Annotated in this window: 50 protein-coding genes, 1 tRNA gene and 1 pseudogene; 27 read left to right on the top strand and 25 right to left on the bottom strand. The window is 54.3% G+C overall.

The window, feature by feature from the left end; translation table 11 throughout:
* Both ACN0UH_RS18255 and ACN0UH_RS18250 read right to left on the bottom strand, forming a co-directional pair.
* On the bottom strand, positions 1 to 207 hold a 207-nt coding region (locus ACN0UH_RS18255; protein ID WP_417663394.1), incomplete at its 3' end, for a transposase.
* 231 nt (positions 208 to 438) lie between these two features.
* Positions 439 to 1401, bottom strand: coding sequence for a LysR family transcriptional regulator (locus ACN0UH_RS18250; protein ID WP_417663393.1), 963 nt, complete (start codon positions 1399 to 1401; stop codon positions 439 to 441).
* A 149-nt stretch (positions 1402 to 1550) separates the two neighbouring features.
* Between ACN0UH_RS18250 and ACN0UH_RS18245 the strand changes: the two genes are divergently transcribed.
* A complete protein-coding gene (locus ACN0UH_RS18245; RefSeq protein ID WP_417663392.1) occupies positions 1551 to 2474 on the top strand; it encodes a LysR family transcriptional regulator in 924 nt (307 codons plus the stop codon).
* A gap of 239 nt (positions 2475 to 2713) precedes the next feature.
* Here the strand turns inward: ACN0UH_RS18245 and wrbA are convergent, their stop codons facing one another.
* From wrbA to fabG, 7 genes are all read right to left on the bottom strand, one after another.
* A complete protein-coding gene (gene wrbA / locus ACN0UH_RS18240; protein ID WP_417663391.1) occupies positions 2714 to 3313 on the bottom strand; it encodes an NAD(P)H:quinone oxidoreductase in 600 nt (199 codons plus the stop codon).
* A 194-nt stretch (positions 3314 to 3507) separates the two neighbouring features.
* Complete coding sequence (locus ACN0UH_RS18235) at positions 3508 to 4119, bottom strand: helix-turn-helix domain-containing protein (RefSeq protein WP_417663390.1); 612 nt, start codon at positions 4117 to 4119, stop codon at positions 3508 to 3510.
* A 299-nt stretch (positions 4120 to 4418) separates the two neighbouring features.
* Complete coding sequence (gene gabD, locus ACN0UH_RS18230) at positions 4419 to 5861, bottom strand: NADP-dependent succinate-semialdehyde dehydrogenase (RefSeq protein WP_417663389.1); 1443 nt, start codon at positions 5859 to 5861, stop codon at positions 4419 to 4421.
* 74 nt (positions 5862 to 5935) lie between these two features.
* Positions 5936 to 7579: an acetolactate synthase large subunit gene (locus tag ACN0UH_RS18225; protein WP_417663388.1), complete on the bottom strand. Its 1644-nt coding sequence runs from the start codon at positions 7577 to 7579 to the stop codon at positions 5936 to 5938.
* A gap of 208 nt (positions 7580 to 7787) precedes the next feature.
* Positions 7788 to 8117, bottom strand: coding sequence for an antibiotic biosynthesis monooxygenase family protein (locus tag ACN0UH_RS18220; RefSeq protein ID WP_417663387.1), 330 nt, complete (start codon positions 8115 to 8117; stop codon positions 7788 to 7790).
* A 30-nt stretch (positions 8118 to 8147) separates the two neighbouring features.
* On the bottom strand, positions 8148 to 9137 hold the full coding sequence (locus tag ACN0UH_RS18215) for a zinc-dependent alcohol dehydrogenase family protein (protein ID WP_417663386.1): 990 nt from the start codon (positions 9135 to 9137) through the stop codon (positions 8148 to 8150).
* A 67-nt stretch (positions 9138 to 9204) separates the two neighbouring features.
* Complete coding sequence (gene fabG / locus ACN0UH_RS18210; RefSeq protein ID WP_417663385.1) at positions 9205 to 9978, bottom strand: 3-oxoacyl-ACP reductase FabG; 774 nt, start codon at positions 9976 to 9978, stop codon at positions 9205 to 9207.
* A 479-nt stretch (positions 9979 to 10457) separates the two neighbouring features.
* On the opposite strand from fabG, the gene ACN0UH_RS18205 reads away from it, so the two are divergent.
* Both ACN0UH_RS18205 and ACN0UH_RS18200 read left to right on the top strand, forming a co-directional pair.
* Positions 10458 to 10565 carry a hypothetical protein gene (locus tag ACN0UH_RS18205; protein WP_417663384.1) on the top strand — a complete coding sequence of 36 codons (108 nt, stop codon included), beginning with the start codon at positions 10458 to 10460 and terminating at the stop codon, positions 10563 to 10565.
* Positions 10555 to 11607 (top strand): AraC family transcriptional regulator, encoded by a 1053-nt coding sequence (locus ACN0UH_RS18200; RefSeq protein ID WP_417663383.1) that lies wholly within the window; start codon positions 10555 to 10557, stop codon positions 11605 to 11607. The genes ACN0UH_RS18205 and ACN0UH_RS18200 overlap by 11 nt, the downstream gene beginning before the upstream one ends.
* A gap of 195 nt (positions 11608 to 11802) precedes the next feature.
* Here the strand turns inward: ACN0UH_RS18200 and ACN0UH_RS18195 are convergent, their stop codons facing one another.
* On the bottom strand, positions 11803 to 12801 hold the full coding sequence (locus tag ACN0UH_RS18195) for a phosphotransferase enzyme family protein (protein ID WP_417663382.1): 999 nt from the start codon (positions 12799 to 12801) through the stop codon (positions 11803 to 11805).
* A 55-nt stretch (positions 12802 to 12856) separates the two neighbouring features.
* Here ACN0UH_RS18195 and ACN0UH_RS18190 point away from each other — a divergent pair, with 55 nt between their 5' ends.
* The 3 genes and pseudogenes from ACN0UH_RS18190 (at position 12857) to ACN0UH_RS18180 (ending at position 15409) form a co-directional block, all read left to right on the top strand.
* On the top strand, positions 12857 to 14371 hold the full coding sequence (locus tag ACN0UH_RS18190; RefSeq protein ID WP_417663381.1) for an aspartate aminotransferase family protein: 1515 nt from the start codon (positions 12857 to 12859) through the stop codon (positions 14369 to 14371).
* A gap of 50 nt (positions 14372 to 14421) precedes the next feature.
* A pseudogene (locus ACN0UH_RS18185) lies at positions 14422 to 14633 on the top strand (aldehyde dehydrogenase); the annotation flags it as partial.
* 479 nt (positions 14634 to 15112) lie between these two features.
* Positions 15113 to 15409 (top strand): hypothetical protein, encoded by a 297-nt coding sequence (locus ACN0UH_RS18180; protein WP_417663380.1) that lies wholly within the window; start codon positions 15113 to 15115, stop codon positions 15407 to 15409.
* Here the strand turns inward: ACN0UH_RS18180 and ACN0UH_RS18175 are convergent.
* The 4 genes from ACN0UH_RS18175 to ACN0UH_RS18160 all read right to left on the bottom strand — a co-directional run bounded on the left by ACN0UH_RS18175 (position 15383) and on the right by ACN0UH_RS18160 (position 17839).
* Positions 15383 to 15649 (bottom strand): DUF2790 domain-containing protein, encoded by a 267-nt coding sequence (locus ACN0UH_RS18175; protein WP_417663379.1) that lies wholly within the window; start codon positions 15647 to 15649, stop codon positions 15383 to 15385. The two genes, ACN0UH_RS18180 and ACN0UH_RS18175, sit on opposite strands and share 27 nt — an antisense overlap.
* Positions 15650 to 15905: 256 nt before the next feature.
* Positions 15906 to 16889 (bottom strand): zinc-dependent alcohol dehydrogenase family protein, encoded by a 984-nt coding sequence (locus ACN0UH_RS18170; RefSeq protein ID WP_417663378.1) that lies wholly within the window; start codon positions 16887 to 16889, stop codon positions 15906 to 15908.
* Positions 16890 to 17041: 152 nt separating this feature from the next.
* The gene (locus ACN0UH_RS18165; protein WP_087518651.1) at positions 17042 to 17344 is read right to left on the bottom strand and encodes an ArsR/SmtB family transcription factor; all 303 of its coding nucleotides are present in this window, start codon (positions 17342 to 17344) and stop codon (positions 17042 to 17044) included.
* Positions 17345 to 17437: 93 nt separating this feature from the next.
* Positions 17438 to 17839 carry a hypothetical protein gene (locus ACN0UH_RS18160; RefSeq protein ID WP_417663377.1) on the bottom strand — a complete coding sequence of 134 codons (402 nt, stop codon included), beginning with the start codon at positions 17837 to 17839 and terminating at the stop codon, positions 17438 to 17440.
* Between the two features lie 1215 nt (positions 17840 to 19054).
* Between ACN0UH_RS18160 and ACN0UH_RS18155 the strand changes: the two genes are divergently transcribed.
* Complete coding sequence (locus ACN0UH_RS18155) at positions 19055 to 19525, top strand: hypothetical protein (protein ID WP_417663376.1); 471 nt, start codon at positions 19055 to 19057, stop codon at positions 19523 to 19525.
* A 312-nt stretch (positions 19526 to 19837) separates the two neighbouring features.
* Here ACN0UH_RS18155 and ACN0UH_RS18150 read toward each other — a convergent pair.
* Positions 19838 to 19914, bottom strand: a tRNA-Arg gene (locus ACN0UH_RS18150).
* A gap of 368 nt (positions 19915 to 20282) precedes the next feature.
* On the opposite strand from ACN0UH_RS18150, the gene gabD (ACN0UH_RS18145) reads away from it, so the two are divergent.
* Together gabD (ACN0UH_RS18145) and gabT are read left to right on the top strand one after the other, a co-directional pair.
* Positions 20283 to 21731: an NADP-dependent succinate-semialdehyde dehydrogenase gene (gene gabD / locus ACN0UH_RS18145; protein WP_417663375.1), complete on the top strand. Its 1449-nt coding sequence runs from the start codon at positions 20283 to 20285 to the stop codon at positions 21729 to 21731.
* 207 nt (positions 21732 to 21938) lie between these two features.
* Positions 21939 to 23219, top strand: coding sequence for a 4-aminobutyrate--2-oxoglutarate transaminase (gabT, locus tag ACN0UH_RS18140; protein ID WP_417663374.1), 1281 nt, complete (start codon positions 21939 to 21941; stop codon positions 23217 to 23219).
* 156 nt (positions 23220 to 23375) lie between these two features.
* Here the strand turns inward: gabT and ACN0UH_RS18135 are convergent, their stop codons facing one another.
* Complete coding sequence (locus ACN0UH_RS18135; protein WP_417663373.1) at positions 23376 to 23792, bottom strand: hypothetical protein; 417 nt, start codon at positions 23790 to 23792, stop codon at positions 23376 to 23378.
* Positions 23793 to 23945: 153 nt separating this feature from the next.
* Between ACN0UH_RS18135 and arsS the strand changes: the two genes are divergently transcribed.
* From arsS to ACN0UH_RS18105, 6 genes are read left to right on the top strand one after another with little or no spacing between them, the layout of a single operon-like run.
* Complete coding sequence (gene arsS / locus ACN0UH_RS18130) at positions 23946 to 24914, top strand: arsenosugar biosynthesis radical SAM (seleno)protein ArsS (protein ID WP_417663395.1); 969 nt, start codon at positions 23946 to 23948, stop codon at positions 24912 to 24914.
* Between the two features lie 10 nt (positions 24915 to 24924).
* Positions 24925 to 26331, top strand: a complete 1407-nt coding sequence (locus ACN0UH_RS18125; RefSeq protein ID WP_417663372.1) for a sodium:solute symporter — start codon at positions 24925 to 24927, stop codon at positions 26329 to 26331.
* A 2-nt stretch (positions 26332 to 26333) separates the two neighbouring features.
* The gene (locus tag ACN0UH_RS18120) at positions 26334 to 26852 is read left to right on the top strand and encodes a redoxin domain-containing protein (RefSeq protein WP_417663371.1); all 519 of its coding nucleotides are present in this window, start codon (positions 26334 to 26336) and stop codon (positions 26850 to 26852) included.
* 2 nt (positions 26853 to 26854) lie between these two features.
* Positions 26855 to 27823, top strand: a complete 969-nt coding sequence (locus ACN0UH_RS18115; RefSeq protein WP_417663370.1) for a hypothetical protein — start codon at positions 26855 to 26857, stop codon at positions 27821 to 27823.
* Positions 27823 to 29964: an FAD-dependent oxidoreductase gene (locus tag ACN0UH_RS18110; protein WP_417663369.1), complete on the top strand. Its 2142-nt coding sequence runs from the start codon at positions 27823 to 27825 to the stop codon at positions 29962 to 29964. Before ACN0UH_RS18115 ends, ACN0UH_RS18110 begins: the two co-directional genes overlap by 1 nt.
* Positions 29961 to 30689, top strand: a complete 729-nt coding sequence (locus ACN0UH_RS18105; RefSeq protein ID WP_417663368.1) for a DUF3047 domain-containing protein — start codon at positions 29961 to 29963, stop codon at positions 30687 to 30689. The genes ACN0UH_RS18110 and ACN0UH_RS18105 overlap by 4 nt, the downstream gene beginning before the upstream one ends.
* A 51-nt stretch (positions 30690 to 30740) precedes the next feature.
* Here the strand turns inward: ACN0UH_RS18105 and ACN0UH_RS18100 are convergent, their stop codons facing one another.
* On the bottom strand, positions 30741 to 31811 hold the full coding sequence (locus ACN0UH_RS18100) for a fatty acid desaturase (RefSeq protein WP_417663367.1): 1071 nt from the start codon (positions 31809 to 31811) through the stop codon (positions 30741 to 30743).
* A 120-nt stretch (positions 31812 to 31931) separates the two neighbouring features.
* Here ACN0UH_RS18100 and ACN0UH_RS18095 point away from each other — a divergent pair, with 120 nt between their 5' ends.
* The 5 genes from ACN0UH_RS18095 to ACN0UH_RS18075 all read left to right on the top strand — a co-directional run bounded on the left by ACN0UH_RS18095 (position 31932) and on the right by ACN0UH_RS18075 (position 37716).
* A complete protein-coding gene (locus tag ACN0UH_RS18095; RefSeq protein WP_417663366.1) occupies positions 31932 to 32945 on the top strand; it encodes an AraC family transcriptional regulator in 1014 nt (337 codons plus the stop codon).
* A 9-nt stretch (positions 32946 to 32954) separates the two neighbouring features.
* Positions 32955 to 34031 (top strand): FAD-dependent oxidoreductase, encoded by a 1077-nt coding sequence (locus ACN0UH_RS18090; RefSeq protein WP_417663365.1) that lies wholly within the window; start codon positions 32955 to 32957, stop codon positions 34029 to 34031.
* Between the two features lie 393 nt (positions 34032 to 34424).
* Positions 34425 to 35789, top strand: coding sequence for a glutamine synthetase family protein (locus ACN0UH_RS18085; RefSeq protein WP_417663364.1), 1365 nt, complete (start codon positions 34425 to 34427; stop codon positions 35787 to 35789).
* A 31-nt stretch (positions 35790 to 35820) separates the two neighbouring features.
* The gene (locus ACN0UH_RS18080; RefSeq protein WP_417663363.1) at positions 35821 to 37134 is read left to right on the top strand and encodes an NAD(P)/FAD-dependent oxidoreductase; all 1314 of its coding nucleotides are present in this window, start codon (positions 35821 to 35823) and stop codon (positions 37132 to 37134) included.
* A gap of 57 nt (positions 37135 to 37191) precedes the next feature.
* Positions 37192 to 37716, top strand: coding sequence for a DUF962 domain-containing protein (locus tag ACN0UH_RS18075; RefSeq protein ID WP_417663362.1), 525 nt, complete (start codon positions 37192 to 37194; stop codon positions 37714 to 37716).
* 45 nt (positions 37717 to 37761) lie between these two features.
* On the opposite strand, the gene ACN0UH_RS18070 is transcribed toward ACN0UH_RS18075, so the two are convergent.
* The 8 genes from ACN0UH_RS18070 to modA all read right to left on the bottom strand — a co-directional run bounded on the left by ACN0UH_RS18070 (position 37762) and on the right by modA (position 45448).
* The gene (locus ACN0UH_RS18070; RefSeq protein WP_417663361.1) at positions 37762 to 38535 is read right to left on the bottom strand and encodes a hypothetical protein; all 774 of its coding nucleotides are present in this window, start codon (positions 38533 to 38535) and stop codon (positions 37762 to 37764) included.
* A gap of 215 nt (positions 38536 to 38750) precedes the next feature.
* Positions 38751 to 39575 carry a biofilm regulation diguanylate cyclase SiaD gene (gene siaD / locus ACN0UH_RS18065; RefSeq protein ID WP_417663360.1) on the bottom strand — a complete coding sequence of 275 codons (825 nt, stop codon included), beginning with the start codon at positions 39573 to 39575 and terminating at the stop codon, positions 38751 to 38753.
* Between the two features lie 3 nt (positions 39576 to 39578).
* A complete protein-coding gene (siaC, locus tag ACN0UH_RS18060; protein WP_087515143.1) occupies positions 39579 to 39959 on the bottom strand; it encodes a biofilm regulation phosphoprotein SiaC in 381 nt (126 codons plus the stop codon).
* Positions 39960 to 39983: 24 nt separating this feature from the next.
* Positions 39984 to 40526, bottom strand: a complete 543-nt coding sequence (gene siaB / locus ACN0UH_RS18055; RefSeq protein WP_417663359.1) for a biofilm regulation protein kinase SiaB — start codon at positions 40524 to 40526, stop codon at positions 39984 to 39986.
* Positions 40527 to 40605: 79 nt separating this feature from the next.
* The gene (siaA, locus tag ACN0UH_RS18050; RefSeq protein WP_417663358.1) at positions 40606 to 42588 is read right to left on the bottom strand and encodes a biofilm regulation protein phosphatase SiaA; all 1983 of its coding nucleotides are present in this window, start codon (positions 42586 to 42588) and stop codon (positions 40606 to 40608) included.
* Between the two features lie 271 nt (positions 42589 to 42859).
* Positions 42860 to 43993: a molybdenum ABC transporter ATP-binding protein gene (gene modC, locus ACN0UH_RS18045; protein ID WP_417663357.1), complete on the bottom strand. Its 1134-nt coding sequence runs from the start codon at positions 43991 to 43993 to the stop codon at positions 42860 to 42862.
* Positions 43990 to 44673, bottom strand: coding sequence for a molybdate ABC transporter permease subunit (gene modB / locus ACN0UH_RS18040; protein WP_417663356.1), 684 nt, complete (start codon positions 44671 to 44673; stop codon positions 43990 to 43992). Before modB ends, modC begins: the two co-directional genes overlap by 4 nt.
* A 16-nt stretch (positions 44674 to 44689) precedes the next feature.
* Positions 44690 to 45448, bottom strand: a complete 759-nt coding sequence (gene modA, locus ACN0UH_RS18035; RefSeq protein WP_417663355.1) for a molybdate ABC transporter substrate-binding protein — start codon at positions 45446 to 45448, stop codon at positions 44690 to 44692.
* A 325-nt stretch (positions 45449 to 45773) separates the two neighbouring features.
* On the opposite strand from modA, the gene ACN0UH_RS18030 reads away from it, so the two are divergent.
* The 7 genes from ACN0UH_RS18030 (at position 45774) to ACN0UH_RS18000 (ending at position 54714) form a co-directional block, all read left to right on the top strand.
* Positions 45774 to 47378: an inorganic phosphate transporter gene (locus ACN0UH_RS18030; protein WP_417663354.1), complete on the top strand. Its 1605-nt coding sequence runs from the start codon at positions 45774 to 45776 to the stop codon at positions 47376 to 47378.
* 25 nt (positions 47379 to 47403) lie between these two features.
* Positions 47404 to 48327, top strand: a complete 924-nt coding sequence (ppk2, locus tag ACN0UH_RS18025; protein WP_417663353.1) for a polyphosphate kinase 2 — start codon at positions 47404 to 47406, stop codon at positions 48325 to 48327.
* Between the two features lie 96 nt (positions 48328 to 48423).
* The gene (chrA, locus tag ACN0UH_RS18020; protein ID WP_417663352.1) at positions 48424 to 49776 is read left to right on the top strand and encodes a chromate efflux transporter; all 1353 of its coding nucleotides are present in this window, start codon (positions 48424 to 48426) and stop codon (positions 49774 to 49776) included.
* A gap of 36 nt (positions 49777 to 49812) precedes the next feature.
* Entirely contained in the window at positions 49813 to 50349 is a 537-nt protein-coding gene (locus tag ACN0UH_RS18015) for a chalcone isomerase family protein (protein ID WP_417663351.1), read from the top strand.
* 330 nt (positions 50350 to 50679) lie between these two features.
* Positions 50680 to 51867: a delta-9 fatty acid desaturase DesA gene (gene desA / locus ACN0UH_RS18010; protein ID WP_417663350.1), complete on the top strand. Its 1188-nt coding sequence runs from the start codon at positions 50680 to 50682 to the stop codon at positions 51865 to 51867.
* 138 nt (positions 51868 to 52005) lie between these two features.
* A complete protein-coding gene (locus tag ACN0UH_RS18005) occupies positions 52006 to 52977 on the top strand; it encodes a GGDEF domain-containing protein (protein ID WP_417663349.1) in 972 nt (323 codons plus the stop codon).
* A 474-nt stretch (positions 52978 to 53451) separates the two neighbouring features.
* Positions 53452 to 54714: an OprD family porin gene (locus ACN0UH_RS18000; protein ID WP_417663348.1), complete on the top strand. Its 1263-nt coding sequence runs from the start codon at positions 53452 to 53454 to the stop codon at positions 54712 to 54714.
* Positions 54715 to 54810 lie beyond the last annotated feature (96 nt).

Here is a 54810-nt window from a genome sequence, read left to right as displayed (position 1 = left end):
GATTTTTTGCTGCTCTGGAGTCAGCGCCTTACTTTTAGGCGTCACGCCTGTTCGCTCTTGCTGGAGCTGATCGACCCAACGACGCAGAGCTGTCTCACCAATACCCAGTGAGCGACTGGCCTCGATGAAGCTGTAGTTTTGCTTGAGCACGAGATCAGCAGCCTCGCGTTTGAATTCAGGGGAAAAGGTACGGCGTTGCTTGGTCATATGACACCTCGTTCTGACGAGTATTCTCGCCTAAATGGGTGTCCGGTTTCATTAGACCACTACATGGGCTATCTCACTGCGATGGAGCTTGAGCTGCGAAACTTAACACCTGTCCAACCGCCCCGGAACAGACCAGTACTGCTCAATCTACAGGCTAGCATCAAGCACACACCATCAAATTAGATGCCCCCTTAACGACCGCTCTTACCTCTGGCGTACACGCCGGTCCAGTCAAGCAGCGGCCGCAATGGGGAGGGTCAACAGATTATGGCGAGCAGTCTCTTCGGGCTGTTCTGACAAAAAGGAACTGAATCGTGAACGCAACCAACGCTCACCCGGATCACTGTGAGCAGCCCCTCTCCAGACCATCGATAGCTCTTGTTGAGGCAGCGTAATTGGTACGGCTTCCGCTCTCAAACCGCACAAGCCAGACATTGCCTGAGCCACATACTCCGGCACTATTGCGATCATGTTGCTGTCTTCGAGCAACATGGGTAAGGCGCTGAACTGCGGCACTGCAAGAACGACTTTACGTTGCTGTCCAAGCGAATGGAGGGTCCGATCGACATTCTCGATAATATTGCCCATGGACGACACAACGGCATGGGGCCGGCGGCAGAATTCTTCCAAGTTCAGTGCGCCAGCCTGAGAGTCAGCCCGCAGCAACATCGGGTGAATCGACCGCAAATGTTTACTCCGCGCGTTGGCTGGCAGTTGCAATGTATGGCTGATGCCAAGGGAAATCTCCCCGGATGTAAGCAACTGGGGCAGTTGCCATTGATCGACGCGGCGTACTACAAGCCTTATGTTCGGTGCATCAACGCGTATGCGGCGCAGCAAAGAGGGTAGCAAGGCGTATTCGATGTCATCAGAAAGACCGACATGAAACGAGGCTTCACTAGTTGTGGGCTCGAACGTCTGACTCTTGCCTAGCGCAGCAGCAATACTGTCGAGTGCAGGCGTCAGGTTGGAGAATATCTCTTGGGCGCGTGATGTAGGCTCCATTACTCGCCCGGTGCGAATGAACAAGGGGTCGTCGAACAGGTGACGTAGGCGCCCCAAGGCAGCGCTGATTGCCGGCTGTCCTAGGAAGAGTTTCTCGCCGACACGGCTGACATTTCGCTCGTGCATCATGGTTTCGAAAACTACCAGCAGACTGATATCAGCCCGACGCAACTCATTTCTGTTCATCATATTAGGACCTACGCTGAGTTTTACGTTTTTTGAATGTTGCCTGGTCAGAGTGTGAGGCAACGCTGCTAGGACGTAGTATTGCCGTCTTGATTAACAATGGGGTAGTGTCGCTCTGCAGCTAGCTGTGTCGCGAAATGGAGAACGCCGGATTGAACCTTGAAGACCTGCAGACATTTGTTGAGGTCGCTGATGCTGGCGGAATTTCACCCGCCGCGCGCCACCTGGGGGTCTCCAAGTCAATCGTCAGTCGGCGACTTTTCCGACTTGAAGCAGACCTTGGCATTCAGCTTCTCGCACGTACCACCCGCGGTGCTGCGCTCACAGAAGCTGGTATTACATTTCGGGAACATGCGGCCCGAGCCTGCGCCGAGATTGAGGCAGCCAGGGAAACGATTCTGCCCACCGGTGATCTTCGTGGACGATTGCGGGTCGCCGTCCCGCTCTCCTCTGGCCCGATACACTTCGCTCCTGTGCTTGCTGAAATGGCACGCCGCCACCCGCGTCTTCAGATTGATGCGGCCTACAGTGATCGTTTCGTCGACTTGGTCGCGGAAGGCTTCGATTGTGCGATCCGGGTCGGAGCCCTTCGCGACTCGAACCTCTTGGCAAAACGAGTGGGCCAGATGTACGGCAAGCTCGTCGCCAGTCCTGACTACATCAGGGAGCATGGATCACCCGAGACGCCGGACGAACTCGCCGCTCACCAAGCCTTACTGGGCGCAGAAAGCTGGCGGTTCATGGATGGAGAGAATGTCATCACCGTGCAGCCGCAAGGTCGCTTCAAGAGCGACAATGGCGCGGCGCTTGCGGGTGCCGCAGCAGCAGGACTCGGTATTGCGTGGCTCCCCGATTGCGTGACCTATGAGTATTTGGCGTCCGGCGCGCTCGTTCCGGTCATGACTCGCTATCCACTACCGGTAGGTGGCGTTTACATCGTACGGCCGCCTAGCGCGCACCCTGCGCAAAAAGTACGCATCTTCTCAGAGTTAATGATCGAATCATTTGAAAGCAATCCGCCTTTTACGGATGCGATAGCCAAGGTGCTAGCGGCACGCAGCGTTATATCGCGCTGATTACTATCGAACAGCGCATACAGCCACTGCTATGTCCTACTCAGAAGGTCTACCCAGAGCGGCCGAGGTGCCACACGCGCACAACACATTGTGTTTAGAGTTCCCACCTACATCTTGTATCGGGCAATCCTAATGTGATGTAGGTTTTCGAAATAAATGCGACTAGCGCTTACCTTCCTTATTAAGAGTGCTGTTTAGGAGCTTCCCAAAGGAAGCTCCAAACAGAAATGAACTTAATTTCAGGCGTGTAGCTTGGATGCGATACGAGCAACGTGCTCGCCCTGATGGCGTGCGATTTCCAGCTCACGGTCATCTGGCTGCCGAGAACCATCGCCACCGGCAATGGTAGAGGCACCATAAGGCGTACCTCCTCCCCCTTTCGAGATGTCGAACATTGCTGGGCTGGTATAGCCGATTGGCACGATGATCATTCCGTGATGAGCAAGTGTGGTCCAGGTGGAGGCAATGGTCATTTCCTGGCCACCACCCGTTCCGGTTGAGGTAAACACGCTGGCGACCTTTCCAGCCAGAGCGCCCTTGGCCCAGAGGCCGCCTGTACGGTCGAGGAAGTTGCGCATTTGTCCGGACATATTGCCGAAGCGCGTCGGAGTGCCAAATATGATTGCATCGAAATTGGCCAGCTCCGACGGCTCTGCCTCTGGCGCACTCTGATGGGTCTTGCCGCCTGCTGCAGCGAAGGCCTCAGGGCTCATTGTTTCAGGAACCCGCTTTACCACAACCTCAGTTCCTGGAACGCTGCGCGCACCTTCGGCGACCTTGTTCGCCATGGTCTCAATGTGGCCATACATCGAGTGATAGAGCACTAAAACTTTAGCCATTGTTAGTTCCTCATTGTGTGAATTTACGCTGCTTGGAACACCCGCGATTCGGGTGTAGATCTACTTTGTTTGCCCTCAAAGCTTGAACTCTGAGGCTGTGTTGAACTGATCGACATCAACCTGCGCCGACCGAAGCGAACCGCATGGATAGGCTTTCAAAATATCGTTTTATGTCGCTGCACTGAGGCTAATAATTATGGAGTGCTGACTTGTGCAGTTTGCTGGGTTGAAGAACTAAGTGAGGATGCCCGCAACCGGGTATTAGGTGTATTCAGCCTTCGCCAGGTTTGCGGCGACAAGCCTGTTTCGCGTCTGAATACACGGCAAAAGTGCGACTGGTCGCAGAATCCATGACCCAGCGCAACGTCGCTCAAGGAGTGCGTCGAACAGAGCATAAATCGCCGCGCCGCCTCCACACGTGCGGCGGCCACATACATCAACGGTGTTATGCCGGTCGTCTGTTTGAATACATGCGAAAAATGACTGACGCTCAAACCCAGTAACGACGCAAGTTCAGTCGTCCGTATACACTTGTCGATATGCTCATTTATGAATGTGTCTACACGCGATATCTGCCAGCGGGGCAGCCCCCCTCTGTGTTTATGCGGCGAATGTTCGCGTTGATTGTCGACCGCCAGCAAGGCGATCGCCTGATTAAGATAAGTCGAGGCGATGTCGGGATCACGGTGAATGGTCTGCTCCGTTTCGATCAGCAACGTCAACAGTTGCCTCGCCTGTTTAACGCGCTCAGTGCGACTGGTCGCGGTGTTGTCCAGTGAGTGACTTGTGCTGATATTACCGCTCATGGCTCACGCTCCTTGACAGGGATCAAATCAAGATCACTCGTGGTACCCGGCACCATGAGCAGCACAAAATGGCTGGATCGCGCGTTCTCACCGTCACCGGGAGTAGCGATAAATTCGGGCTTGCGCATAGTGCACTCTAGGTTATTCAGCTTTGTTGATATAAACAGCGATCAGCATATCGGGCACAAATCCCTAGAGTCCGGGGTGTTTTGCCAAACTAGGACGTCTTCTTCAGAGTTTCCCTAAGCCGATGAGGTAAAGAACTGGCAGGTGAAAAGTTCTTTACTAGATTGGGAGCTTCATACGCTCAGGCACACGTATTTAATCTCAAGATAGTCTTCGATACCGTATTTGGAGCCTTCACGGCCCAAGCCCGAGGCCTTGATGCCTCCGAACGGTGCGACTTCATTGGAAACAAGACCGGTGTTGACACCGACCATGCCGTATTCCAAGGCTTCCGCAACACGGAACACACGGCTCAGGTCACGCGCATAGAAGTACGAGGCCAGACCGAACTCGGTGTCGTTCGACATCGCGATTACTTCAGCTTCGTCTTTGAAGCGAAACAGCGGCGCCAGTGGGCCGAAAGTCTCTTCCCTCGCCACGGCAGCGTTGTTTGGCACGTTGGTCAGGATGGTCGGCTCAAAGAAGTTGCCTTCCAAAGACTTGCCGCCGGAAAGCACGGTGGCACCTTTTGAAACGGCGTCCGCGATATGTTCTTTAACCTTGCCCACGGCTTTTTCGTCGATCAGCGGGCCAGTGGTGATGCCGTCTTCCAGACCATTGCCGATCTTGAGTTTTGCCACCGCTACTTTCAGCTTCTCGGCAAACGCGTCGTAGACCGAGTCCTGAATGTACAGGCGGTTGGCGCAGACGCAGGTCTGACCGTTGTTGCGGTACTTCGAAATGATCGCGCCTTCAACGGCCTTATCCAGGTCCGCGTCGTCGAACACGATGAACGGTGCATTACCGCCCAGCTCCAGAGACACTTTCTTGATGTCTTTGGCGCATTCAGCCATTAACTGGCAACCGACTTCGGTCGAGCCTGTGAAAGACAATTTACGCACGATCGGGTTGCTGGTCAGCTCGCTACCAATATTACCGGCGCTGCCGGAGACCACGTTGAACACGCCAGCAGGAACGCCTGCACGCTGGGCCAGTTCAGCCAGAGCAAAAGCCGAGAATGGAGTTTGCGAAGCCGGCTTGAGCACCATGGTGCAACCGGCGGCCAGCGCTGGGCCGGCTTTACGGGTGATCATCGCGGCCGGGAAGTTCCACGGGGTGATTGCAGCGGTAACACCGATCGGCTGCTTGATCACGATCAAGCGCTTGTCTGGCTGATGGCCTGGAATCACGTCACCGTAGATGCGCTTGGCTTCTTCGGCGAACCATTCGATGAAGGAAGCGGCATGGACGATTTCGCCCTTGGCCTCGGCCAATGGCTTGCCTTGTTCTAGGGTCATCAAGCGAGCGAGGTCGTCCTGGTTCTCGATGATCAGTTCGAACCAGCGACGCAGCTTGTTCGCACGTTCTTTGGCGGTCAGTGCACGCCATGCGGGCAGCGCTTTTTCAGCTGCCTCGATGGCGCGGCGGGTTTCGGCAGCGCCCATTTTCGGCACGTTGCCCAGAATTTCACCCGTTGCCGGGTTGTTGACTTTGATTGTTTGACCATTGTCCGCATCAACCCACGTGCCATTAATAAAGGCTTGCTGGCGGAACAGCTGAGTGTCTTTGAGTTGCATGATGACCTCCGATTTCAGGACAGAAAGACTGGCGACACTGCAATGCCGCCATAAGAAAAACGAATCTTGAGAGATCAGACCAGAGCACTTCTTCTTTTGAGCTCACTGTTGAGAATGAAGTCATTTTCCGAGTAGTCCACCGGACAGTCGATCACGTGCACGCCCGGCTCGCTGGTGCAACGCTGCAACAGTGGCAGGAAGCCGTCGGCGCTTTCCACCCGATGCCCCTTGGCGCCGTAGCTTTGTGCATACATGACAAAGTCAGGGTTGCCGTAGTCCAGGCCAAAATCGGTGAAGCCCATGTTTGCCTGCTTCCAGCGAATCATGCCGTAGCCGTCGTCGCGCAGGATGATTACCGTCAGGTTCATCTTCAGGCGTACCGCTGTCTCCAATTCCTGGCTATTCATCATGAAACCACCATCACCACACACTGCGACTACCGGTCGATCCGGGCAGACCAGATGCGCAGCCATCGCCGATGGCAGACCTGCGCCCATGCTCGCTAGAGCGTTGTCCAATAAAACAGTGTTGGGTTTGTGGGCCTTGTAGTTGCGCGCGAACCAGATTTTGTAGATGCCATTGTCCAGCGCGACGACGCCTTCGGATGGCAAGGCACGGCGGACGTCAGCGACGAAGCGCTGCGGGTAGATCGGGAAGCGGTTGTCGCAAGCGCCCTCGATAATCTGTGCTTCGTTGGCTTCCCGGATCGCCATCAACCGGCTGAAGTCCCAATGTTCCTGTATTTGCAGCGCTTCGCCGATCTGCCACACGGCGTTGGCGATGTCACCGACCACTTCGATTTGCGGAAAGTACACTGGGTCAACTTCGGCCGAGCGGAAGTTGATGTGGATTACTTCGGTACCACCTAGGGCCATAAAAAACGGCGGCTTTTCGATAACATCGTGGCCGATGTTGACGATCAGATCGGCGGCCTCGACGGCGCGATGAACGAAGTCGCCAGCGGACAGCGCGGCATTACCGAGAAAGCGCGAATGGCGCTCATCTACTACACCCTTGCCCATTTGCGTTGTAACAAACGGGATACCGGTATTGTCGATCAGTTGCTTGAGAACCTTGGCAGTCATCTTGCGATTGGCACCGGCACCAATCACCAGGATAGGACTGCGTGCGGCCTGCAGTTTCTGTACGGCGGCTTCGATCGCTTTGTGCTCTGCCAAAGGGCGACGGTGAAGACTTGGCGGGACAGGTGTGCTCTCGGTCTGTTCGGCAGCGATGTCTTCAGGTAACTCCAGATGCACAGCGCCTGGCTTCTCTTCTTCAGCCAGACGAAAGGCTTCACGCACCCGCGATGGAATGTTGTCGGCGGACGCCAATTGGTGAGTGTACTTGGTCAGAGGCTGCATCATGCCGACCACATCCAGAATCTGGAATCGGCCCTGTTTGGACTTCTTGATCGGTTTCTGGCCCGTGATCATAAGCATCGGCATACCACCCAGGTACGCATACGCACCCGCGGTTACCAGATTAGTCGCTCCCGGTCCCAAGGTAGCGAGGCTAACGCCGGCCTTGCCGGTCAGCCGGCCATAGGTGGCCGCCATGAAACCTGCGGACTGCTCATGGCGAGTCAATATCAGCTTGATACTGGAGCGGCGCAATGACTCCAGCAGGTCCAGGTTTTCTTCACCGGGAATACCGAACACGTACTTAACACCTTCGTTCTCCAGGCATTGCACAACGACATCAGCGGCCTTGGTCATTTCTTCACCTCAATATCTGTGAGCGCCTGCGCGCAATTCAAAACGTTTCATCGGCGATAAGCGATATTTCACACCGATGGCGATACGGTCGCATCAGCCTAACCGCGGTGGTCCAACTCCGGCCGAGCGAATTAGTCAGTACTCACCTGCCTGTTTTTCCGACAACGGCCAATTAACGCCCACAAACCGCCTACGACACGGGTACTACCTAGCCAAAGATGCTGTTTTGAACAGCATCTTCTCCTGTAGTAAAAGCGGCGCCCTCAATGTGGTAGACCGTCGGTTCTTCCGAGAAGTATTCCTCTAAACTTGCCATGAACACCTGATGGTCTTCACTCGCTTCGAAGCCCTTGTGGTGTTCAAGTGATTGCCAGCGCACGATCAGATTCAATAGCTCGGGCGTCTCTATCCCTTGGGCGAGCATGTGACCGCCGTAACCCTTGGCGCGGCTGAGCAAAGGCGTGACCTCTGCAAAGGCATGTCTGAAGCTTTCAATGTGTTCTTTGTGAACGGGCAGCAGAGCGATTTCATAAATCATGGGGCATTTCCTCGAATCGAGTTAAAGGGTTTAAACATTCGAGCTGACGAGATGAGCGTTTGGATCGACTGCAATTGCGATTTTTCCCTTGAGACCGTTGTTGCGGCTCTCCAGTCGGGCATGGGCAAGCCCAATACCAGCAAGCGAGTAGATCGCGCCAAGATGTGGTCGCAGCTGACCGCGCTCGACCAATGCGCTTAACTCATCAAGCTTGCCGCGGTTCTGCCTGGTGAAAACGAAGTGATAACTGGCGTTCTTACCCCAGGCCTGCACTAGATTTTGTGGCTCGGCAATGTCCACAATTGAGACCACGCGGCCAAGTTGGGCGAGCGCGTCGGGGCTACGCGTCAAAGTGTTGCCGCCGATGGTGTCGAGCACCACATCGACTCCGTTGCCACCTGTTTCCCGCAGGATGGCATCGACGTAATCCTCTTTCTCGTAGTCGATGAGCACATCGGCACCCATGCTTCTGGCGAACTCAAAGTTTTCTTCGCGCACGGTGGTGAACACCTTGGCGCCCAAGGCTTTTGCTAGCTGGATCGTCACATGACCGACGCCTCCTGCGCCGCCGTGTATCAGAATACTTTCGCCGACTCTGAGCGCCGCACGCACGACCAATGCTTCCCATGCTGTCCCTCCAACCAGGGTCAGGCTGGCCGCCTCGAGATGGCTCAGCGTCGAAGGCTTCTTGCCGATGATGCTTTCGGCAGCAACGTGGTACTCGGCATAACTTCCAGGGCCATCAAAAATTTGCGGGGTGTACCAGACTTCGTCGCCTGGCACGAAGCTCGTCACGCCCGGCCCAACCGCTTCGACAACGCCAGACACGTCATGCCCGGTAATGGCCGGCAGTGGCACATAATCGGAATAATCGCCACGTCGGACCTGGAAATCCAACGGATTGATGGAGGTTGCGTGAACCCGGACCAGGACTTGTCCCGCGTGTGGCACTGGCTTGGGCACGTCGCTCAGCTCAAACGAATCTGGGCCACCAAATGATTTAAGTATCATTGCTTTCATTTAAAACACCTCACATCGCAAAGGAATATTGGGTACCCAGATGTCCTGTAGTGTTCAGGCTGGTTGTTTATGCAAGGGCTTGAAGTGACTCGGGCAGGACCTGGCCACCGTCGATAATCAGGCTTTGCCCCGTGATGTAGCCGGCTTCGCGGCTGGCAAAGAACAGGGCTGCGCTCGCAACGTCTTCCGGAGTGCCCAGGCGCTTGAGCGGAATGGATGCCGCAACGCCCGTTTGGTACTCAGTATCCACGTCGAGGAAGCCTTCAGTGACGATGTTGCCAGGTAGTACCGCATTGACGGTGATGCCGTCTTTGGCCAACTCGATCGCTGCAGTACGCATGAATCCCAACTGCGCTGCTTTACTCGCGCCGTAATGAACCCAACCAGGAGACCCGGTAATGGGACCGGTAATTGATGAGGTGAGGATCACCCGACCGTACTCTGCACGTCGAAGGAGGGGCAGAGCGGCTTGCACACATAGGAATGTGCCTTTGGCATTGGTTCCCATCACCTGATCCCAATCTGCTTCTAATAGGTTTTCCAATGCAGAACTTGGAAAAATGCCAGCATTGCAGCAAAGCACATCGAGGCCGCCATACATCTCCTCCAGGGCGCGCATCATAGCCGCCACACAAGCTGCGTCAGCCACATCTGTTGCTAGCCCCTGTACTTGCAACCCCTCAGCACGCATACCGGCAGCGACCGCTTCGATCTTGTCTGCGTTGCGGGCGGTAATCAGGACTCTTGCACCCTGAATAGCAAACTGTCTGGCAATTCCAAGACCTATGCCGCTGCTTGCACCGGTGACCAAGACACTCTTGCCACCTAAGGACGAGAACATGTGTGCAGCTCCTATCAGATGAGGGGGGGATTGATAGTTTAGTTAAGTCATCACGGACGACTTGACCGTTGAGTACATTTTTGTATTTAGCGGTCAAGTCAGAGGAAAAAAAGTTCTGCTTCTTCCTCGCCAGTCAACGACTTGTCTTGATGAGTCAAGCATTGACCCACGCTACTTGGCTGACTTGATTTGCCCTCCCAATCAACGGGAAACGGGTATGGCGCACCACTGCGCAAGGCTGTCTGGCAGGCCTCCTTCCGACAGATGGGGGGCTGTCGATGCTTGTGAGCCGATTCATGCCCAGACTTGGTGCATTTCATACTGGAATGAAGCGCTCGACGTGGGGCCATCCGAGGTGTATTTGGACGTGACGCATATCGGGGGCGCTGGAAACATGCGCGGCACTTGCAAAGAGGCCACTGGTCGTTCATCAGGCAGAATGTATCGTGTGTTGTTAAGCTTAATTACAGCTGTCCTCAGTGCTCGCTCCGGACGAATGGCATGAAATCTGCTTCTTATGCTGTGCTTGTAAGAACCGTCTTAACGCCCCATTTAGCGACTGTGTGAGAGGTTTTCATGCAATTTGACACTACACGGCGACTCGCCGATCCGCTGCAATCAATCGGAGTTCTCAGTTCGGCCGCAACGGGTCTGACTGAGTTTATCCAGCAGAAAGGTGGAGACGCAGACCGAATCTTTGGTCATGCGGGGTTCGATCCAGAACATCTGCAGCATCCCACCTTGAGTCTGGATCTTAAGCAGTATTGCGCAGTTTTCGAGGAGGCCGCTCGCCAGACTCAAGATGATAATTTTGGTTTGCGATACGGCAACCAATTCAAGCCTGACTGCCTGGGTATGCTCGGATATGTCGGCATATGTTCGGAAACTCTTGGAGACGCGTTGCGCAACGTAGTAAAGGTTTTCCCGGTACATCAGCAAGGCAGTCTGCTGCGACTTGAGGTGGATGGCGAATGGTGTCGGCTTGAGTACCAGGTTCAGTACGGTGCAATTTTTCGTAAGCGTCAGGACGCTGAGTTGTCTATGGGGATGTTCACCAACTTGATGCGCCACTCCCTCGGGCAAAAGTGGGCACCTGAGCGGGTTTATTTCGAGCACCCTCAGCCAGAGGCCTGGCACGAGCACTGTAAGGTCTTCGATGCCCCGGTCTTCTTTGGTCAGCCTTGTAATTCACTGGTGTTCAGGAGGGGCGTGCTAGAGAAAACCATGCCCGATCATAATAGTCGCCTTTTAGCCATCGTCATGGAAAGCATGGACCTGTTGGCGCACCAATGGGGTGAGCGGCGAGGGGAGCATGGCATCATTAATGATGTTCAGGCGCAGATCCGAATCCAGTTGGCCGATGGTGAGCCTAGCCTTGAACAAGTGGCAGATAGACTGAATGTTACAACCTGGAGCTTGCAGCGTCGGCTTGGTGAGAAGGGGTTAAACTTCTCGAGTTTGGTTGAGACCGTGCGCCAAGAACTTGCTCAGTATTACTTGACTCGGACAAACGTGCCTATTTCGGAGCTCGCGCTTCTACTTGGATATTCGGAGACCAGTGCTTTCTCGCGCGCTTTCCGGCGATGGCATGGAGCGAGTCCTAAACAGTGGCGTAAGTCAGACTTATAATTTTTCTGCTCCCAGAGTACGGTTGGTATCTCCTCCGTGCTGCAACGCAAATTCCATCCCCCAAAAGCGCTCAAGATCAGGTGGTTTTACTCTCTCCCGTATTGCGCAACGGCGCGGAATGGGGGCAAGCGGTTATCACCAGTGGCTTTCTTAGGATTACCCATTTTCGCGCGTAAAATTTCAGCGAGTGGCGACCTAGATGAGTTCATTCTTCAAATATCGCCCGCATAAGTTAACACTCTGCTGTGCCCAGTTTGGACCTAGGTTACGTACTTGCCGGGTGTCAGCGTGAGTTCCGGTCCAGGCTAGAAGCTGGATCCGCCGTTGAATTATGAAGGTCGGGATCATGTCGATGTCGTGTTCACTCAAACGGGTAACCGCCGCATAACCGGCCAGCCAGTGTTCGATCCAATCATTCAGTCGCTCATGGTGTTCGTAAAAGCTCACGGCCGAAGCCAGATCATGCATGTACCAGCCAAAACCGCAGTCATCAAAATCGATCACATGGGTCTGCTCATGATGGACCAGCAGATTGGCCAATCGCAGATCGGCATGAATCAAACCGTAACGCTTATCGTCCTGCCCATAGCTTGCCAGTTCGTGATCCACGCGTTGCAACACCTCCTCAATCAGACCGAACGCGTTGCTGTCCAGATTGACCGCATCTCGCCAGTTTCCCCAGTGTCCCTTGGGGCCGACCATACTTTGGTGATCCCAGACAATTCGGCGAAAATCGGCTGGGCGCTTCCATCGCTGGCTGTGCTGATGCAGCTTTGCAGTAATAGCGCCTAGCCGCATGAAGGCGCTGACATCGATATCTGCTGTGGGCTCGGTCCCGTTGACCCAATTGAACAGCACCATATTGAGTTCTTTGCCGACACCCACCTCAGCATGCTGCACATAGTGCCCATCAAGACCAATGATGGGGCGCGGGACTCGAATGCCTGATGCTTGCAGAGCGCTCAGCCAGTCCAGCTCGCTCTCGATATCGGCCTTTTGGTGATAACCCAGCTTGTGCACGCGCAAGGCATAGCGATGCCCGCCCGGCGTATCAACACGATAAGTAGCGTTCTCTGAGTGACACATTAGCGTGACTTGCCCTTGTACATGGGGCGGGTAGCAAAGGGCGAGCGTGCGAATCGCCACATCGTGCAGGGTCTGAAGGCCGATTTCTTCTTGTTTTGCAGTGCTCATATGTCAGCTCCAGCGTGTTCTGATGAAAAGTCAGCATCAGGATGGAGAGACTGTCGTGGATGTGCTTGACCTTGGGAGGAGTGAATCTGACAGCAGAGGACAATTACAAGATCCAAGGCTAGAAGTTGACTGCAGCGCAGATAACGAATCTGCCAAGGTCAAGTCGCGCGAAGAAACCAGCGGCACTATTTCCAACACGCATCTGATGCGTGGATGCCGCTTCCAGCACTTCTTTGCACGCCTAGCGAGGCCGTTCACCATGTTGAAAACCAACGCTTTTTCCCAGGAAAGCAGTAACACACTCTCGCCGCACACCCGCGAGATGATCGAGCGTCGGCGGCGTTTGCTCGGTCCAGGCTATCAACTGTTCTATCAGAACCCGCTGCACCTGGTTCGTGGTGAGGGTGTCTGGGTCTACGATGTCGAAGGGCAGCGCTATCTGGACGTCTATAACAACGTGCCGTCAGTCGGGCATTGCCACCCGCATGTCGTCGATGCCTTGTGTCGCCAGGCACGCCTGCTGAATACGCACACCCGTTACCTGGATGACAACATTCTGGATTTCGCAGAAAAATTGTTGGGAACCATGCCCGGCGAGCTAAGCCAGGCGATGTTTACCTGCACGGGCAGCGAGGCCAATGATCTGGCTGTGCGTATCGCTCGCGACTATACCGGCGGCACCGGTGTGATCGTTACGAGTTACGCCTACCACGGACTCACCTCCAGCATTGCTGAACTGTCTTCCTCGCAGTTTGCGCAGATCGCGACGAGCCGCGATGTGCGTACGGTTGCGGCACCGCGACATGACCCGCAAAACCCAGAGGAAGTTGGCCGACGGTTTGCCGCTGACGTACGTGCGGCCCTGGCCGATATGCGCCACCACGGTATCAAGCCAGCGGCCCTTTTACTGGATTCATTCTTCACCAGTGACGGCGGCTTCTTCGATCCGCCCGGTTTCCTGCGCGAAGCCGTCGAGGTTGTGCGAGAGGCCGGCGGCCTGTATATCGCCGACGAAGTCCAGCCGGGCTACGGGCGATCAGGGCGTCATATGTGGGGCTTTCAGTGTCATGGTCTGGTCCCGGACATCGTCACCTTGGGCAAGCCAATGGGCAACGGTCACCCAATGGCGGGCATCACCATCAAGCCGCAAATCCTCCAGCGTTTCGCCAACGAGTCCGGCTATTTCAACACCTTTGCCGGCAACCCGGTTTCGTCTGCTGTCGGGTTGGCGGTACTGGAGGTGATCGAGCAGGAAAACCTTATCGTCAATGCCCACGAGTCCGGCATGCTCATGCTCGATGGTCTTAAGCACCTAGCCACACGCCACAAGGTTATCGGTGATGTTCGTGGCAAGGGGTTGTACCTCGGCGTCGACTTCACTACCCCAGATGGCACGCCTGATGCCTCGACCGCTGCAAAAGTGGTCAATGGTCTGCGAGAGGAACACGTGCTGATCGGTGCTGCCGGTCCACACATCAATACCCTCAAAATCCGGCCACCGTTGGTATTTCAGTCTGAGCACGCAGAGATTTTCCTGGACAGCTTGGCGCGAGTCCTCGAGCGACTCTGATCGGCGCAGCTGCGCTCGATAATCACAAGAACAATGTCATGGAGAAAACCATGATCTATGCCAAACCCGGAACCCCCGATGCTGCCATCAAACTCAAGACACGGTATGGCAACTACGTCGGTGGCGAATTCGTTGCACCGGTCAACGGCCTGTATTTTACCAACACCAGCCCGGTCGACGGCTCGCTGATTAGTGAATTTCCCCGATCCAGTAGAGAAGATATCGAACTGGCTCTGGATGCGCCCATGCTGCCGCCGACGCCGGGGCTAGGGAGCTCTGACAAAACACGCGGCCACTGGCGCGTGTAGTGCTTATGTGCATGCTGGGGTTGAACCAGCCTTTAATGGGGCTTGGTCTAGCTCCGCGTCTCGACCCGCACTACAGCGAGCCAGGTTGAAGGTCGCGGATATGGACGTGATCGAGGCGAGCTAGGCATTCGTCTCATAAGCTTGGGTGGTCGCCAGTCACTCGAGCTTCCCCCGGAAAAGGTCTGTGCAAATGGTTCCGGTATTACCCTGGTCACCCGTCGGCGCCTCGGCTCCGGTTGTTTGCATCAACGCTATTTACGAGTTGCAGCGCATCAATTGATCCTGCGCTGGGATTACGTGCCTCGGCGGTGCTGAAGGAAGCTGCCCGTCTGAGTTCACGAAGTATGTGCTCCATTCAATCACGGCGGTGATGAAGAAGGTGTCAGTTGGCGAGATGGGCAGGTCACAACCCCGAATGGTTTCAAGCAGACCTATGTCGAAGGTAGCTGGGTTGGTACCGCCGGTAATCCCGCTTTCGGCGGGCGAGAAATGCCGAAATATGTTCACCGTCTGTCTTGATGAAATGCTCTACGCTACCAACTGCCGTTTCGCGTTGTACCCGGCGCTTGGCCGTGGTGCTTGCCTAGCACTCGATGCTCATGGTGATCTGACCCTGAAAGAGCACTATTTGCCAGCAATGTATAGCGGCGATGCTCAGGTTTGGAACAACCCAGGGCGCCTGTTGGGCGCCACTAGGGTCGTGTTAGCGCCCTTTGCTGCACCCATCTGAAAGAGCCCTATATTTTAAAGCTTGGATTTTTCCAGACGAATCTATGTATTTCATTGTTCGGTCTACTAGTTTGCAGACAGGGGTTTTGGGGGTCGATATAGATAGAACCCTCACTATGTCAAGTTGTGCCCCATATTTATAATTTGTCGGGGCGCTTTCAGCGAGCGCGCCATAAGATAAGAGCACGCCAAGGCTGGCGAAAATGATGTTTGCTGGTTTTCTGATTTTCTTGCTGGTCATATCTTGACTCCGAATAGCTGTAAAAATGTTTGGGTGTCTCCAAGGGAAGGCGAGGTGCCAACTAATTCTCGGAGTAAGCGACATGGGGTACTCGATTTCCTGGAGTTTTTGCCACTGCTTGGTGCGGTCAAAAGATCGTAATCTGCGATCTGTGCCTATTTAGGTTGATCGCAATAAGATCAGCCACACTGAACCGCTGAATTTGATCTGACAGTCGTGGACTTCAACGCTGGACTGTCAGATCAAATCGCGATCACTACAAATTAGCGACATCAACTTGCGGCACGACGGCAATCGCGATTTTCCCTCGAAGGCCGTTGTTACGGCTCTCCAGCCGGGCATGGGCAAGGCCAATATCGGCAAGCGAGTAGACCGCGCCTACATGTGGTCGCAGCTGACCGCGCTCGACCAATGCGCTCAACTCATCGAGCTTGCCGCGATTTTGTCTGGTGAACACGAAGTGATAACTGGCGTTCTTGCCCCAGGCTTCAACGAGATTTTGTGGCTGTGCAATGTCCACAATCGAGACCACGCGGCCAAGTTGTGCGAGCGCGTCGGGGCTGCGTGCCAATGTGTTGCCGCCGATGGTGTCGAACACCACATCGACTCCGTTGCCACCGGTTTCCCGCAGAATGGCGTCGACGTAATCTTCTTTCTCGTAGTCGATGACCACATCGGCCCCCAGGCTCCGGGCGAACTCAAAGTTTGCTTCGCGCACGGTGGTGAAGACTCTGGCGCCTATGGCTTTTGCCAGCTGGATCGCTACGTGGCCCACACCACCCGCGCCGCCGTGTATCAGAATGCTTTCGCCGACTCGGAGAGCCGCCCGCCCGATCAGGGCCTCCCACACTGTCCCGCCGACCAGGCTTAGACTTGCAGCTTCAAGGTGGCTCAGTGATTGCGGCTTATGCCCGATGATGCTTTCGGCAGCAACGTGGTACTCGGCATAACTGCCTGGGCCATCAAAAATTTGCGGGGTGTACCAGACTTCGTCACCTGGCACGAAGCTCGTCACACCGGGCCCAACTTCTTCGATAACGCCGGACACGTCATGCCCGGTAATGGCCGGCAGTGGGACGTAGTCGGGATAGTCGCCACGTCGTACCTGGTAATCCAACGGATTGATGGAGGTTGCGTGTACCCGGACCAGGACTTGTCCCGCGCCCGGAACGGGCTTGGATACGTCGCTCAGCTCGAACGCTTCTGGGCCACCAAATGATTTAAGTAATTGCGCTTTCATTGTAGATCCTCGTTTCTTTAAAAAGAGATATCGATATTTATCGATATATTAGGGTGGAAAAATTAACGGTTTTCCCTGCGTTTCAGTTCATCTTGAATCGCTGTTTCGGCAAAAAGGGATATAGGGAATAATCGATATGTCCATGTAAATAATTACAGCTCTTTCCTTATCAGCTCGGCAAGAGCGCTGATGTTTGCTTCATTGCGTTTGTAGTAGGTCCACTGCCCAACGCGGCGGACTTCGACCAGACCCACTCGTTGCAGCGTCGCAAGGTAATCGGACACCGTCGATTGCGACAGGCCGACGCCTTCTTGAATACTGCTTACGCAAACGCCCACCGTATGAACATCCCCTTCATCCTGTGGAGGGAAGTTATTCTCCGGATCCTTCAAACCCTTGAGGATTTCAAGGCGCGTGCGGTTGGAGAGGGCTTTGAATATTTCGATTAAGTTCATGGTTATGATGATATCGATGTTTTTCGATATGTCAATACCTTAACCAGTCCATACACATCAGGCATGACCGCGCCCGACGCGATCGCTGCCACCTTAAGCAACTCGTTTGCCTAGAGGAGTTCGGCTGAAGCCACCTTCAGCAATTTGTTCACCGAGTGGTGTGCGGTCGAAGCCATCGTCAGCAACTTGTTCGCCGAGAGGAGTGCGGTCGAAGCCATCGTCAGCAACTCGCTCGCCTAGAGGAGTTCGGCTGAAGCCACCTTCAGAAATTTGTTCACCGAGTGGTGTGCGATCGAAGCCATCGTCAGCAACTCGTTCACCGAGAGGAGTGCGGTCGAAACCATTTTCCGAAACGTTACGGTCGACGGTGGTTGCTTGCTGGACGGTCGCAGCGTTATGCGCTTCACCCTGCAACAGTTGGGAGCTGGATGGCGAAATGGCAAAAGCGGGTGAAACCACGCTGGCCAGAATGACACTTGCTAATAACTTTTTCATGATGTTGTCCTCGATAGGAGTGGGTACGGAACCTATGCTACAGACGAGGACGAGGTGGACAAACGTGAGCTTGTCAATAGTAATATTCGACAAGCCTGATACCGGATTGGGCTTGCCGTTAATTAATTCTTTAACCCAATCTTATTATTCGGTGGGGTTGATAGATAATGGCCTCCATCGTTTGTATTAACAGCGATTTCACTTCGACGTTTAGCTTTATTCAATTCACTCAGTATATTTGTGGCTCGAGTCTAAAATCTTTGGTGAGGCAGGAAGTGCCCCGACTTTCCTCACCGTTTCGCCTCCCTTTGATAAACCGTGCCTCGGGCGTCTAAGCGAGCTATTAGCGCCTTGACCTCACTAATTTCTAGCGCTTCGGTCATCCTTAACTTGGGCTACCGCTTTGTACCAAGCCGGGCAATGATTTCGCTGTTCTGCTTGTGCGCGTTGTGGGTGCCCCAAGCATTGGCTGTAAGCTTTCATACGCGCCGGATTTATCTGCGTAGCCTCATAGCCATAATCATGGGGTACCGGTGCTGCTGGCTCGTGGGAAATACCAGACGATTCATTATTCACCACTAAAATCAGCTCTAGCTAGGACTTTAAGGTTTTGGTTAGCGACCGGCCCAATGCGCCATGCCCTTGGCTAGTCATTGCGGCTTTAGAGCTAAGGGTGGCGACATTTCTTATCCCGGAAATAAACAGCTAACTAACTGTCTTGGAGAGATAAAAGGTTGAGCCCGTTTTCAGTCAGCGCCAACACCTGACATTAATGGTCCCATGGGCGGCATTGGAGTACCGGACTGATTACTCTGAAGGCGTGCGGATTGTCAAAAAACCAGTGCCTATTGACTACAAACCTTCCCCTTCTGGAGGTTAGCTAATCTAAGAATCGCTATGGAGCCTGGCGGATCCTATGGACCAGACCCTCCAGAAAGCATGTCCGACGGACGGCAGTTCGATGTATTGACATATCGGTAAATCTCGATATTATTGGGTCATGAAATTGATAAATATTTACAAAGCTCTTTCAACAACCACGCGCCTTTAAGTCCTGAAGGGTTTGAAGGAACACGTGAAGAACGCTCCTCTACAGGATGACGTGGACGTTTATACGGAGGATGCCAGTGGCATTCAACGGGAAAGAGTCGTAAACATTTATCTACATATATCGATAATTCTCTATATCCCTTTTTGCCGAAGCGAGAACTTAAAATGAACATTAAAAAGCAAATTATCACCGCCGTAATCCTGAGCAGCCTGTCCGTCAGTGCTTTTGCTGTCCCATCCGTCAATTTGCAAGCTGAAGGTGGTGGCGACCGCACCCATGAGCGTCAGCAGGAGCGCATGCGTATTGCTGAAGGCGGTGGTGACCGTACCCATGATCGTCAGCAGGAGCGCATGCGTGTTGCTGAAGGTGGTGGTGACCGCACCCATGATCGTCAGAAGGCGCGCATGCGTATTGCTGAAGGTGGTGGTGACCGTACCCATGAGCGTCAGCAGGAGCGTATGCGTGTTGCTGAAGGCGGTGGTGACCGCACCCATGATCGTCAGCGGGAGCGTATGCGTGTTGCTGAAGGCGGTGGTGACCGTACCCATGATCGTCAGAAGGCGCGCATGCGTATTGCTGAAGGTGGTGGCGACCGTACCCATGAGCGCCAAACTAATCTAATACGTACCACCTAAACCACCTGGCCGATGGGGCAAGGACAAGCGTTCTCGGTAACCGGGCTGCGATAAGCAGACGAGAACGCCCTCGCTTACAACTTGAAGTGGGTCACTAAAGTTCTCGGTCCCAGCGGTTTAATGAAAACGCTATCCGCCTGAAGAGGTCTCTATTTTTGCTAGCCTTCCCACCAACGCCCTGCAGATAAGGGCAGTGGTCAAAATGGTGTCGCTTCATTCCGAGTGCCAAGTTGGATGGGCACAGAATGGACACATTTTGGACACATGAAAAACAAAAGGGCCTAGGTTTTCACCTAAGCCCTTTGTTGTATTTGGCGCACCAGGCGGGATTCGAACCCACGACCCCTGCCTTCGGAGGGCAGTACTCTATCCAGCTGAGCTACTGGTGCGTTGCGGGCGCAATGATACGCATCTAGTTCGCGGGCGTCCATGGGCATGGTTTGTTCGTGATTCTGCACAAAATATGTACGGCTGGCAGTCACTCGTCTGTCAAAAGAATAAATAACGGCTTAAATCGTTAATTTTTTCGAACAGACTATTGCCCTTTACCCCTTACGACCCTAGGATTCGTTTGAGATTTCAAACACACGCCCTGAATCTGATCGGAACTCGCCAGCCCCATGCTGCTCGAAACCCTTACAGGCCAGGTTGATGCTTGATCCGCGCGGCCATTCGACCGACATTCTTTCATATTGGGCACACGCCTAGGCTCCCATAACAACCTCCCGGTTTTAGCGCCGGTATTCAGGAGACTGCCATGCAATTGCAAGACACTCAGCTATTTCGTCAGCAGGCTTATATCGATGGCGCCTGGTTGGACGCGGATAGCGGCCAGACCATCAAGGTGACCAATCCCGCGACCGGCGAGACCTTGGGTACTGTGCCAAAGATGGGCGCAGCAGAAACACGTCGTGCGATCGAAGCTGCTGACCGTGCGTTGCCGGCTTGGCGTGCGCTGACTGCCAAGGAGCGTGCTAACAAGCTGCGCCGTTGGTTTGAATTGTTGATCGAAAATCAGGACGACCTGGGTCGCCTGATGACGCTGGAGCAGGGTAAGCCGTTGGCTGAAGCCAAGGGTGAGATTGCCTATGCGGCCTCGTTTATCGAGTGGTTTGCAGAAGAAGCCAAGCGCATTTATGGCGATGTGATTCCTGGTCATCAGCCTGACAAGCGTCTGATCGTTATTAAGCAGCCGATTGGTGTGACTGCGGCTATTACGCCGTGGAACTTCCCGGCTGCGATGATCACCCGAAAAGCCGGTCCAGCGTTGGCAGCAGGCTGCACCATGGTGATCAAGCCTGCATCGCAAACGCCTTTTTCGGCGCTGGCGCTGGTGGCGTTAGCTGAGCGTGCGGGTATCCCTAAAGGTGTGCTGAGCGTTGTGACTGGCAGCGCTGGCGATATCGGCGGCGAGCTGACCAGCAACCCAATCGTGCGCAAGTTGTCGTTCACTGGCTCGACCGAAATTGGCCGTCAGCTGATGGCTGAGTGCGCCAAAGACATCAAGAAAGTATCGCTGGAGCTGGGCGGCAACGCGCCGTTTATTGTGTTTGATGACGCCGACCTCGACGCCGCAGTTGAAGGCGCGATTGTTTCCAAGTACCGCAACAACGGCCAGACCTGTGTCTGTGCCAACCGTTTGTATGTACAGGACAGCGTTTACGATGCCTTCGCCGACAAGCTCAAGGCCGCAGTTGCCAAGCTGAATATCGGTGATGGCCTGACTGAAGGCACCACCACTGGCCCGTTGATTGACGATAAAGCTGTCGCCAAGGTGCAAGAGCACATCGAAGACGCAGTCAGCAAAGGCGCCAAGGTGCTTACTGGCGGCAAACCGCACAGCAAGGGCGGTACTTTTTTTGAGCCAACCATTTTGGTTGATGTGCCGCTGAACGCTGCCGTTGCCAAAGAGGAAACATTTGGTCCGCTGGCACCACTGTTCCGCTTTAAAGATGAAGCGGAAGTGATTGCCATGTCCAATGACACCGAGTTTGGTCTGGCCTCGTACTTCTATGCCCGTGACATGGGCCGCGTGTTCCGTGTGGCCGAGGCACTGGAATATGGCATGGTTGGCGTCAACACTGGCTTGATCTCGAATGAAGTCGCGCCATTCGGTGGCATCAAGGCCTCTGGCCTGGGCCGTGAAGGTTCCAAGTACGGTATTGAAGACTATCTGGAAATCAAATACCTGTGCCTGAGCGTCTGATCCTTAAACGCGCGGCTTGATAGCCCGCGGGTGATGGCTGAAAGGTTAGCTGGCAAGAGTCAGCCGGGTCTTTTGGTCATCCCCCTTGTTTTAAATAACCCTGTGACCGGGGAGGGCGTAGCAGTCGATCATCGTATGCTGCTGCGTTTGACGCTGGTTGCGCAGTCCTTGAACCACGCCGCACGATGAGCGGTGAATGAGGAAGACATGAGCAAGACTAACGAATCATTGATGCAACGCCGTACCGCCGCTGTTCCACGTGGCGTTGGCCAGATCCATCCGATTTTCGCTGAAAAAGCGGAAAACGCGACGGTAACCGATGTTGAAGGGCGCGAGTTCATCGACTTTGCGGGCGGTATCGCGGTGCTCAACACCGGCCACCTGCATCCAAAAATCGTTGCAGCTGTTCAAGAACAGTTGACCAAGCTTTCCCACACCTGCTTCCAGGTTTTGGCTTACGAGCCATACGTTGAAGTGTGCGAGAAGATCAACGCCAAGGTTCCGGGTGATTTCGACAAGAAAACCCTGCTGGTCACCACCGGTTCCGAAGCCGTAGAAAATGCGGTGAAGATTGCTCGCGCCGCAACCGGTCGTGCTGGCGTTATTGCCTTCACCGGCGGTTATCACGGCCGCACCATGATGACGCTGGGTCTGACCGGCAAGGTCGTACCTTATTCAGCAGGCATGGGCCTGATGCCGGGCGGTGTCTTCCGTGCGCAGTATCCGTGCGAGATTCACGGTGTGAGCACTGATGATGCAATCGCCAGTATCGAGCGCATCTTCAAGAACGACGCTGAGCCAAAAGACATCGCAGCAATCATCATCGAGCCTGTTCAGGGTGAAGGTGGTTTCTACGTTGCGCCGAAAGACTTCATGAAGCGTCTGCGCGCACTCTGCGACCAGCACGGCATTCTGTTGATCGCTGACGAAGTCCAAACCGGCGCTGGCCGTACCGGAACCTTCTTCGCCATGGAGCAGATGGGTGTTGTGCCTGACCTGACCACTTTCGCCAAGTCGATTGCTGGCGGTTTCCCGTTGGCTGGTGTATGTGGCAAAGCTGAATACATGGACGCTATCGCGCCAGGCGGTTTGGGCGGCACTTATGCCGGTAGCCCGATTGCATGCGCCGCGGCTCTGGCGGTCATGGAAGTGTTTGAAGAAGAAAACCTGCTGGATCGCAGCAAGGCTGTCGGCGAGCGTTTGGTTGCTGGCCTCAAGGCTATTCAGGCCAAGCACAATTCCATCGGTGATGTGCGTGCGCTGGGCTCGATGATCGCTGTTGAGCTGTTTGAAGGCGGTGATCACCACAAGCCAGCGGCAGCGCTGGTTGGGCAAGTGGTGGCAAAGGCCCGCGACAAAGGCTTGATCCTGTTGTCGTGCGGTACTTATGGCAACGTGTTGCGCGTGCTGGTGCCGCTGACTGCAGAAGATGCATTGCTGGACAAGGGCTTGGCGATTATCGCTGAGTGTTTTGACGAGCTGGCGTAAGCCATAGTGCAAAAAGCCCGCTTTGGCGAAATGCCGAAGCGGGCTTTTTTGCATCTGTAGGTAGAGCAACGCTCTATATGTCCGCAGTTGTATTGGTCCAAACTCAGCTTGCGGGTCGAGCTGGTGGACAAGCTTCTCGTTGTCACACCCTACCGTTCAGCGGGCGATGAAGGTTTTCGCAAATATCAGTGTACCCACACCCCATGCGGCGTTAACCAGGAAACCGATCAGGAAACGACCCGGCAACTGAGCCATATCGAAGCCCATGCCCTTGAGCGGGAAAACCACCAGCAGTGCGACTAGAGTTAATACAACACCGCCAAATAGCAGGCCTTTTACCCACGGTTGCGGCTTTTGTGCATCCCAACGCAATACGTTAAGCATCACTATTGCCCAAACCCCGCCCCAGAATGAGGCAGAGATCAACGCCGGAATCCCCAGCGGCAGCGTTGCGGCCATGTTAAAGGGTGCAAAGGGCACGATGCCGGTGGCGTGCAGCAGGCCCAGAATCGGTTGATGGAAGAAGGGGACAGCGAGAAACCCAGCGAGAAAAAACAAAACTATGCGCGGCATAAAGAGCTCCTGAAACATTTCGATTAATGTACGCGGACTTTGTACAAGTTTTGTAGAACAATACAGTAAGTTTTAGCTGTGCGCTGACTGTAACAAAGGCTGAATTAATAGCTCTATATCGCATACTTTTCATTGGAGCCCCCTGTGCACGCGATGTTACCGCTGCTCGACCGCTTGGCCTTTCCCGCTATTACTCGCGGCGAGCTTGAGGCTTTGCAGGTCAATCTAACCTATGTGTGCAACCAGCGTTGCCTGCATTGCCACGTCAACGCGGGGCCTACGCGTACAGAATCCATGACCGATGAAAGCCTTGCGCTGCTGCATCAGGTGATTGATGCGCATCCTGTACATACGCTCGATTTGACCGGCGGTGCGCCGGAGATGCACCCGCGTTTCCGTGAAATCGTCATGCATGCGCGGCGTGAAGGGTTGCGGGTGATTGATCGCTGCAACCTGACCATCTTGAGCGAGCCCGGTTATGAAGATCTAGCTCAGTTTCTTGCCGAGCACCAAGTCGAAATCAGCGCTTCAATGCCTTGTTATTCGCGTGACAACGTGGACAAGCAGCGGGGAGACGGTGTTTTCGATGCCAGCATCATCGGTCTGCAAAAACTCAATGCCCTGGGTTATGGCAAAGAAGGCAGTGGCTTGATTCTGAACCTTGTGTTCAACCCGCAAGGCGCAAGTTTACCGCCGCCACAGGAAGCTCTTGAGGCTGACTACAAGCGTCATTTACAGGAAGACTTTGGCATCGCCTTTAACCACTTGCTGACCATCACCAACCAGCCGATTGCCCGCTTTGGCAGCACTTTGGTCAGCAAGGGTCAGTTCAACAATTACATGCAGCTCCTGCGTGACAGTTATCGTGCTGAAAACGTTGAAGGTTTGATGTGTCGTTCGCTGGTAAGCGTTGACTGGCAAGGCTACTTATACGATTGCGATTTCAACCAGATGCTCGATTTACCACTGGAACTGCAAAGTCAGGTAATCAGCCGCCAGCGTCCGCACTTGAGCGACCTGCTTAACGCCACGCTGGCTGGCAACAGTATCGTGACCCGTGACCATTGTTTCGCGTGCACGGCTGGACAAGGTTCCAGTTGCGGCGGCGCGCTCAACTCCTAAGGAATAACCTATGCAACCCAACAGTGCTCTCGGCCTGTTTTTTTGGGGTTTTTTGGTGCTGTACGGGGTGTTGATGGTGATGCTATCGCCGCGCGCCGTCACCATCGGTGGTTTCTTTCATGGTGAAGATAACCAGGGGCGTAGCGCTGCACCCTGGCTTTTGACATCAAGCATCTTTATAAGCTGGATCTTCGCCAAGTCGGTGACCAATGCCGCCAATCTTGGCGCTAGCTACGGCTTGATCGGTGGTTTGGCCTACGCCACATATTGGTTGGCGATTCCGCTGACTGGCTTTGTGATTTACCGGCTGCGGCGCAAGTTTGCGGCAACTGGATTGGTCAGCTTTCTGAGCTCACATTACGGGCGCGGCGCGGCATTGGCCTTTACTGCTGCGATCTTGATCCGCCTGTTCAACGAGGTCTGGAGCAATACCGCAGTGGTCGGCGGCTATTACGGTGACTCGGGCAGCACTGGGTTTATCACCGCCGCATTGCTATTCACAGCAGTAACACTGGCTTACAGCCTGCGTGGCGGCTTGCGCAGTTCGATCCTGACGGATGCTGCGCAAGCGGCAATCTTCGTTGTTGCCCTGGTCTGGGTGCTTGGCTTGGTATTGCCGCAGCACTCCGTCGCTGAATTAACCAGTACCAGCCATTGGGCCTTTAATGGCGGCGTGGATCTGCTTCTGGTCGCGGGTTTGCAAGTGTTTAGCTACGGCTTCCATGATCCGGTCATGACTGATCGTGGTTTTATCAGCGAAGAGAAAACCATGCGCCGGGCGTTTGTGATTGCGGGCGTACTGGGCTTTTTCGCGATTCTCGCCTTCAGCTTGATTGGCGTCCATGCGCAACTCTCGGGGCTGGCTGCATCCAGCAATGTGCCAGCTGATCTCGCCAAGTCGATGGGCGTCGCCGCGTTGATGGTGATGACCGTGGTGATGGTTTCAGCCGCAGGCTCGACGTTGGATTCAACCTTCTCCAGCTTGGCCAAGTTGGCGGGCCGCGAATTGCCTAATCTGGCTGGGCGCGATCTAGGCCAGAAAGCGATTGGCGTCGGTATGGCGGTGATGGTGGTGTTTGCCTTGCTCGGTAACCTGCCAATGCTTGCTGGCACAGACATTCTCAAAGCCACCACCATCAGCGGCACAATGGTGATCGGTCTGGCGCCAGTGTTTATTCTTCACGGCATAGTCAAGCCGACGCGTCTCGGGTTCCATCTGAGCTTTTGGTGTGGCTTGCTGTTGGGCCTTGCATTGAGCCTTGGTTGGATACCGCAAAGCTGGGCAATCGGCGACGGTAACTATGCGTTATTGCTGGGTACCAATTTATATGGGCTGATTCTTTGCACGCTGGGTTATGCATTGCCGGGGCTTTTCTGCTCGGCGCCTAACGCCTCATCTGTCTCCAGAAGGAACTGAACATGAGCCAATTGATCCCGCGCCAAACAGTACCCGCATTGAGCGTTAAGCTGATGCCTGAAGGTCAATGGACCTTGAATGCCAATGCGCCGAAAAACTTCACCATGCTGGTGTTCTATCGCGGCCTGCATTGCCCGCTATGCCGCAAGTCATTGCAAGAGCTCAATGGTTTGGTTGAGCGCTATGCCGCGCTGGGCGTTGAGGTGATTGCACTGTCGACCGACAGCCATGAACGTACGCAGAAGACCCAGGCCACCTGGACAATCGGCAATGTGCCTTTGGGTTATGGCCTGAGCATCGAGGAGGCGCGTAGCTGGGGGTTATTTATTTCCGAGGGTAAGCCAGGCCCGCAAGAGCCGGAGATTTTTGCTGAGCCGGGTGTGTTCCTGGTGCGTCCGGATGGCAGCTTGTATATGTCTTCGGTCAACACCATGCCATTTGCTCGTCCACATTTTGACGAGTTGCTCGGCGCGGTCGAATACGTAATCACCAACAACTACCCGGCACGCGGCGAAGCCTGATCATGGAATTACGCGCTGGTCGCGATTGCCCGCTGGACTACCGCCTGCCTGCGCAGGCTTTCACTGCGCAGCCGCTGTTTAGTTGCGACACGTTGTATGTGGTCGGCGGTTTGTATGGCAATCGTCAAGCCTTGGCAGCGCTGCAGCGACGAATTCAATCCGAGCCGCAAGCGCGGGTAGTCTGCAACGGTGATGCGCATTGGTTTGATTGCGATCCGCAGATATTTCAGCAGATCGAACAAGGCTTGAGCGCCTATACATTGCTGCGCGGCAATGTTGAAACTGAACTGGGCCGCGACAGTGATAGCGGGGCGGGCTGTGGTTGTGCATATCCAATGTCGGTTGACGGCAGCGTGGTCGAACGCTCGAATGCCATGCAACAGCAACTCAACCGAACCGTTCAAGGTCTGCCCGGAATGGCTGCACAGCTAGCGGCGCGACCAGCAACTGCACTGGTTGAAGTGGGCGGACGGCGTGTGGCTATCAGTCATGGCGATGAGCAATCGCTGGCGGGCTGGCAATGCTCGCGTGAGGCACTGAGCGAGCCTGAACGGCAGCAGGCGTTGGACCAGTGGCTGCAAGACTGCGCCTGTGAAGTATTGGCCACCAGCCATAGCTGCACTGCGGTTGCACTTAACCTGCAACATGGCGCTGTGATCAATAACGGCGCAGCGGGAATGCCAAACTTCAGCGGCGGTCGTTATGGAGTGATCACGCGTATTGCCACCACGCCACATGCAGCAGCGCTCTATCGCGCCGAGCGCGACGGTTTGTTTATCGAATCCTTGGCGCTGAATTACGATCATCAACAATTTATCAATGACTTCGACCGCCAGTGGCCAGCATCTAGTCCGGCGGCGTTGTCGTATCGCTCACGTATCCAAGGCCAGGCACTGTTACCGGTGTCAGGCGCTTTACTGGCGGGCTTTAGCCTGTGTCAAAGCCTATGCGCCATGGAGGCGCTTAACTAATGAATACCCGCAAAATTTTGTTAATGGGCGTGATCCTGGCGCTGCTCGGTAGTTTCTTTGTTTTCGACTTGGGCCAATACCTGAGTCTGGATGCACTTAAAGCCCAGCAGGCATCACTGAATGCGCAGGTCTCGGCGCAGCCGCTGCTGGCTGCAGGTGTCTTCTTTGTTATTTATGTCGCGGTGACCGCGCTGTCGTTGCCCGGTGCGGCGCTGATGACCCTGCTCGGCGGTGCATTGTTTGGGCTCGGGCAAGGCTTATTACTGGTCTCGTTTTCCTCGGCTATGGGCGCTACCTTGGCCATGCTCAGCAGCCGCTTCTTGTTGCGTGACTGGGTGCAAAAGCGCTTCGGCAAGCGTTTAGCGAGTATTGATCAAGGGATTGAGCGTGAAGGTGCGTTCTATTTGTTCGCTTTGCGTCTGGTGCCGCTGTTCCCGTTCTTTCTGATCAATCTGGCCATGGGCCTGACGCGTCTACCGGCACGCACATTCTGGTGGGTCAGTCAGTTGGGCATGTTGCCGGGAACGCTGGTCTACGTGAACGCCGGTCGTGAGCTTGGCAAAATTGACTCGTTGAGTGGAATCCTCTCGCCGGGTTTGATCGGTGCATTTGTTTTGCTCGGTATTTTCCCGATTATCGCGCGCAAGTTGCTTGGCTTGATTCAGGCCCGTCGCATCTACAAAAACTGGATTCGTCCGGATTCTTTCGATCGCAATTTGGTGGTGGTTGGCGCAGGTTCTGGCGGCTTGGTCAGCGCTTATATTGCGGCAGCGGTGAAAGCTAAAGTCAGCTTGATTGAAAAGCACAAAATGGGCGGCGATTGCCTGAATACAGGTTGCGTGCCGTCGAAGGCGTTACTGCGTTCGGCCAAGTTTAGCGCTGAGTTGAAAAAAGCCGATGCGTTGGGTTTTCGCGCGGCCCATGCTGAAATTGACTTCCCGGCGGTGATGGAGCGTGTACAGCGAGTTATCAGTGATATTGAGCCACATGACTCAGTTGAGCGTTACACCGGTCTGGGCGTTGAAGTGATTACCGGCGAGGCGAAAATTACTTCGCCGTGGACTGTTGAAGTCAACGGTCAGACGCTGAGCGCTCGCAGCATGATTATTGCCGCTGGCGCACGGCCTCTGGTGCCCAATATTCCGGGGCTTGATCAGGTGCAGATGTACACCTCCGACACCATCTGGAATTTGCGTCAGCAACCACGGTGGATGTTGGTGTTGGGCGGCGGGCCAATTGGTTGTGAGCTGGCGCAGGCGTTCCAGCGCCTGGGCTCCCAAGTGATTCAGGTTGAACTGGCTGACCGTTTGCTGCCGCGCGAAGATGAGGATGCCAGCGAGCAGGTAATCAACAGCCTGCGTAACGATGGCGTCGATGTGCGCTTGCTGCATAAAGCCGAGCGCTTCGAACTGGTCGACGGTGAACAACGGATGGTCGCACGGCGCATGGATACCGGTGAGGAAGTCACCATCGCCTTTGATTGCTTGCTGATGGCGTTGGGCCGGGTGGCGAATGTCAGCGGTTATGGCGCTGAAGACCTTGAGCTGACGGTACGTCCAAACGGTACGCTGGAAACCGACGAATACCTCGCAACACGCTTCCCCAACATTTACGCGGTGGGCGATGTAACCGGGCCTTACCAGTTCACCCACGTGGCTGCGCATCAGGCTTGGTTCGCGGCGGTTAACTCCCTGTTCAGCGGTTTTAAGCGCTTTAAAGTGGATTATCGGGTGATTCCGTATTGCACTTTCACCTCGCCGGAAATCGCGCGGGTGGGGTTGTCTGAGACTGAGGCTCAGGCGCAGGATGTTGCTTATGAAGTCACCCGTTATGAGATCGATGATCTCGACCGGGCGATTGCAGATGAAGCTGCACATGGTTTTGTCAAAGTTCTCACTGTGCCGGGTAAAGACCGCATTCTTGGCGTCAGCATCGTTGGTGAGCATGCCGGTGAGTTGCTGGCTGAATATGTGCTGGCGATGAAGCACAACCTTGGGCTGAATAAGATTCTCGGCACCACGCACAGCTATCCAACCATGGCCGAGGCGAATAAATACGCCGCCGGTGAATGGAAGCGTGCCCATGCGCCGCAAGGACTATTACGTTGGGTTGAGAAATTCCATGGCTGGAGGCGCGGTTGATACGCCTGCCAAGCCTGTTGCTGCTTGCCTGTGTCTTGACGCAGGCAAGCTTTGCTCGGGCCGATAATCAGTTGCAGCCATGGACCTCCGGCCCGCCAGCGGGCGAGTGGTCAAGCCCTTGGCGGCTGGCGGATATTCCTAAGCTGAAACCTTCGACCCGCACTCTGGAAACTCAGGATGGTCGACAGGTTTTGCATATCAAGGCGGATGCAGCTGCGGGCGGCTTGTTGCACCCGCTGGACCTTGCCGGTGACAAACCGTGGATATTGAGTTGGCAGTGGCGTACGGAAAAGCGTTTGAGCAAAGCAGCATTTGCCACGCGTGATGGTGATGACTACAGCGCTCGGGTGTATGTGCTGCTGGATTATCCGCTTGATGACTTACCCTTTTTGACCCGGCAAAAAATCCGTTTGGCGCGCACTTTCTATGACCCGGACCTGCCCGCCGCGACTTTATCTTATGTGTGGGACAACAAAGCGGCGCCCGGTGCGCACTCGCGCAGCGCCTATACCGATCAGGTGGAGATGCAAGTACTGCGTGGCCCGCAAGCGCCACTCGGTAAGTGGCTGGACGAAAAACTCAACCTGCGCGCCGATGCGATTGCCGCTTTTGGCAGTGCGCCGCGACGGATTATCGGCGTGGTGTTTGCTGCGGATAGCGATAATACCGGTGAATCGGCTGAGAGCTATTTTGCTGCACCGACCCTGAAGCTTGAAGCGCAATAAAACACAGCGGCAACATCCGCTGTGTTTTTATTTGAGCATTGCAGGCGACGCTTAAGCCGTCTGTGTTTCTGGATTTTCCTGAGCTTGGTCTTTGCGCTGCCAGCGGTTAGCGCGGCTAAAAGTGCCGAAGTCGTTAAAACGCACACCTGCCTCACGCATCACTTTATGGGCGAAAGGTACGCTCAGTTGGCGAATATAGAAGGGCTCCTTGACCACGAAGTGATGGATCGCGTGGCTGCTGCCAAAGTTGAAGCAGAACGCTTGTAGCGGCCACATCCACCAAGGGTTCAGCACTTGGGTTTGCTGTATCACATTGCCCAGTTCTACATCGCCGTAATAGTGCATGTTAGAGCTGACAAAGTGCAGGCAGAAGGTGCGCAGCACATTGGGGCCAACCAATACCACCACCGCAATATTCACCCCATGCATAAACTGCAGGGTGCTGGCCGACCAGTCGATCGGCATGCCGAGGCCGCTGCTGAGAAGATCAATGGCGTGGAAACCGAGGAACAAATACCAGGTGCCCCAATTGAGCAATGCCAGCGGTGCGTAAACCATCAATGAGCGCTTGAGGATTTTCCAGCGGATTTGGGCTGTTGGCGCTCGAACCGCGCGAATAACGGTGGACATGACGTTATCGCCAACCATTAACAAACGTGCAATGCCCCAAGGTTCGCCGTTGGTGATGGCACGCTCTTCGATATCCTGCTCGGTGCCGGAAACCTTATGGTGATTAAGGTGCAGGTGGCGTCTGACCCACGGGTTTATCGTGCTTGGGCGAGCCATCCACACCAGCGCCATCATCAGGTTGTGCGGGATGCGTTGTTTGCGAAAATACATTGAGTGAATCAGGTCGTGTTCAAGTTCATGGGTCAATGATGCAAAAAACGCATTCAGTAACAGGCATGCCCACCACGCCATATAGCCGCCGATGTACAGTGCTGCAGAGCCGATCATTCCAAGTAGGGCAAAGGTCAGAATCCCAGCACCCAAGGCATCCTGATGCTGTAAAACCGGAAAACGCTGGCGCAGCTCAACGCCATGCGCCAGTACTGTTTGACGAATATGCGCTGATCGTTGCTGGTCATTCATCGCGTCAACGCTTGCAGAATCGTTGGACATAACCTCATCCTCTTAATTATGGGTCGCAAAACCTTATGGTGAATGTCTTAACCATGTGCTATTTGCGCTGTGTGCGCCCAACCGAGTACGCCAACCTGTTGACTGGATACGCCAACCTGCATGACCAATGAAGCGACTACTCTAGCCAGTTGGATCCGCGCACTGCGTAAGCAGCTCGATGTATTGGGGCTCGATAGCGAGCAGCTGTGCGCACAGGCAGGGTTTGAGCTCGGCGCGCTGAATGATCCCAATGGCCGTTGTCCGCTGTCGGCCACCACGCGGCTTTGGCAGTTAGCGGTCGAGGCCAGCGGTGATCCGGCACTGGGTCTTAAAACCTCGCAGTTTGTGAGCCCAACGACATTTCATGCGCTCGGTTATGCGCTGATTGCCAGCTGCAGCATGCGTGAGATGTTCGAGCGTACAGTCCGCTATTACCGTGTTGTCAGCGATGCTATGGAGCTGGAACTACGCGAATGTGCGGACTGTTATGAGTTCCGCTTTCTCACTGTACCCGGCAACCTGGCGCCTGCGCCCGAGGCGCTCGATGCATTTGCGGCAATCTACGTGCGCAGTTGCCGTAATCGATTGGGGCGTGACTTTGCGCCGTTGGCGGTTTATTTGCAGCGGCCTGAGCCTGCAGACCCCGAGCCTTGGCATGCGGTGTTTCGTGCGCCGTTGGTTTTTTCGGCAGCCGAGAATCTATTACGCTTTGCCAAACCTGAATTTGAGCAGCAGCTTGATGATGGTAATCCTGAGCTGGCTGAGCATAACGAGGTGGTGCTTAAGCGTAACCTGGAGCAATTACAGGGACCGCACTGGGTCCGCAAGGTACGCGCTCGCCTGCAAGCACAATTGCCCGAGGGCGAGCCCTCGGCAGAGCGCATTGCACAAGCCCTGCACATGAGCTTACGCAGCCTGCAGCGGCACTTGGCTGATGAAGGTACAAGCTATGAAGCTGTGCTTGCTGAGACTCGTCATGCGTTGGCTTTGCAGCACATTCGCGAAGCCAATTGCTCGATTAGTGAAATTGCCTATTTACTTGGCTTCTCAGATGTCAGTAGCTTTAGTCGCGCCTTCAAGCGCTGGACTGGGCAGGCACCGAGCCAATACCGCGAGACTCTCAAGGATGACTAAAAAAGCGTTATGAATGACTACGATTTAATTTTGGTCGGTGCTGGCCACGCGCACCTTGGGGTATTGCGGCGCTGGGCGATGCTTGAGCGTCCGCCAGGACGTATTGCTTTGGTCAGCGCTGATCCGCAAGCCTGGTATTCAGGGATGCTTCCCGGTTTACTTGCTGGCCGTTTTTCAGCACAAGATTGCGCTGTTGAACTGCAACCTGTGTGCCGCGCTGCCAAGGTTGATCTAATCATCGGCCAAGTCGCATCGATCTCCGCCGAGCAACGCAGGGTGACGCTCGCTGAGGGGCGCGAACTGAACGCTCAATGGCTGTCGCTCAATGTGGGCGGTCAAATTGCCCCTTTGGCGCAACAAGGCGATGTTATGCACTGCCTGGCAGTTAAACCTTTTGCGCAGTTCTTGGTGGGCTGGCAACAATTGCAGCAGTCGCCCAAGCCATTAGCCATTATTGGCGGTGGCGCAGCAGGGGTAGAGCTGGCATTGGCGCTTGCCGATAAAGTGCCGCAGTTATCGCTGTTTTGTGCGGGTAAATTGCTGGCTGGGCATAGTCCTGGGCTGCATCTGCGGGCGATCGGCGCGCTGCGCCAACGTCGGGTGCGGCTACGTGAATACAGTCCGGTAAGTCGCATCGAAGACGACCAGTTATTCAGCGAGGGTGAGTTGGTTTGGCGCGGCGAGCGGGTGTTGTTGGCAACGGGGGCGCAAGCATTACCCTGGCTCGGGCAAAGCGGCTTGCAGTGTGATGCGCGCGGTTTTGTGCAAGTTCTGCCAACGTTGCAGAGTCAATCACATGGGCAAGTCTTTGCAGTAGGCGATTGTGCAAGCTTACCCGGCGTCCGCAAAAGCGGCGTTTACTCGGTCCGTCAGGGGCCAGTATTGGCGCACAACCTGATGGCCGCATTGCGTGAGCAGCCGTTCAAAAACTACCGCCCGCAAAAGAACAGCCTGGCACTGCTGGCCACTGGCGATGGTGGCGCACTGCTGGCGTGGCGCGGCCTCAGTGCGGGTGGACAAATCTATGGTCGCTGGAAGGATTACCTCGACCAGAGCTTTATTCGTCGGCATAGGTTTTCGGGATAGTCAGCACCGAGTGCTTGATTGTTTAGTCAAAAATAATCTGAACATGTAAAAAATCTGCTTTAACAAACATTGTGCGCTGTGCCAGTCTTCAGCTCTATGAGTTCGCCAGCGCTTCTTTCTAGCCAGACCGTATTTGTTCCGTTGTCACGGGAGCGGTTGTGCTTTGCTGCAAACCGGGTGAACCCTCTCTTCCCGAAAGTTCTTGCCTTCTGGGCGCTTTGGCACTGCCGACATGCGCGCCCTCCCGATGGGGTTTTCCCCGCGACCTGCTAACCGTCTGCCGTTTCGTGCATTCGCCGGTGATCCTCAGCAGCCGTCATATGCTGCTCTATTGCTTATCCCGCCTGCCAATTGGCAAGTGACTTATGCGCACTGCTGCGCTATCGAGATCCCATGCAATTTGCTCAAGTGCAAGAAGCTGAAAAATTTCTGGCTGATAATCCTGATATCGAGATGTTTGAGTTATTCATTCTCGACGCGAACGGCGTGCCCCGCGGCAAGCTGTTGCATCGTGATGAATTACTCGCTGTGTATAAAACCGGGCGCCCACTGCCGAGCACTATTCTGGGTTTGACCATGAATGGTGATGACGTTGAGGACTCGGGTTTAGTCTGGGAGGTGGGCGATATTGATTGCCGCGCCTATCCGTTATCCGGCAGCCTGACCCGTATGCCTTGGCGGCAGATTCCTACTGCTGCGGTGCAGGTCAGCATGCACCCAACGGAAGGCTTGCCAGCCACTGTGGCCGATCCACGGCATCTGCTGGTGCAGGTGATTGAGCGATTGAAGGCTGACGGTTATCACCCGGTAATGGCCTGTGAGCTGGAGTTTTATCTGCTTGATCAGAAGCGCGATGCACATGGCCGCCCGCAACCTGCTCTGGATGTTGATGGCGGTCGTCCGCGTAGCACACAGGTCTACGGTTTGCGTGAGCTGGAGCAGATTGAGCCGTTTCTGGCAGACCTCTACAGCGCCTGCAAAACCCAAGGTATTCCGGCGCGCACGGCAATTTCTGAATATGCACCGGGGCAAGTTGAAATCACCCTGGAGCATGGCGATGCGCTAGAAGCCATGGATCAAGCCGTTCGCTACAAGCGCATCGTTAAAGGCGTTGCCCACAAACACGGCATGCAAGCTTGCTTTATGGCTAAGCCTTACGATGATTTAGCCGGTACCGGCATGCATATGCACGTCAGCCTGGCCGATGCACAGGGCAACAATCTCTATGCCAGCGAAAATCCAGCGGGTACGCCGCTGCTGGGCATGTCAGTGGCGGGGATGCTCAATGCCTTGCTTGACTCGTTGCTGTTGTTCTGCCCGAACGCCAACTCGTATCGCCGTTTCCAAGCCAATAGCTATGCGCCTTTAGCGCCAACCTGGGGAGTGGATAATCGCACCGTCAGCCTGCGCGTGCCGGGCGGGCCGGCGAACACCCGTCATGTTGAGCACCGTATCTGTGGTGCTGATGCCAACCCTTATCTGGCCGCTGCTGCAATTCTCGCAGCGATTCATCACGGCATCCGTCAGGAGCTTGATCCGGGCGCACCGGTCACTGGCAATGGCTATGCGCAAGCCACAGAACTGTTGCCAACTGATTGGCTGACCTCTTTGCGTGCGCTTGAAAACTCAAGTTGGGCGCGTGAGGCGCTGGGCGGCGAATTTCTTGATGTGTACATCGCGGTCAAGCGCGAAGAGCATCGTCAATTCATGGCTGAAGTGGGTGAGCAAGATTGGCGTTGGTACCTGACTAACGCCTGATCCAGCTAACCGATTAAGAAAGGATTTTTATATGAATGCTCAAGTAGATGTTGTGACCCCAGCAAGTGAGCGCTGCAAGTCGTATTACACGGCCACGCTTAACCAGGAAACCAATTATCCAAGTCTGCAAGGTCAGGTCAGTGTCGATGTGGTAATTATCGGCGGCGGCTTTACCGGTGTTGCCAGTGCGGTTGAGCTGGCTGAGCGTGGCTTGAAAGTTGCGATCGTCGAGGCCAAGAAGATTGGCTGGGGCGCAACAGGGCGCAACGGCGGTCAAGTCACCGGCAGCCTTTCGGGCGATGGCGCCATGCGTAAACAGATGCGCAGCAAGCTCGGCAGCGAGGTTGATGATTTCATCTGGGGCCTGCGCTGGCGCGGTCACGAGATCATCAAAAAGCGTGTGGATAAGTATTCGATCGCCTGTGATCTCAAATACGGTCACCTGCACGCGGCCTACAAGCCCAGCCACATGGATGACCTGAAGGCTGACTACGAAGAAGCAGTGCGCCGTGGTATGGGCGATGAGCTGACGCTGCTGGACCGCAGTGCGATGCGCAAGCATCTCGACAGTGAGCTGTATTACGGCGCGATCAAGAACATGCGCAACATGCACCTGCATCCACTGAACCTGTGTATTGGTGAAGCCAAGGCTGCAGAGAGTCTGGGTGCGTTGATTTTCGAGCACTCTGAAGTGCTGGAAATTGTCCACGGTGATAAACCTGCAGTGGTGACTGCACAAGGCCGGATCGATGCAAAACAAGTACTGCTGGCCGGCGATGTGTATCACCAGCTGGAACCGAAAAAGCTAAAAGGCATGATTTTTCCGGCCATGGGCGGGATTGTCACCACTGAGCCGCTTGGTGAGTTGGCGGATCAAATCAATCCACAAGATCTGGCCGTGTATGACTGTCGTTTTGTGCTCGACTATTTCCGCCTGACTGCCGACAAGCGTTTGTTGTTTGGCGGCGGCGCCAATTATTCGGGGCGTGATTCTCGTGACATTGCGGCAGAGTTGCGTCCGGGCATCGAGCGTACATTCCCCAAATTGAAAGGCGTTGATATCGACTTCCAATGGAGTTGTGCCATGGGCATCGTAATTAACCGTATTCCGCAGTTGGGCAAGCTTTCGGATAACGTTTGGTATTGCCAAGGCTATTCCGGCCACGGCATTGCCACGACGCACATCATGGGTGAAGTCATGGCCAATGCGTTGACTGGAAGTTTGGAGAAGTTCGACACCTTTGCAGGTTGTTCGCACATTAAAGTGCCATTTGGCGATGTATTTGGTAACCCGATGCTGGCCGTCGGGATGTGGTACTACCAACTGCTTGAGAAGCTGCGCTGATCCATTGTTGTCAGGTTATGATCTATGTAGTGACCTTAGCTACAGCGGAGAATAATAATGAAAACTCTGGTCGATCATCTGGCGCAATACGCGGCGTACCACCGCGATCAGCGAAATATTATCAGCCACTTTATCGGTATCCCGATGATTGTATTGGCCGTGGCGGTATTGCTGTCACGTCCAGGTGCTGAGTGGCTCGGGTTATGGTGGTCTGGTGCAGCACTTGTAAGCCTTGTCGCCGCCGTGTTTTACCTGAGGCTTGACCTGCGTTATGGCCTAGCCATGAGCGTTGGGCTGCTGCTGTGTGTCTGGGCTGGTGCGCTGCTGGCGCAGCAAAGTACAGCGTTGTGGTTGAGCTCGGGTATCGGTCTGTTTGTTATCGGTTGGGTGATCCAGTTTGTTGGGCATTATTTCGAAGGCCGCAAACCGGCTTTCGTCGATGATGTCATGGGTTTGGCAATCGGGCCGCTGTTTGTGGTGGCTGAAGCGACATTCCTGTTGGGATTACGCACTGAGGTTGAACAACAAGTCGTCGAGCGCTCCGGGCCGGTAAGACACCGGAGCGGCCAGCAATCAATTTAATACCCCCGATTCAAACTCTGGTGGACAAACTTCGCGTTGTCCACCTTACGGCTGTGCGGCGACAGAAGGGGTCGTCAGTTGGCGATCCATCCAGTTTTGCGTCAGCGTGCGTGAGTGGCGGTCAACCGTAATCGGGGCGAATGGCTTGCCTGAAACACTCTGCAGGGTATTGCTCTTGCTGTTCATGTCGGCGAGTGCGCTTTTTAGATATTCCCAGCGTGCTCTGAGTTTGTTCTGCGCCGGGTCGTCGTTTGATCCGAGATCATTGAGTTGACGATCAATCTTTGGCAGCAGAATACGTTCGTCCTGCCCTAAGTAAGTGTCGGGCTGCTCGCGGGCAATTTCAAAAGTGCCCATATAAGAGCGACTCAGGTATTGAACCGCAAGGTATTCAACCTCAACGGGCAACTCGTTATCACTGCCTTGTGGCATTTGTCGCGCCTCATGCAGAAACTCACGCAGCGCTTTGCTAAGTTCCTGAGGATAACGCCATGGAACGTTGTCTTCGCTGGGGCCATAGGAAACACCGTTGCGCAATTGGGTAACAAGCTCTGTGCGCGTGGTTATCAGGCTTTGGCTAGGCTGGGAAATAGCTTGCATGGCGCCATTTAGAGCCTGCAGATCATTTTCCAGGCGCTGTTGATGGGTCCTTTGAAAGCCTTCGCCACGCAACAATAGCAAGCTGCTGGTGGCGCGACAGGCATAGACCTGTGCGAGCTCGGCGGGGCTGAGCGCCGCCGCAAAAGTAATGGTTGGGAGGCTCGCCATGAACCCAATGATTAATATAAAAGCATTAGTAATCAAAAGCTTGGAACGCATTCCGGGGTGCTCCTTATTATTTTTGTGAGCAGTGCGGATAAGACTTTGCGCAGCGATACGCTGGGTTGTTGCCGTACATTAAGCGGCTGTAGACCCTTGTTATAGATTACTTTTCTGAGGGTGTTATGAAATTAGCCGAAAGAGTGATTTCATCAAGCATTTAGTGTTAATCATGTCCCGGCCGCTTCGGTTACACAGGCTAATAGCTTTGACTATCAGGGCAATGCTTTGGGCTCGGCGCTGCTAATTGGCTCTTGCGATGCGTATATGCAGCGGTCGCGGCCATCGCGTTTGGCCTGCAACAAGGCTGCGTCTGCCCGGTTGAGCGTTTGTGAGTAGCTTTCATCGCTTTGATGCTCTGCTACGCCGAAGCTGGCAGACACGCTCAGTAACTCAGTACTGACTCGCACAGCCAATGTTCGCAGACCGTTACGCACGCGCTCAATAACTTGCTCTGCCGCGCTAAGGTCGGTGTCGGGCAACAGGATCAGGAATTCTTCGCCGCCCCAGCGTCCGCAAAGGTCGTAGCCGCGGACCTCAGCCTGTAACACGCGGGCTATCTCCTCGAGCATGCGGTCGCCGATATCGTGACCCCAGGTGTCGTTAACTTGTTTGAAGTGGTCTACGTCAACCATCGCCAAGACAAATGTCTTGTTTTGGCGGGTGGCCCTCGCGACTTCTTCCTTGAGCCGTTCAATCAACATGCGGCGGTTGGCCAGAGCCGTCAGCGGGTCGCGGTTGGACGCTTCTTTCAAGGCGAGGTTCAGGTCGCGCATCATCTGCTGGTAGCGGTCAGAAATACGCGCGACTTTTTCCAGTTTTCGCAGTTGCTTGTTGTAGCGCTCGGACAACGACAGATTTTGCTCGCGGGCCAGGGATTGATAGCCATCAGAGATTCGCGCAATGCGCTCGATGCGGCCAAGATGCTCAATATTCTGCTGGTGCAGGCGTTGCAGTGCATCACGTAGAGGGTGATCGGTATAAGCAGGATCAGCCAGCAGGCTTTCTATCAGCAGATCTAGGTCGCGCTCGCGATTCATACATTACTCGTCTAACGTGCTGATAGTGAACGCAAATGTACAGTCTTCTCGGAATTCTTCAGCGAGTTCCGCGACACGCTCGTTACGGCTGTCGTAAAGCCAGGTGACACTCACTTCTCGGCCCTGATTATGCGCCTCTTCAAGCAGGTCGAAGATGTCCATCATGGCTTTGATTGAACTGGTATTGAGGTACAAAAGCCTTAGTTGTAGCGCTAGAGGGCGAGGTTCTTGCCCCAAAAAACGCTCAACCCATTGAATGACCTGATCGTACAGCTCAAATGAGTTCTCGGGATAAGAATCCCCTTGCATTGCTAGCACACCAGCTACCCAATCACCATGAATGGCCGGTGTAGATTGGGTGCTAGCGATATTAAGTTCGCTCATGGTTTTACTCTCAATATCCTTATTTCAAATGACCACGCTAAGACTGAAAAAAGCTCTGCCGTCTTGTTGCTCACGCAAGCTGGTGCGCATGGGGGCGCTGGATTTACGGGCAATATCCAGTAAACCAAGGCCCGCACCACTACTGGCACCTTCTTCGCGTGGTTTGCGCAACTGTTCTTTATAGGCGGCTTTGAGCTGAACTTTGTCTAGCGTAGATAATTGTGTAACAAAGTCGACCAGCTTCCGACCGTCGTCCAGCGATACCAGGTTGCCTGCCGATACTACGTAGCGGTCTTCGTCATCGCGCGAAATGGCTACTGTGGCAGAGGCGTCTTGATCACTAAAGCCCTTCTGGGTCGCATAATGCCTGATGTTTTGCGTCATCTCGATGTAAACCGCAAATACGTCCATTGCCGCCGAAGGTTTGGCTTGTTCAGCCTGCATATAATTACGCAGTGCGTTGCCGATTTCTTCGATCAGGCTGCGTGATATCGGGCCATTGAAGCAAAGCATGACGCGCTGGCGATTGTAGTTTTCACGCATTGCAAGTAGGTCTAACGATTCCATAGTCGCCCTTGTTATTGTCTGCTCTTATGAATATGAGGGGAGCTTATCGGCCCGCCTCTTTCTACCCGGCATTTCAATTTTACAGCTGGCTGTTCTGGTCGAAGCGAAAGGACAGCACTGTGATGTCATCACGTTGCGGCAGCTCGCCTTGATACTCAGCGAGTATTGCGGCAAATAGTTCAGCCTGCTCGGCTAACGGTAATTGCCCATGCTTTTGCAGCATAGCGGTGAAACGCTTATTACCAAATCCGAAGCCATGCTCGCCGCCAGCCTGATCGAGGAATCCGTCAGTACACATGTAGTAGGTCCAGTCGGGGCCTAATGCTAGCTCGACGTTTGCGTATTCGCCTTTACGTTTGTCACCCAACGCTCTGCGACCACCACGCAACTCTTTGACCGCTTCACCATCAGTGGCAAACAGGCCAATCTTGGCCCCAGCGAATAATAGCTTGTTGTGGCTGGGGTTAACCCAGACCAAACCGGCATCGGTATTGGTCGCCAGTGCACGAGATAGTTGCGCATCACCCAACATGCCCCGCAGCGCGAGGTCTGTTTCGCGCAGAATAGCCGCAGGATCATCTTCGCCAGCGACACCAATAGCGTGGTCGATAGCCGCGCGGGCGAGCATGGTCATCAGCGCCCCGGGGACACCATGACCTGCGCAGTCGAAGACGCCGAGCAAATAGCCGTTGGGGTGTTCGCGATACACATAAAAGTCGCCGCCGACCGTATCGCGCGGCTGCCAAAGGACAAACTGCTGCTCACCGAGCGATGCATTGAGCTGACGATCTGGCAGAATCGCGCGCTGGATCAAGCTGGCGTAGTCGATTGAGTCATCAATCTTCTTATGTGCTGCGACCATCTCCCGGTTCGCCTGCTCCAGCGCGTGGGTACGCTCTTGCACTTTGCCTTCCAGTTCTCGCGTGTGTTGCAGCACTTGGTCAGCCATGCTCGAAAATGCTTGAGTCAGCTCGCCAATTTCATCGTTACGAGCATCGGGAAGTGGTTCCTCATAATGGCCCGCAGCAATTGCCAAAGCGGATCGGCGTAGCCCCATGATTGGCCTTACCACCAGGCTTTCAACGGCGTAGGCAAAACCCAGCAAAAGCACGGCAAGCAAGGCGACAAAGCTGATCAGCAGTAACCATAACCAGCGGCTGTCGACGACATTGGCAGCCTGCAGGTCAACCGAGGTCATGACATACCACTTGAGTGGTTCGATGTAGGCAAGTGCCAGCAAACGCGGCTTGTCGTTAACCATCGCGTCCATGGTTTTGACCCGATTCGGTTCGGTTAGCGCCTGCAGCATGATCTGGCGCAGCAATTGGCGATCGTTGCGGTTACTCAGGTATTCGAATATATCGGTGCCGTTTGCTGCGTGATTATTCTTAGGCTGTGCCTGAATAATGCCGTCGTGATTAAACAGCATCGGCGTGACGCCCGGTTCGGTTCTGGCGAACAGTTCGTCAATAAAGGGTTTGAGGCTCAACTCGCTGCCAGTGACGCCGAGCAGTTTGTTCTGCGCATTACGTACTCGCACGTTGAAGCGGATCTTGCTGGCGTTATGCTGTTCGTCTAGCTCAATGCTAAGGCTGTAGTCAGTTGGGTCTTCACGCAGGGCAAAGTACCAGGCGTCTTTTGGATCACTTGCGCTGAGGGTGTAACGGCGAATCTGACTGACAGGACTGTCTTCATCGTTGCGATAAAGGTTCAGTGATGAGTCGACGATGATGAAGTAGGATTTATCCAGAAAATCGCTGCGAAAACCTTCCGCCTCATCAAAAAAACGCGTTCGGTGTACCGAGCTGCTTTCGTCTTGCAGCCACTGCCGGGTGCCGAGTGAGTTAGCCAAGCGTTTTGATAATGCCAATTCACGGCTCAAGGGCGCAGCAATTTGCTGACGATGTAGGAGGGTGAAGTTACGTGCGTAGGCTTCGCCAAAGTGACCACGAATATCGCCAAGCGCGCGCCAGCCAAAAAGTGCTGCTGGTATAAGTGCTATAGCGCATGCAAGCAAGACTGCGAGCGCAGACTTACTCCGTAATCCCCATTTTGCAGCCATACGCTATGTCCTTTAGCCGCGGAGCTCCGATGAGCTATGCGCTTTATAAATAGTGTTGGCGGTAGATCGCCAATTATAGCGTTTGCTTGAAAGTCGCAAATGTCTGACTTAGAGACATGGATCACAAATAAGTGATGCAGTTGGGTGGAAATGCGACAGGCTTTTGGATAAAAGAGCTCTGGCCGTCAGCTACAAATGACGGATGAAAAAACTCATCCGCCTTTGCATCGGTCCGAAAGGATTGGCATCCAGCAGTGCGCTGGTGCGCTAATCAATCTGCGCTGAGCAGTGATACTGACTTGATTTGCAGCCAAACCTGCTGCTGCGGCAAGAGCTTTAGCTTGTCGAACGAATAGCGGGTGATTCGCGCCACAATCTGTTCATCACCCACCGTCGTATGAACCAGCACCTGTGCTTGGTCCTCAACTGTAACGGTGCTGATGATCTGTGCCGGGATCAGGTTGAGAATACTGCTGGCATCGGCTTTTTGCAGGCTGATACTGACGTCACGCGCCTTGATCTTGACCCTCACCTGCTGGCCATTTTCAAGCATCGAGTGTGGCAGTTTAAGTAGGCTGTCGCTGCCGTTTAAGCGAATACTCAGCAACTGATAAGCCTCGTCGTAGTCGCTGACGTGACCATCAACCACCGCTTCGGCGTCCGCCTCGAAAATAAACGGCAAATCATCCCGGATCAGCGTCTGCTTTAGCGGGCCAGCAGCTTGTACCTGGCCTTCTTCGAGTACGACAAGGTGGTCAGCCAAGCGGCCAATTTCATCTGCGGAATGGCTGACATAGATGACTGGAATCTGCAGTTCTGCATGCAGACGCTCCAGATATGGCAGCACTTCAGATTTGCGCTTGGGGTCGAGCGCGGCCAAGGGCTCGTCCATCAATAGCAACTCGGGGCTACACAGCAGCGCACGGGCAATCGCCACGCGTTGCCGCTCACCGCCCGAGAGTTTGTCGGGCATGCGTTGTAGCAAGTGGCTGATGCCGAGCAACTCGACAGCTTGTTGTAGCGGGACTTTGCGGCGCTCGCGCGCGATTCGTTTCAAGCCGTATTGAAGATTGCCCTGCACACTCAGGTGCGGAAATAAATTAGCATCCTGGAAGACGTAGCCAATTGCGCGTTTATGGGGCGGTATAAACACGCCATTTTGGCTATCTTGCCAAACTTCGCCATTGACCTTCAGATACCCGGTCTCGGGCTTTTCCAGCCCGGCAAAGCAGCGCAGGCAACTGGTTTTCCCAGATCCTGAATGACCAAAAAAGCCAGTGACGCCGGCGCCCGGAAGTTGTAAATCAACATCCAAAGTAAAGCTGCTGTGGCCAAGTTTGAAGCGCGCTTGAATAGGCCCGAAACCTGAGGCCTCGGCTTTATCCAGCGCGGAGTACTTGCTCACGATTGCCAGCTCTTATTCGTCTGGCGGCTAGAGTACAGCGCGAGCAGCACAATAAACGAAAACAACAGCATTCCACCCGCCAGCCAATGCGCCTGAGCGTATTGCAGGGTTTCGACATGATTGTAGATTTGCACTGACACAACCTGGGTCCTGTTTGGAATATTGCCGCCAATCATCAGCACCACGCCAAACTCACCGACCGTGTGCGCAAATCCTAAGATAGACGCCGTGATAAAGCCCGGGCGCGCCAACGGTATTACCACTGAGAAGAATGTATCCAGCTTGCTCGCGCGCAGTGTCGCTGCGGCCTCGAGGGGAGCATTGCCAATCGACTCGAAGGCATTTTGCAGAGGTTGCACAACAAAAGGCAGCGAGTAAAACACCGAGCCGATCACCAGCCCGGTAAAGCTGAATGTCAAAATTCCCAGCCCCAGGCTTTCGGTGAGTTGCCCGATGTAGCCATTGGGACCGAGGGCAATAAGCAAATAAAAGCCGATAACGGTCGGAGGCAAGACCAGCGGCAATGCGACGATGGCGCCAATGGGGCGCTTTAACCATGAGCCTGTGCGTGCCAGCCACCAAGCGATTGGTGTGCCGATAAGCAGCAATAGCACGGTGGTCAGCGATGCCAGTTCAAGGGTTAGCCAAATGGCGCTTAAGTCGTCGCTGTTAAGGGGCATTACGCAGGCTCAGGTCTCAAATCTTGTAGCCGTAAGACTTGATGATCGCCTTGGCCTTAGGGCCTTGCAGGTAATCAGTCAGGGCTTTAGCTGCCGGGTTATTCGCGCCTTTCTTGAGGATCAGTGCGTCTTGTTTAATCGGTTGATAGTAAGTCTCAGGCACCAGCCAAGCTGAACCGCTGGTGATTTTGCCATCTTTATACACTTGCGACAGTGCAACAAAACCCAGCTCAGCATTACCTGTTGAGACGAACTGCAGGGCTTGAGTGATGCTTTGGCCCTCAACGATCTTGCCCTTGAGGCTATCAGTCAGGCCAAGCTTGCCTAAGGTTTCGGTGGCTGCTCGACCGTATGGCGCGGCTTTTGGGTTTGCCATCGCCAAATGGTTGAACGCGTTTTGCTTGAGTACAGCACCTTGCTCATCTACATAACCGGATTTGGCTGACCATAAAACTAAAGCGCCGGTGGCGTAGGTAAAGCGTGAGCCAGCAACAGTATTACCCGCTTGTTCGAGCTTGGTTGGGGTCGTGTCATCAGCGCTAAAAAAAACCTCAAACGGCGCGCCATTGTTGATTTGCGCAAACAGTTGGCCAGTAGCACCGAATGCGGGGACAACGGTGTTGCCGGTGTCTTTCTCAAACTCGACAGCAATCGCCTTCATCGGCGCGGTGAAGTTGGCCGCAACGGCGACATGAACCTCATCGGCGAGGGCATAAGTGCTCAGTGCGCCAGTTACGATGATGGCGCAGAGCGCTCTGAGGCGATGGCGAATCATGGACTTCTCCTGAGGTGTGGTGATCGATATATATTTTTGTATATAGCGCCAGACGTATATTTGCCCAAAAACTTACCGCAGGCATGTGGAACAAAGTCTGTTGTGTATCTGGCTGAGCTTATATCGCTATAGACAAAAATATACAGCGATTTTCAGAATCAGGCCCAAATTATTTCCAGTTTAAGCGTCGGCTAACGGTCAGACGTCCATATTCTAAGCGTGGTCATCTTCGCTTCATCAGTCTGTCATCTCCAGCGGAATAAATTATTAGCCAAAACGACCTCCCCACAATGGGGTGCAGGCGCTTTAGTCTGGAGAGATACAAATGGCTGGCTCCCCAACATCCAGTAGCGTTAGCGCTACTCCTGTAAGCGGTATCTCGAAAATTAGCCTGGCCTTCGCTGCCATGCTGATAGCGGTCACGTTGTACTTTATGGTTTGGGGGCTTGAGTACACCCACAGCAACTATGCATTTTTATTCATTCTGGCGACGTTGTTCGGCATTTTTATGGCCTTCAACATCGGCGGTAACGATGTCGCTAACTCCTTCGGTACCAGCGTCGGCGCTGGCACCCTGACAATACGTCAGGCGTTGATGGTGGCAGCGGTATTTGAAGTTAGCGGCGCGGTAATCGCTGGTGGTGAAGTGACCTCAACCATCCGCGGCGGCATTGTTGATTTGGGCGGTATGGCAGTTTCGCCGATGGACTTCGTTTACATCATGATGTCGGCGTTGATCGCGGCGGGCGTCTGGCTGCTGTACGCGACCAAAAAAGGTTATCCCGTCTCAACCACGCATTCGATCATTGGGGCGATTGTCGGTAGCTCGATCGCCTTGGGCATCTTGATGAATGGCACCGAGTCGGCGCTTGCCTTGGTGCAGTGGGACAAAATCGGCCAAATCGCTATTTCTTGGGTGCTCTCGCCGCTACTGGGCGGCGCCGTGGCGTATCTGCTGTATTCGCAGATTAAAAAATACATCCTCACTTATAACGACGAAGCTGAAAGTCAAATAAAGCAGATCCGCGAAGAAAAACGCGACCATCAGCGTCGGCATAAAGAAGCATTTGAGCGGCTCTCGGAAATCCAGAAAATCTCTTACACCCACGCCATGACGCGTGACATGCAAGTGGTCAATGATCGTGATTTTCAAGCTGAAGATCTGGAGTCTGATTACTACCGCGACCTGCAGAAAATCGAGAGCAAGCGTGGTCAGTTGCGTACCCACAATGCGCTCGAAACCTGGGTGCCGATGATTGCCGCGCTCGGCGCGGTGGTTATCTCTTCCATGCTGTTGTTCAAGGGCTTGAAGAACATGAATTTGGGCCTCAGTACGCTCAACAGTTACCTGATTATGGTGATGATTGGCGCGCTGGTTTGGTTGGCTACCTTTATCTTCGCCAAAACCCTGAAGTCTGAGTCACTGAGCCGGGCGACTTTCGTCATGTTCAGCTGGATGCAGGTGTTTACCGCTTGTGGCTTCGCCTTCAGCCATGGTTCCAACGACATCGCCAACGCCATTGGCCCCTTTGTGGCGATTCTTGAAGTGTTGCGCACCGGCGCCATCGGTTCTGAAGCCGCTATACCAACGGCGGCAATGATTACCTTCGGTGTCGCCTTGATTGCTGGCTTGTGGTTTATCGGCAAGGAAGTGATTCAAACCGTCGGCCACAACCTCACGGCATTGCATCCTGCCTCGGGGTTTTCCGCCGAGCTGGCGGCCGCGGCCGTGGTGATGCTGGCTTCGGTGATGGGCTTGCCGGTGTCGAGCACGCACATTCTGATCGGTGCGGTACTGGGTATTGGTTTGGTTAACCGACAAACCAACTGGGGATTGATGAAACCGATTGCGCTGGCGTGGGTGATTACGTTGCCTGCGGCCGCAATTCTTGCCGCGCTCGCCTTTCTTGCCTTGCGAAGCATCTTCTGACGCTGTCTAACCCTGAGGATCTGTCATGACTGATAATTTTAATCTGGATTTCGCTGAGCAAGCCTTGCGCCTGCATGCCGATATTCTTGACAGTTTTGATGAAGAACTTGAGATGGAGTTTGACGATGTTCGTCTCGATCCCTTACTTAAAGAGTTAGGGCATGAGGCGCCAGTCGGCATGGATCGGCGTGTGTACCTGCGCGAGTTGCTGCGCCTGCAGTCAGAGCTGGTCAAACTGCAGGAGTGGGTTGTCGAGCAAAAGCTCAAGGTCGTGGTGCTGTTTGAGGGCCGTGATGCGGCAGGTAAGGGCGGCGCAATCAAACGTATTACTCAGCGCTTGAACCCGCGTGTATGTCGGGTTGCGGCCTTGCCTGCACCGAGCGAGCGTGAGCGCAGCCAATGGTACTTCCAGCGATATACGGCGCACTTGCCCGCCGCCGGTGAAATGGTCCTGTTCGACCGTAGTTGGTACAACCGCGCCGGTGTTGAGCGCGTCATGGGTTTTTGTAATGACGCCGAATATGAAGAGTTCTATCGCAGCGTTCCAGAGTTCGAACGCATGCTGATTCGCTCAGGGATTATCTTGGTCAAATACTGGTTTTCGATCACCGATGATGAACAGTATCGACGGTTTTTGATGCGTATTCATGACCCGCTCAAGCAATGGAAACTGTCGCCAATGGATCTGGAATCGCGCCGTCGCTGGGAGGATTACACCCGCGCCAAGGAAGAAATGCTCAGCCGCACGCATACCGAGCAGGCGCCTTGGTGGATCGTTGAGGCCGACGATAAAAAACGTGCACGGCTCAATTGTATTCAGCACTTGTTGACGCAAATCCCATATGGCCAAACCAAGCAGCCGGAGGTGGTGCTACCCGCTCGGGTCTACAATGCAGATTATCTGCGTTCACCCGTTCCGCAGGAGATGCTGGTGCCGCAGGTATACTGAGCATGTTTTCATTTTGGTGGCGCGGGTGACGTTTTTGCGCGCCTGTGTTGCAGTGCTTTTGTCTACCAACAATTTATGACAGCTAATAAGGGGTCTATGCCTGCCTCGCCAAACGCACGCCAAGCGCCTGAATCCGTCAGCCTGTTCGAGGCATTCCGTTTCTGGCTGAAGCTGGGGCTGATCAGCTTTGGTGGCCCGGCTGGGCAAATTTCAATCATGCATGAAGAGCTGGTGGTGCGCCGTCGTTGGCTGTCCGAGCGACGGTTTCTGCACGCACTCAATTACTGCATGATGCTGCCGGGACCAGAGGCTCAGCAGTTGGCGACCTATATCGGCTGGCTAATGCATCGCACCTGGGGCGGTGTGATCGCTGGAGCGCTGTTTATCCTGCCGTCGCTGATTATCTTGATCCTGCTGTCCTGGCTATATATTGCCTTTGGCGACTTGCCGGTGGTCGCCGGGGTGTTCTACGGGATTAAACCGGCGGTCACCGCTATTGTTATTCAGGCAGCCTATCGAATAGGTTCACGAACCCTGACCAACCCGGTACTCTGGGTGATCGCCGTGGCCGCGTTTTTGGCGATTTTTGCGTTCAATGTTGCCTTCCCGTTGATTGTTTTAGGCGCCGCGGTGACTGGCTACTTTGCCGGACGTTTCTGGCCGCATTGGTTCAGCTCCAAGGGCAGTCAAGACGAGACTAAACAGGCGGGGCTTGGCGCTTTGATTGACGATCAGACGCCTACACCGTCGCATGCCCGCTTTTCAGTGACAGGTTTAATCAAGTTAGGATTTATTGGCGCTCTGCTTTGGCTACTGCCAATGGCGCTGCTGATATTTACATTTGGTTGGGATGGCACGTTGACGCAGATGGCGTGGTTCTTCACCAAGGCGGCGCTGCTGACATTTGGTGGCGCTTATGCGGTTTTGCCTTATGTCTACCAAGGCGCGATCGCGCAGTATGGCTGGTTGACGCCGGCACAGATGATTGACGGCCTGGCCCTTGGTGAAACCACGCCTGGGCCGCTGATCATGGTCGTTGCATTTGTTGGTTTTATTGGCGCCTATGTGCAGCAGGTATTTGGCGCCGAACAGATGTTTCTGGCGGGAGCGGTAGCGGCAATACTGGTCAGCTGGTTTACCTTTTTGCCTTCGTTTTTATTTATTCTGGCGGGCGGGCCGCTGGTGGAGTCGACCCACAATCAACTGCAATTTACTGCGCCGCTAACGGCAATCACGGCGGCGGTGGTTGGGGTTATTCTTAATCTAGCGCTGTTTTTCGCTTACCACGTGCTTTGGCCGCAGGGCTTGAGTGGTGCGTTCGACTGGCCGTCGGCGCTAATAACCGCAGCAGCAGCTGTGGCGCTGCTGCGCTATAAGCGCGGAGTGATTCAGGTGATTGCGCTGAGTGCCTGTTGTGGGTTGCTGGTGCATCTGCTTAGCGCAAGTTAATCACACAGGTACGTGTATTCACATGGAGGGTTTCTGATGAGTAGCGCCACTACTGCGCAGCTATGCAGGGCTCTGTGGCTTAGCTGTTGTTTAGCCATTATTCCGCTTACAGCAACAGCCAGCTGGCGCAATGTTTTGCCTGATGCCGAGCTGGTTGGCCAAGGTGATTTGCGCATCTGGGGTTTTCGCATCTATACCGCGCGGCTATGGAGTGCCCAGCAGCCGTTTGATAGTAGCCAGCCTTTTGCCCTTGAGCTGACTTATCACCGTGAAATCAGTCGTGAGGAGTTTGTTGACGCCAGTCTTGATGAAATTCGCCGCACGTCCGCTGGTCAGGTTAGCGATTCGCAGTTGCAGGCGTGGCGCAGCGAAATGCAGCTTGCTTTCGTCGATATCAAGGAGGGGCAGCGTATCACTGGGGTAAATCTGGCTGAAGGCTGTCAGTTTTATGTGGATGGTCGTCTGCAACATGAGGTGCGCGACCCTGCATTTGCCAAGGCTTTCTTTGCCATTTGGTTTGACCCGAAAACCCGTGACACCGGGCTGCGAAAGCAATTGCTCGGCAGCCGTTGATCGGGGCGGGAGATCAGCTCCAAGAGCGGCCACAACAGCCTGTCAAACTTGTTTTCGAAGATTTAAACACCATATCCATAATGACCGGCTGTCTATTCGTTCATGTCAGTCATTTCGTCGGGGGGCAGACCAACATGGTCGAACAACCCGTAAACCCACAGGTTTCTACCGGTTTTTGGCGCTAACGTGCAACCTGGCATCACGGCTGGCGACCCCGTAACATTCATATGCAAAAGTCCGGCTAGTTTTCTTCATTAAGAAAGAGATAATGCAGCACGGTGATAATTCCAACGACACCGTGTATTTACCTTCCGAGAGGTTCTCCAACGCATGTGGTACAACGGTATTCTCGACTTGTCGGTCTGGCAACTGATCGCAGTCACCCTGCTGATGACACATATTACGATCGTCAGCGTAACGGTATATTTGCACCGTTACTCCGCGCACCGTGCACTTGAGCTGCACCCGGCGCTTAAACATTTCTTCCGCTTCTGGCTGTGGTTGACCACCGCGCAAAACACCCGCGAGTGGACCGCTATCCACCGTAAACACCACGCCAAGTGTGAAACTGTAGATGACCCGCACAGCCCGGTAGTTAAAGGGTTGAGCACGGTATTGCGTAAAGGTGCCGAGTTGTACGCTGAAGAAGCGAGCAACCCGGATACGCTGCGTATCTACGGCAAAAACTGCCCGGAAGACTGGATCGAGCGGAATTTGTATTCACGTTTCCGCTTGGGCGGCGTGGCGATCATGGCGGTTATCGACCTGGCACTGTTTGGTGCAGCCGGCATTACCATTTGGGCTGTGCAGATGATGTGGATCCCGGTGTGGGCTGCTGGCGTCATCAACGGTCTCGGTCACGCTGTTGGTTACCGTAATTTCGAATGCCGTGATGCCGCAACCAATCTGGTGCCTTGGGGGATTTTGATTGGTGGTGAAGAGTTGCATAACAACCATCACACCTATCCGAACTCCGCCAAACTTTCGGTGCGCAAGTGGGAGTTCGACATGGGTTGGGCGTGGATCAAGCTATTCAGTTTCTTTGGTCTGGCCAAGGTTCAGCGCGTCGCCCCTATTGCGCATCGCGTCGAAGGCAAACACAGCCTCGATATGGACACCGCGATGGCGATTCTTAACAACCGCTTTCAGATCATGGCGCAGTATCGCAAGTTGGTGATCGGTCCGCTGGTCAAACAAGAGCTGGCCAAGGCGGATGCCTCAGTCCGTGACCGCTTTCATCGCGCCAAACGTCTGTTGTCGCGTGAGACCAGCTTGCTCAACGATCATCACCAGCTGCGTATTGATGCGATGCTTGAGCAAAGCCATGCGCTGAAAGTCATCTATGAGAAGCGCTTGGCGTTGCAGTTGATCTGGGCTAAAACCAGTTCCAACGGCCACGAAATGCTCGAAGCCATCAAGCAGTGGGTGCACGAGGCTGAAGCCAGTGGTATCCAGTCGCTGCGTGACTTTGCCGCTCAGCTGAAAACCTACTCGTTGCGTCCTACCGCCAGCGTTTAGATGCTCGTTCGTCTAAAAAGCCCGCCGACTGGCGGGCTTTTTGTTTTTATTAGAACTAAACACTATGTTTCATCTCTTATCTAGGCATTTACTAGCAGCAACTCAATGTTAGTACTAACCCATGCTAGGAATAACTCCATGGTTGAGCATAGTCAGCTCCCTACAGAGCTTGAAGAATTAACGCTGGCGTTGTTGCACAGTCGTTCAGAAGTCACGCGTTTACGTGAGCGCGAGCAGTTAATCAGCTCATTATTGGGCAGTATTAATGCTGTGGTCTGGGCACTCGACTGGAATACGCAAAAAGTCATTTACGTAAGCCCAGCCTACGAAGCGGTATTTGGCCGTCCTGCGGCCTCGCTCATGGCGGACTACGGCGAATGGCGCAACTCGATCTATCCGGACGATGTCGAGTACGCCGCTAATAGCCTGGCCAAGGTGCTGCAAACCGGCGCTGTCGAGTCACGCGAATACCGCATTATTCGTGCTGATGGGCAGCTGCGTTGGCTCAGTGATAAGTGCTTTGTGGGCCGTCTGAGCCATGAAGATGAGGCAAATATCGTGGTAGGCATCGCCGAAGACATCACCGAGAAGAAGCAGCTCGAAGGCGAACTCCAGCGCTTGGCAACCACCGATGTACTGACTGAAAGCAGTAACCGTCGGCATTTCTTCGAGTGTGCTCAGCAAGAGTTTGAGCATGCGCGCAAGTTCGGTTCTCCACTGTCTTTCTTGTTACTTGATATCGATAACTTCAAGCTAATTAACGACCAGCACGGGCATCAAGTGGGCGACCAAGTCTTGCGAAAAATGGCTGCCTGCGGTGTCTCGGTCTTGCGGCGAGGCGACTTGTTCGGCCGCGTAGGTGGCGAAGAGTTTGCCGCGCTATTTCCCGGTTGTGAGACTGCTTTGGCCAAGCAAATTGCCGAGCGTCTGCAGCGTGAGATCAAACAGTTGCGATTCAACCACGGTGACATACAGTTCGGGGTTACCGTGAGCCAAGGCCTGACGAGCCTGAATAGCGCAGACATGAGCCTCGACAGTATGTTTGCTCGCGCAGACGAGGCCATGTACAAAGCCAAAAACCAAGGTAAAGACCAGATCGTTCTGGGTTAATCAGCGTGTCGCCGGTTACGTTTCCCTATTGGCGGTATTCCGCCTGTAGGGATACTGCATTCGGCGAGAAAGCGCTTATTTTTTGGTTTTGTTAGACGTAACTTATCTGTTTTTTGCTTTAACTTGTTGTTTTGTAATGTTTTTTTATTTTTTTAAATAATTGGCACAGAATCTGTAACAAAGCCTTCATAAGTGAGTCCGGCGCCCTGTGGCCGGCTGACAATAAAAATGAAGAGACCTGTGCCATGAAGATTTCCTGCCTTTCGCAAAACCTACTCTGCTGCACAATAAGATTCAGGCCCGCAGGCTTAATCCCCTGATTTTTTAGTCCTACCGCTAACGCTTTGCTGGCGCCTATTCGGCTGCCTGAGCGTTGCTGTGTGGGCTTGTAAAGGATTCGGCATGCGTGATGTCTTCGTCCCTGAATGTGTGCGTGTGTTGATGTGTGTCCCTATAACACTGGAGTAAACCATAATGAGAAAAACCACCTTGGCGCTGGCTGTTACTGCCAGCACTTTGGGCTTGTCTTTGAGCCAAATTGCCCATGCTGAGTTTTTGAAAGACAGCACGGCGACTCTTGAAGCGCGCAACTTCTACTTTAACCGCGACTTCCGCGACTCGGGTGCTCCGCAGTCGAAGTCGGAAGAGTGGGCTCAAGGCTTCATTCTGCGTGCTAACTCGGGCTATACCGAAGGCACAGTAGGTTTTGGTGTTGATGCGATTGGCACGTTCGGTTTCAAACTGGACTCAGGCGGTGGCACTGCGGGCAGCGGTTTGCTGGTTCCAGACGGTTCGTCTGGCGGTTCGCAAGATAACTATTCTGGCCTGGCTGTTGCTGGTAAAGCCAAGATTTCCAAGACCGTATTGAAGGTCGGTAGCCTGCAGTACAAGAACCAGGCAATCGCTTCGAGTGATGGTCGTCTGTTGCCGCAGGTGTTCAGTGGTGGCCAACTGGTTTCTCAGGAAATCGAAGGTCTGACCCTTGATGCCGCGCATATTCGTGAAGTTAACAACCGTAACTCCAATGATTACGAAGACATCACTGTCGCCAGCGGCAAGACCCGTGGTATCTCGGTTACTGGTAGCGGCACCACCGATTCGTTTGACTACATCGGCGGTACCTACAAGGTCACCAAACAGCTGACAGCAGGCTACTACTACTCCAATCTGGAAGACTTCTACAAGCAGAACTCTTTCAACCTGGTGCATGTATGGCCGGTTGCTGAAGGTCAGACGTTGAAGACAGATGTGCGCTATGCACATTCGACTGACGACGGTCGTAGCACCATCGACAACGATGCTTACGGCATCATGACAACATATAGCGTTAGCGGTCACAGCTTTGGTCTGGGTTATCAGAGCATGACCGGCGACAGCGGTTTTGCATATGTCGGCAATACTGACCCGTTCTTGGTTAACTATGTGCAGATCAGCGACTTCGCCAACAAGGACGAAAAGTCCTGGCAGGCGCGTTACGACTTTAACTTTGCCTCCATTGGCATTCCAGGTCTGACCTTCATGACCCGCTACCTCAGCGGCGATAATGTTGATCTGGCAACCGCCAACTCGAGCGAAGGCAAAGAGTGGGAGCGCGATACCGAGTTGATGTATGTGTTCCAGGAAGGTGCCTTGAAGAACCTGGGCGTGCGCTGGCGTAATGCGGCTGTGCGCTCGAACTTCGCCAAGGACATCGACGAGAACCGTCTGATCGTGAGCTACACCCTGCCTTTGCTCTAAGCATTTGCAGTTGTAGATATGTCTAGTCCTGAAATAGGTTTACACCTGTTTCACCCTAACGCCCGATGCACCGCATCGGGCGTTTTGTATTTCAGC

It is taken from the genome of Pseudomonas sp., from assembly GCF_048265905.1.
Taxonomy (GTDB): Bacteria; Pseudomonadota; Gammaproteobacteria; order Pseudomonadales; family Pseudomonadaceae; genus Aquipseudomonas.
The sequence above is the reverse complement of the archived record's forward strand: the minus strand, read 5'-3'. Positions and strand labels throughout refer to the sequence as shown.

Coding starts and splice junctions, on each gene's coding strand:
- ACN0UH_RS18200 (WP_417663383.1), top strand. CDS start 10,555: ATGCAATTTGACACTACACGGCGACTCGCCGATCCGCTGCAATCAATC.
- ACN0UH_RS18085 (WP_417663364.1), top strand. CDS start 34,425: ATGCAATTTGCTCAAGTGCAAGAAGCTGAAAAATTTCTGGCTGATAAT.
- ACN0UH_RS18015 (WP_417663351.1), top strand. CDS start 49,813: ATGAGTAGCGCCACTACTGCGCAGCTATGCAGGGCTCTGTGGCTTAGC.
- ACN0UH_RS18100 (WP_417663367.1), bottom strand. CDS start 31,811: ATGTCCAACGATTCTGCAAGCGTTGACGCGATGAATGACCAGCAACGA.
- chrA (WP_417663352.1), top strand. CDS start 48,424: ATGCCTGCCTCGCCAAACGCACGCCAAGCGCCTGAATCCGTCAGCCTG.
- ACN0UH_RS18075 (WP_417663362.1), top strand. CDS start 37,192: ATGAAAACTCTGGTCGATCATCTGGCGCAATACGCGGCGTACCACCGC.
- wrbA (WP_417663391.1), bottom strand. CDS start 3,313: ATGGCTAAAGTTTTAGTGCTCTATCACTCGATGTATGGCCACATTGAG.
- ACN0UH_RS18250 (WP_417663393.1), bottom strand. CDS start 1,401: ATGATGAACAGAAATGAGTTGCGTCGGGCTGATATCAGTCTGCTGGTA.
- siaA (WP_417663358.1), bottom strand. CDS start 42,588: ATGGCTGCAAAATGGGGATTACGGAGTAAGTCTGCGCTCGCAGTCTTG.
- ACN0UH_RS18000 (WP_417663348.1), top strand. CDS start 53,452: ATGAGAAAAACCACCTTGGCGCTGGCTGTTACTGCCAGCACTTTGGGC.
- siaB (WP_417663359.1), bottom strand. CDS start 40,526: ATGGAATCGTTAGACCTACTTGCAATGCGTGAAAACTACAATCGCCAG.
- ACN0UH_RS18120 (WP_417663371.1), top strand. CDS start 26,334: ATGAGCCAATTGATCCCGCGCCAAACAGTACCCGCATTGAGCGTTAAG.
- siaC (WP_087515143.1), bottom strand. CDS start 39,959: ATGAGCGAACTTAATATCGCTAGCACCCAATCTACACCGGCCATTCAT.
- ACN0UH_RS18030 (WP_417663354.1), top strand. CDS start 45,774: ATGGCTGGCTCCCCAACATCCAGTAGCGTTAGCGCTACTCCTGTAAGC.
- ACN0UH_RS18115 (WP_417663370.1), top strand. CDS start 26,855: ATGGAATTACGCGCTGGTCGCGATTGCCCGCTGGACTACCGCCTGCCT.
- ACN0UH_RS18195 (WP_417663382.1), bottom strand. CDS start 12,801: ATGAGCACTGCAAAACAAGAAGAAATCGGCCTTCAGACCCTGCACGAT.
- ACN0UH_RS18235 (WP_417663390.1), bottom strand. CDS start 4,119: ATGAGCGGTAATATCAGCACAAGTCACTCACTGGACAACACCGCGACC.
- fabG (WP_417663385.1), bottom strand. CDS start 9,978: ATGTTCTCGTCCTTAGGTGGCAAGAGTGTCTTGGTCACCGGTGCAAGC.
- ACN0UH_RS18160 (WP_417663377.1), bottom strand. CDS start 17,839: ATGAAAAAGTTATTAGCAAGTGTCATTCTGGCCAGCGTGGTTTCACCC.
- gabD (WP_417663389.1), bottom strand. CDS start 5,861: ATGCAACTCAAAGACACTCAGCTGTTCCGCCAGCAAGCCTTTATTAAT.
- ACN0UH_RS18180 (WP_417663380.1), top strand. CDS start 15,113: ATGTCGAAGGTAGCTGGGTTGGTACCGCCGGTAATCCCGCTTTCGGCG.
- ACN0UH_RS18005 (WP_417663349.1), top strand. CDS start 52,006: ATGGTTGAGCATAGTCAGCTCCCTACAGAGCTTGAAGAATTAACGCTG.
- ACN0UH_RS18170 (WP_417663378.1), bottom strand. CDS start 16,889: ATGAAAGCGCAATTACTTAAATCATTTGGTGGCCCAGAAGCGTTCGAG.
- modB (WP_417663356.1), bottom strand. CDS start 44,673: ATGCCCCTTAACAGCGACGACTTAAGCGCCATTTGGCTAACCCTTGAA.
- ppk2 (WP_417663353.1), top strand. CDS start 47,404: ATGACTGATAATTTTAATCTGGATTTCGCTGAGCAAGCCTTGCGCCTG.
- ACN0UH_RS18165 (WP_087518651.1), bottom strand. CDS start 17,344: ATGAACTTAATCGAAATATTCAAAGCCCTCTCCAACCGCACGCGCCTT.
- gabD (WP_417663375.1), top strand. CDS start 20,283: ATGCAATTGCAAGACACTCAGCTATTTCGTCAGCAGGCTTATATCGAT.
- ACN0UH_RS18175 (WP_417663379.1), bottom strand. CDS start 15,649: ATGACCAGCAAGAAAATCAGAAAACCAGCAAACATCATTTTCGCCAGC.
- ACN0UH_RS18220 (WP_417663387.1), bottom strand. CDS start 8,117: ATGATTTATGAAATCGCTCTGCTGCCCGTTCACAAAGAACACATTGAA.
- siaD (WP_417663360.1), bottom strand. CDS start 39,575: ATGAATCGCGAGCGCGACCTAGATCTGCTGATAGAAAGCCTGCTGGCT.
- ACN0UH_RS18070 (WP_417663361.1), bottom strand. CDS start 38,535: ATGCGTTCCAAGCTTTTGATTACTAATGCTTTTATATTAATCATTGGG.
- arsS (WP_417663395.1), top strand. CDS start 23,946: ATGTTACCGCTGCTCGACCGCTTGGCCTTTCCCGCTATTACTCGCGGC.
- ACN0UH_RS18090 (WP_417663365.1), top strand. CDS start 32,955: ATGAATGACTACGATTTAATTTTGGTCGGTGCTGGCCACGCGCACCTT.
- ACN0UH_RS18110 (WP_417663369.1), top strand. CDS start 27,823: ATGAATACCCGCAAAATTTTGTTAATGGGCGTGATCCTGGCGCTGCTC.
- ACN0UH_RS18125 (WP_417663372.1), top strand. CDS start 24,925: ATGCAACCCAACAGTGCTCTCGGCCTGTTTTTTTGGGGTTTTTTGGTG.
- ACN0UH_RS18215 (WP_417663386.1), bottom strand. CDS start 9,137: ATGAAAGCAATGATACTTAAATCATTTGGTGGCCCAGATTCGTTTGAG.
- gabT (WP_417663374.1), top strand. CDS start 21,939: ATGAGCAAGACTAACGAATCATTGATGCAACGCCGTACCGCCGCTGTT.
- ACN0UH_RS18135 (WP_417663373.1), bottom strand. CDS start 23,792: ATGCCGCGCATAGTTTTGTTTTTTCTCGCTGGGTTTCTCGCTGTCCCC.
- ACN0UH_RS18080 (WP_417663363.1), top strand. CDS start 35,821: ATGAATGCTCAAGTAGATGTTGTGACCCCAGCAAGTGAGCGCTGCAAG.
- ACN0UH_RS18095 (WP_417663366.1), top strand. CDS start 31,932: ATGACCAATGAAGCGACTACTCTAGCCAGTTGGATCCGCGCACTGCGT.
- ACN0UH_RS18225 (WP_417663388.1), bottom strand. CDS start 7,579: ATGACCAAGGCCGCTGATGTCGTTGTGCAATGCCTGGAGAACGAAGGT.
- desA (WP_417663350.1), top strand. CDS start 50,680: ATGTGGTACAACGGTATTCTCGACTTGTCGGTCTGGCAACTGATCGCA.
- ACN0UH_RS18155 (WP_417663376.1), top strand. CDS start 19,055: ATGAACATTAAAAAGCAAATTATCACCGCCGTAATCCTGAGCAGCCTG.
- modA (WP_417663355.1), bottom strand. CDS start 45,448: ATGATTCGCCATCGCCTCAGAGCGCTCTGCGCCATCATCGTAACTGGC.